The organism is Kitasatospora sp. NPDC058406, assembly GCF_042722765.1.
Lineage (GTDB): Bacteria > Actinomycetota > Actinomycetes > Streptomycetales > Streptomycetaceae > Kitasatospora.
Genome location: NZ_JBHXKE010000038.1, coordinates 1 through 46,485, shown reverse-complemented (window position 1 = coordinate 46,485; position 46,485 = coordinate 1). Strand labels below are relative to the sequence as shown.

The following is a 46,485-nucleotide window of genomic DNA, read 5'->3' as shown; positions in this document are numbered from 1 at the left end:
CGGCCCGCGCCGGGGTTTCCGCGGGGGCCCCCCCCCGCCCCCGTGGGGGGGGGCCCGCCCCTCTTCGCGTCACGGTCGACCGGGTCGGTCAGCGGTGGCCGCCGCCGTTTCCGTTGCCGTTGCCGCCGCCGATGATGCCCGGCGGGAGGGTGATCCCGCCGCCGATCAGGCCGCCGGCGTTGGTGCCGCCGGGGTTGCCGCCGCCGGTGTTGGCGGGCGGCGGCGGGTTGCCACCCGCGTTGGGGTCGCCGGTGGCCGGCGGGCTGGCCGGCGCGGTGGCGTTCGGGTCGGGCTTGGGTGCCGGGTCCGGGATGTTGATGGTCGGCAGGGTCTCCATGGGAGCGCCGCGCAGGGCCTGGTTCATCGCCATCTGCCAGATCGGGCCGGGGCCGGTGGCGCCGAAGACGCCGTCGGCGCCGTAGTAGGTCTCGCCGATCTTCATGTTCTTCATCTTCACGCCGCCGGCCGGGCCGCCGAGCCAGACGGCGGTGGCGAGCTGCGGGGTGTAGCCGCTGAACCAGGCGGCCTTCTTCTCGTCGGTGGTACCGGTCTTGCCGGCGATCTGGCGTCCGCCTTCGAGCTGGAGGGAGGCGCCGGTGCCCTTCTCGGTCACGTTGAGCAGGACGGCGTTGAGGGCGTCCGCGGTGTCCTGGGAGTAGGCCTGGCTGCAGGTCGTCTGCGGGACCTTGATGTCCTTGCCGTCCACCGTGGTGATCTTGTTGATCGCGACGGGGGTGCAGTACTTGCCGCGGGCGGCGAAGGTGGCGTAGACGTTCGCCATGGTCAGCGGGGAGAGCTCCAGGGTGCCGAGGACCATCGACGGGACCTCGACGAACGGGTCGCCCTTCGAGGTCTGGCTGATGCCGAGCTTGTTGGCCATCTGCTTCATGGCGCAGAGGCCGACCTTCTGCTCCATCTGCACGAAGTAGGTGTTGACCGACAGGGCCATGGCCTGCTTCAGCTCGTACGGGCCGACCTCGCTGGCCGACTCGTTGCCGACGCTGCGCTCCTTGCCCTTGGCGGTGTTCTTCCAGGTGCCCGAGCAGGTGGACATCGTGGGGTACTCGATCTTGTTCTCGGACGGGAACGGCTGGGTGGGGGACATCCCCGACTCCAGCGCCGCCGCGGCCAGGACCGGCTTGAACGTCGAACCGGTCTGGAAGCCGTTGCCGCCGCCCATCGCCGCGTCGACGTTGAGGTTGACGACGGTCTGGTTCTTGTTCGGGTCCAGGCCGTACGGGCGGGTCTGGGCCATCCCGAGGATCTTGCCGGTGCCGGGCTCCATCATGGTGGCGGCGGCCGAGACCGGGTCGGTCACCTTGACCTTGGAGGTCACCGCGTTCTGGGCGGCGGCCTGCTTGTCCGGGTCGAGGGTGGTGTAGATGTTCAGACCGCCCTGGTCCCAGAACTTCTTCCGGTCGGCGGCGTTCTTGCCGAAGACCGGGTCCTGCTTGACCACGTGCCGGACGTAGTCGCAGAAGAAGCCCATGCCGGCCTGCGCGGTGATGCAGCCGTTCTGCGGGTCCTTGAACTTCAGGCCCAGCGGGGCGGCCTTGGCCTCCTTGGCCTGGTCCGCGGTGATGTGCTTGTTCTCGAGCATCTTGTCGAGCACGACGTTGCGCCGCTTGACCGTGTTCTCGGGGAAGCGCACCGGGTCGTACTGCGAGGGGTTCTGCACCACGCCGGCGAGGGTGGCGGCCTCGGCGATCGTCAGGTCCTTGTTGTTCTTGCTGAAGTACCGCTGGGCGGCGGCCTCGACACCGTAGGCCTGGTGGCCGTAGAAGGTGATGTTGAGGTAGTTGGTGAGGATCTGGTCCTTGGTCAGGTCCTCCTCCAGCTTGATCGCGACCTTCAGCTCCTGGATCTTGCGGCCCAGGGTCTTGCGCTGGGCCTCCAGGACGGCCGCCTGGTCGTCGCCGGCCTTCTCGACGTTGACGTTCTTCACGTACTGCTGGGTCAGCGTCGAGGCGCCCTGGGAGGTGGTGCCGCTCTCCGCGTTCTTGCTGATCGCGCGGAGCACGCCCTTGAGGTCGACGGCGCCGTGCTCGTAGAAGCGGGCGTCCTCGATGTCGACCTGGGCCTGCCGCATGTACGGCGACATCTGGTCGGCGGCGAGGACGGTGCGGTCGCGCTCGTACACCTTGGCGATCAGCCCGCCCTTGGCGTCGAAGATCTGGGTCGCCTGGGAGAGCGGAGGGGTCTTGAAGTCGTCCGGGATGTTGGAGAAGCCCTCTGCGGTGTTCTTGGCGGTCAGGCCGAGCGCGCCGACGGCGGGCAGGGCCATGCCGGCCAGCAGGACTCCGGAGAGCACGCTGACCCCCAGGAACTTGACTCCGTGTCCCGCGTAAGCCAGCGGTGACTCGCGGCGTGTACCGCGCGGAGCTCCGGTGTTGCCTGGGGGCTGGGGTGCCTGGGGGCGCTTCGGTGCCATGGGAGAACCCTACGTTGCCGATTCCCGCACACCGGGGCAGGTGTTCGCCTAGGCTTGTCACAAGCTTGCGACAGCTTCGCTCTGTCAGCATCTGTCACTCTTGTGAGTGATGAGAATTGCCCGAATTGCCCTTTCTTGGGGGGTTTTTGAGGCAGCTGTCGCTGGCTGTGCACCTGTGTCCGGTAGCGCTCAGTGACGACTCGCGTGGCGAGAGTGGCGCCCGCGACCCTGGCAAGGCTTGCGACCTGCGGTCACTCCAACGAGTGAGCTGATCGATACCCATAGTCCAATCGGGTCATTCGAGATTGAGCCCGAAGGGGCTGTTGCAACCTGTCGTTCTTCCGTAACGTCCTCAACTGGCAACGGTGAATATGCCGTTGCCGCCGTGGGGGAGCCTCGATTCGGGAGAGGACGGCGCCGGCATGGGCTGGGTAGACGACTGGAGTGCGCAGGCCGCCTGCCGCACGAGTGATCCGGACGAACTGTTCGTCCAGGGGGCGGCGCAGAATCGCGCCAAGGCGGTGTGCAGCGGGTGTCCCGTCCGCACGGAATGCCTGGCCGACGCGCTGGACAATCGGGTGGAGTTCGGGGTCTGGGGCGGGATGACCGAACGCGAACGCCGGGCGCTGCTGCGCCGACGGCCGACGGTGGTCTCGTGGCGGCGGCTGCTGGAGACGGCCCGCACCGAGTACGAGACCTCGCTGGCCACCGGCGTGATACTGACGGACTACGCCCAGGCGGGCTGAACCTCCGGGCCGTCCGGCCGATGGCTTCACTCGGCGTTCGGCCTCGTTCGGCCCTGTTCGGTCGGTGGTCATTCCCGGCCCGTGGTCCTGCCCGGGCCGGTGACCGCACGGTCCCGCCGGGGACAGCCCCGCCGGGAACCGCCCGCCCGGTGACTGCGCCGTCCGGTGACTGCGCCGCCCGGTCGGTGACCGCACGGCTCAGCCGGTCGCCCCGCTGAGCCGTTCACCGATGGTGCGCAGGCCCTCCAGGTCGTGGACGTCCCCGGGGAGCGCGGCGACCTCGACGATCGGCACGTCCGGGTAGACCGAGACGAAGCGGTCGCGGGTGCGGCGCTCCCGCGCCATCACCTGCATCCGCTCGGCGTGCAGGCGCAGCAGCCCGGCCGCGAGCAGCTCGGCCTCCGGCGACGCGTGCTCCGAGCCGTTCTCCTCCAGGGCCTCGGCCGCCGCCAGCGACCGCTCCGCGGTGAGCTGCGGGACGCCCGTGCCGTGCACCCGGTTGAGTACCAGGCCGGCCAGCGGCATCCGGTCGGCGGCCAGCCGGTCCACGAAGTACGCGGCCTCGCGCAGCGCGTCCCGCTCCGGCGCGGCCACCACCAGGAACGCCGTGCCCGGTGCCTGCAGTAGCTGGTACGTCCGGTCCGCGCGTTCCCGGAAGCCGCCGAACATCGAGTCCGTCGCGCTGACGAAGGTCTGCACGTCGGTCAGCAGCTGGGCGCCGAAGATCTTGCCGAGGGTGCCGGTGAGCAGGCCCATGCCGACGTTGAGGAACTTCATCGCCGACCGGCCGCCGACCTTGGCCGGCGCGGTCAGGATGCGGATCACCTTGCCGTCGAGGAAGGACCCGAGCCGGTTCGGCGCGTCCAGGAAGTCCAGTGCGGAGCGGGACGGCGGGGTGTCGACGACGATGAGGTCCCACTCCTCGGCCGCGCGGAGCTGGCCGAGCTTCTCCATCGCCATGTACTCCTGCGTGCCCGCGAAGCCGGCCGACAGCGACTGGTAGAAGGGGTTCTCCATGATCGCCCGGGCCCGCTCGGGCTCGGCGTGGGCCAGCACGACCTCGTCGAAGGTCCGCTTCATGTCGAGCATCATGGCCTGGAGCTCGCCGTCGCCGGTGACGCCCTTGACGATCCTGGGCGTGTTGTCCAGCTCGGTCAGGCCCATCGACTGCGCCAGCCGCCGCGCCGGGTCGATGGTCAGCACGACGACCTTGCGGCCCCGCTCCGCCGCCCGCAGGCCGATCGCCGCCGCGGTGGTGGTCTTGCCGACGCCGCCCGAGCCGCAGCAGACGATGATCCTGGTCTTCGGGTTGTCGATCAGCTTGTCCACGGCGAGCCGGCTGCCGCCGCTCTGCACGTTCCCGCCGCTCTGCACGCTGTTCCGCCCGCCCGTGCTCACGCTGCCCCCTGACGCTTCAGTTCGCCCGCCAGCCGGTAGAGCCCGCCGAGGTCCACACCCTCGCCCAGCAGCGGCAGTTCGTAGGTCGGGAGCTTCAGCTGCTGGAGGTCGGCGCGCTGTTCGCGCTCCAGCTCCACCCGCTCGGCGTGCTCCCGTGCCTGGTCCAGCAGCGGGCCGAGCAGCGGTTCGACCGCGGCCCGGACGGTCTCCGGTTTGCGCGAGCGCCCGCCGAGCCCCGCCTCGACGAGGGCGAGCGCGACCTCCTCGCGGTGGTCGCCGTCGACCGCGGCCACCGCCGCCGCGTCCAGCAGCGGCGGCCGGACCATGTTCACCAGGACCCCGCCCACCGGGAGGCCGGCCTCGCGCAGCTCCTCGAAGCCGTCGACGGTCTCCTGCACCGGCATCTCCTCCAGCAGGGTGACCAGGTGCACCGCGGTCTCGGGCGACTTCAGCACCCGCATCACGGCCTGCGCCTGGGAGTGGATCGGCCCGAACCGGGCCAGCCCGGCCACCTCGGAGTTCACGTTCAGGAACCTGGTGATCCGTCCGGTCGGAGGCGCGTCCATCACCACCGCGTCGTACCGGCGGCGCCCGTCCGGGCCCTTGCGCCGGGCCGCCTCGCAGGCCTTGCCGGTCAGCAGGACGTCCCGGACGCCCGGCGCGATGGTCGTCGCGAAGTCGACGAAGCCCACCTTCTGTAGCGCCTTGCCGGCCCGGCCGAGCTTGTAGAACATGTCGAGGTACTCGAGCAGCGCCTGCTCGGTGTCGATGGCGAGCGCGTGGACCTCGCCACCGCCCGCGGTACCTCCGGGCAGTCCCAACTGGGCGGGTGAGACCGAGGCGATCCGGCGCTCCTCGTACGGCAGCGCCGCGATCCCGAACAGCTCGGCGATGCCCTGCCGGCCCTCCACCTCGATCAACAGCGTCCGGCGGCCCTCCGCTGCGAGGGCCAGCGCCAGTGCCGCGGCCAGGGTGGTCTTGCCCGTCCCGCCCTTGCCGCTGACCACGTGCAACCGCACGCCCTCCCAGTCGGGATCGCGCCGGGCCGCCTGGCCGGGGGTGCGTGCCACGCTCCGTCTCCGTCCGTCTCCGAGGGCGGCACCGCTCAGGGTGCCCTCCCGCGAGGGTAACCAGGGACCGCGCCGGATGCCGGGACTACCGGGGGGGCCAGGCCTGAATCATGCCCGGTTTGTGGGCCACCTCACACGCACGAGCGCGGGCCGCGCCGGTCGCCCGGGCGGAGCGTCTAGAGTCTGGCCATGACCAAGTGGGAATACATGACGGCACCCCTGCTCGTGCACGCCACGAAGCAGATCCTGGACAACTTCGGCTCGGACGGCTGGGAGCTCGTCCAGGTCGTACCAGGTCCGAACCCGGAGCAGCTGGTGGCCTACTTCAAGCGGGAGAAGCAGGCATGAGCAAGGTCGAGGAGAGGCTCGCCGAGCTGGGCCTGACCCTGCCGCCGGTGGCCGCCCCGGTCGCCGCCTACGTCCCGGCGCTGCGCACGGGCGAGTTCGTCTTCACCTCCGGCCAGCTGCCGATGGTGGGCGGCAAGCTGCTGAACACCGGCAAGGTCGGCGCCGAGATCACCCCGGAGGAGGCCAAGGAGCTCGCGCAGGTCTGCGCGCTCAACGGGCTGGCCGCCGTCAAGTCGGTGATCGGTGACCTGGACCTGGTCGAGCAGGTCGTCAAGGTGGTCGGCTTCGTCGCCTCCGCCCCGGACTTCACCGGCCAGCCCGGCGTGATCAACGGTACGAGCGAGCTGCTCGGCAAGGTGTTCGGCGAGGCCGGCGTGCACGCCCGGAGCGCCGTCGGCGTCACCGTGCTGCCGCTGGACGCCCCGGTCGAGGTGGAGCTCCAGGTCCGGGTCCGCGCCGGGGCCTGACCCCGCGTGTGACCGGAGGACCTCCCCGGAGCGGGGGCGGGCAGCGGATCACCCCTGTCCAACCCCGCCCCCGGGCGTTTAGCATCCGGGCATGGACCAGCGAGCAACGACGCTCCCGATGCCTCCCGGCTGGCCTGCCCGGATCCGGGCGGTCGAGTCCGGCGAGCTGAGCCCGCCCGTGCCCAAGCCGTCCGCCACCGTGGTGCTCCTCCGGGACGCGGGGCCGGACGCGGGGCCGGGCGTGGAACCGCTCGCGGATGCGGAGCCGGGTACGGACGCGGAGCGGGGCACTGCGCCGAACGACGCCCCCGGACCCGAGGCCTACCTGCTGCGCCGCCGCACTTCGATGGCGTTCGCCGCCGGCATGTACGCCTACCCGGGCGGCGGGGTGGACCGGCGGGACGCCGAGGCGGAACTCGGCTGGGCCGGGCCCGGCCCGCAGGAGTGGGCCGAACGGCTCGGGGTGGACGCCCGCACCGCCCAGGCGGTGGTCTGCGCGGCGGTCCGCGAGACCTTCGAGGAGGCCGGCGTCCTGCTGGCGGGGCCGGACGCGGACAGCGTCGCCGAACCCCGGGACTGGAGCGCGGAACGCGCCGCCCTGGAGGCCCACGAGCTCTCCTTCGCCGACTTCCTGCGCGAGCACGGTCTGCTGCTCCGCAGCGATCTGCTGGCCGGCTGGGCCCGGTGGGTCACCCCGGCCTTCGAGGAGCGCCGGTACGACACCTGGTTCTTCGTCGCCGCCCTGCCGCCCGGCCAGCGAGCCGCCCGCGAGGTCGGAGAGGCCGACCGGGTCGCCTGGCTGACCCCGGCCGAGGCGGTCAGGGGCTACGAGGAGGGCCGGTACGGCATGCTGCCGCCGACCGTCACGGTGCTGCGCGAACTGCTGCCGGTGCGCAGCGCCGCCGAGGCGCTGGCCGTGGCCGGTGACCGTTCGCTGACCCCGGTGCTCGGTCGGGCCGAGGTGCGGGGCGACCGGCTTACGGTCCGCTGGACGGGGTACGACGAGCTGACGATCGACGGCTCCTTCCCCGTCCGTCCGGGCGGCTGAGCCCTCCGGGCCCGGACGCGGTCGAGTCCCCCGGCTCCGACGACTGCGACGACTTCAGATGACTGCGACGACCTCGACGACCTCGATGACTTCGACGAACCCGGTGAGACCGGCGAGCCGGCCGACCCGGCCGACCCGGCCGAGACCGGTGAACCGGGCGATCCCGGTGGACCCGTCGGCTCCGCCGAGCCCCCGCGGTCTCCCCGGCCTCGCCGACCTCCCTGATTTCCCCGACCTCCCCGATTTCCCCGACCTCCCCGATTTCCCCGACCTCCCCGATCCCCGTGAACCCCGTGAATCCGAGTGGAAGGACCGACGCCCGATGACCCACAACGATGTGGCTCGCCGGACGGCACGCCAGGTGCCCGCCCGCAGCCTGAACCCGCGTACCCCCGCCTGTGAGGGCGGCCTCGTCCCCTTCAGCGAGCTGGCCCAGCGCGCACTCACCCGGGTCCTCCCCCTGCGCGCGCTGCATCGCGACGGCGAGGGCGGCCGGTGAGCGGACTCCTGCCGGGTGACCCCGCCGCCGCCATCGGCGGCGGGGCCACCCCCCGGGCGCTGTGCGTGCTGGCGCCGAACCCGTCGCCGATGACGCTGGACGGCACCAACACCTGGCTGCTCTCCGAGCCCGGTTCGGACCTCGCGGTGGTGATCGACCCCGGCCCGCTGCACGAGGGCCACCTGCGCAGGGTGGTCGAGACCGCCGAGCAGCAGGGCAAGCGCGTGGCGCTCACCCTGCTCACCCACGGCCACGCGGACCACTCCGAGGGCGCGGCCCGGTTCGCGGAGCTGACCGGCTCCGAGGTGCGCGCGCTGGACCCGGCGCACCGGCTCGGCTCCGAGGGCCTCACGCACGGGCAGCGCCTGGACGTCGGCGGCCTCGACCTGCGCGTGGTCGCCACCCCCGGGCACACCTCCGACTCGCTGACCTTCCACCTGCCCGCCGACGGGGCGATCCTCACCGGGGACACCGTGCTCGGCCGGGGCACCACGATGGTCGCCCACCCGGACGGCCGGCTCGGCGACTACCTCGACTCGCTGCGGCACCTGCACACCATGGCGGCCGAGCACGGGGTGGGGACCGTGCTGCCCGGCCACGGCCCGGTCCTCGCGGACGCGCTCGGCGCCGTCGACTACTACCTCGCGCACCGGGCCTCCCGGCTGGCCCAGGTGGAGACGGCGGTCGAGGCCGGCTGCCGGACGGCGGGCGAGGTGGTGGCGCGGGTCTACGCCGACGTGGACCGTGCGCTCTGGCCGGCCGCCGAGCTGTCGGTCCGGGCCCAGCTCCAGTACCTGCGGGAGCACGGGCTCATCCCGGACTGACCCGGTGCCGCGCGGCCGAGGGGCCCGGACGGCCGAGGGGCCCGTACGCTCGGCGTCCGGGCCCCTCGTCGTGCAGGCTTCCGGTCGGGTCCCGGGTCCCGGGCGGCCGATCGACTAGCGCGAGCGGCGGGAGAGCCGCTCGACGTCCATCAGGACCACCGCGCGTGCCTCCAGCTTCAGCCAGCCGCGGCCGGCGAAGTCGGCGAGCGCCTTGTTGACCGTCTCGCGGGAGGCGCCGACCAACTGGGCCAGCTCCTCCTGGGTGAGGTCGTGGGCGACGTGGATGCCCTCGTCGGACTGCACGCCGAACCGGCGGGAGAGGTCCAGCAGGGCCTTGGCGACGCGCCCGGGCACGTCGGAGAAGACCAGGTCGGACATCACGTCGTTGGTCCGGCGCAGGCGGCGGGCGATGGCGCGCAGCAGTGCGATCGAGACCTCGGGGCGCGCGTGCAGCCAGGGCTGCAGGTCGCCGTGGCCGAGGCCGAGCAGCTTGACCTCGGTGAGCGCGCTCGCGGTGGCGGTGCGCGGGCCCGGGTCGAAGAGCGACAGTTCGCCGATCATCTCGCTCGGGCCGAGGACGGCGAGCATGTTCTCGCGGCCGTCCGGCGAGGCGCGGTGCAGCTTGACCTTGCCCTCGGCGACGACGTAGAGCCGGTCGCCCGGGTCGCCCTCGTGGAACAGCGACTCACCGCGGGCGAGCGTGACCTCGGTCATGGAAGCGCGCAGCTCGCCGGCCTGTTCGTCGTCGAGTGCCGCGAAGAGTGCGGCGCGCCGCAGAACGTCGTCCACGTGCTTCCTCCTTCTCGGCCGGCCGGCCGTCAAGCCGTTCGGCACAAGTTCGTACAGTGCTCTGCATCACCAAGCATGGCGCATGTCGCTCCGATCATATGAGGAGGGGGTGCGCCGAGGGGTGCTGCGCGGGGCCATTCGTACCGCCTGTACCGCCAGGTCAACCCGGCGTCAAGCCGGGGTCACCGCGGTCGCACGGGTCGCTGAGCCGTTTCCGCGCGGTTCCCCGTGCCGTCCAGCCTGCCGATTCCTGCGCCGTTCATCGCGCCGTTCACCGCGCCGCTCCCGCTCCGGAGGCCGTTTCCGGAGCGAGCAGGGCGTCGGCGACGGCGGTGCGGGCGTAGAGCACGGCGTGACCGGCCCGGTGCGCGCTGGTCAGCCCGGCCGCGCGCAGGCCGGTGAGGTGCTGGGAGACCCCGGCGGCGGAGAGACCGGTGCGCCGGGCCAGTTCGGTGGTGGAGGCCGGCGAGTCGAGTTCGGCGAGCAACCGGGCCCGGGAACGGCCGAGGACGGCGGCGAGCGCGTCGGAGCCGGTGCTCGGCCGGGGTTCCCACAGCGTGGCGATCCCGCGGGCCGGGTAGGCGAGCTGCGGCGGGTCGGGCGGCAGCGACCGGGTCAGCACCCGCGGCCAGGCGAACACCGACGGTACGAGCAGCAGCCCGGCACCGGCGTCCAGGCGCCGGACCGCGCAGTGCCGCTGCTCCAGCCGGAGCGCGCCGCCGTCCCAGCGGACCGTTTCGTGCAGGTCGTCGAGGACGTGGGCGGTGCCGTGCCCGACGGCCTGGCGGGCGCGGTGCAGCACGTCCGCGTCCAGCAGCGCGCGGATCCGGGCCCAGTACGGCGCCAGCGCCAGCTGCCAGTACGCCTCGATGTCGGCCGTCAGCCGGGGCAACCGGCCGGCCGGGTCGCGGTAGAGCGGTTCGAGCGGGGCCGGGAGCCGGCCGTCGTGCGCGGCGGCCAGCAGGTCCAGGTCGGCCCGCACCTGGGCAGGAGTGGTGGCGGCGATCGCGGCCAGCTCGTCGGCGAGCGCCGGGGCGCTGGTGGCCGGGACGGGGTTGAGGAAGTCCGGCAGGTGGCCCTCGGGCGGGACCATCGCGGCCAGCCGCCGGTACACGGGTCCGACGGCGGCCAGCCGGGGCCGGACCTGCCCCGCCCACTGCCGGTGCAGTGCCGGGACGGGCGTGTGGGCCAGAGCCCGGAGGCTGGTCACCACCTCCCACATCGGGGAGACGGCGAACCTGGTCCGCGCCAGGTCGTCCGTCGAGAACGCGAGCGCGGTCCGCATCGCCGCCACCTTCCGGTCCGGGCCGAGATTCGGTCTCAGCTTAATCACTGGAGCCGACCGTATGGCGCCCGCGAGGATTCCGGTGTCGCACCACGATCCCCCGTGTGAAAGCCGGTGACCCTCATGACCTCTCCCGCCGCCCCCCTGTCCGCGGTCCCCTCCCTCCCGGTCCTCCGTGAGCGGGCCGTACGCCTGCGGGCCCTCGTCGCCGACGGCGTGCTCGTCCTGCCGAACGCCTGGGACGCCGGGAGCGCCGCCGTGATCGCCTCGGTCGGAGCGGCGGCGATCGCCACCACCAGCGGCGGTGTCTCCTGGTCGCTCGGGCGCGGCGACGGCCAGCGTCTCGACCGGGCGGAGGCCGTCGAGGTGGCCCGTCGGGTCGCCGCCGCCGTCGACCTGCCGGTCACCGTCGATGCCGAGGGCGGTTACGGCCCGAAGCCCGACGACGTGGCCGAGACCGTCCGGGCGCTGGTCGGGGCCGGTGCGGCGGGCGTCAACCTGGAGGACTCGGTGGCCGTCGGCGGCCCGCTGTTCGCGGTCGCGGACCAGGCCGAGCGGCTGCGCGCGGCGCGAGCTGCGGCGGCCGGGGCGGGCCTGCCGGAGCTGGTGGTGAACGCCCGGACGGACGTCGTCCTGTTCGGGCTGGGCGGCCTCGACGACGTTCTCGTCCGCGCCGAGGCGTACGCGGAGGCCGGCGCCGACGGTCTCTTCGTGCCGGGCCTGCTGGACCTCGACGCGCTGGCCGCGCTCTGCGCGCGTTCGCCGCTGCCGGTCAACGCGATGGCCGTCGCGGGCGGGCCCACCGTCGCCGAGCTCGCCGCCACGGGGGTGCGGCGGGTCAGCGTCGGAACGAGCCTGGCCCAGTTCGCCTACACCGCCGCCCGGGCGGGCGCCGCCGAGCTGCTCGGCGCGGGCTCGCTGACCGAGCCGGCCGGCGCTCTCGGCTTCGGCGAGGTCGACGCCCTGTTCGGGCGGGGCTGAGGCTCGGGGTGCGGCTCGCCGCGGCGGGTTGCACCCGGGACCGGCCGCGCCGGCGGACCGAGTCGGGGGGGCGTCGGGGGGCCGGTCAGTGAACGGGCCGTCCGGTGAGGAAGTCGAGGAGGACCCGGCGGCCGGTCTGGGAGGTGAGGCTGCCGTAGGCGTCGTCGAAGGCGTGCTCGGCGAACGGCAGCACGCGCACGGTGGTGGGGACGCCGGCCGTGCGCAGCGTGTCGCCCAGGGCCTCCACACCTCCGGGCGGGGCGCTGCGATCGCGGTCGCCGACCACGAGGAGGGTGGGCGGGAGGCCCGGGCGGACCTCCGGGGCGGGGGACACCTCGCGGTAGCGGTCGGGATACTGCGCGGGCGTGCCGCCGGTGTACAGCTCGGCGGCGGCGCGGGTGCCGGCCACGTCGCGCCGCCACATCTCGGTGACGTCGACACCCGGGTAGAAGCCCACGACCGAGGCCGGGGGCCTGGGCGCGGCACCGCTCGTCGGCCTGATCGTCCCGTTCTGCAGACGGTAGGCGGCGTTCATGGCCAGCGTGCCCCCGGCCGACATGCCGCCCAGCGAGATCCGGTCGGGGTCGAGGCCGTACGCGTCGGTCCGGTCCTGCACCCAGCGCAGCGCGGCGACGAGGTCCTGAGGGGCCTTGTCCCAGGTGGGGCGGTCGGGCCGGGCGAGCCGGTAGTCGACGGCGAAGACGGCGACGCCGTGGTCGGCCAGCCAGCGTCCGGTGCCGCGCAGGTCGGACTTGTCGAAGGTGTGGAAGCCGCCGGAGTGGGCGAGCACGACGGCGGGAGTCCTGCCGTCGTGGCGCGGGGGGAGGTAGACGTCGGCCTTCAGCTCCTCGCCGTCGGCGGTCCCGTACGTCTCCGTGGCGTCGGGCGCGGTGTCCGGGTAGGCGAGCTGGCCGAAGACCTCGCCGAACGAGACCTCGGCGCCGGCCCGCCGGGCGTCGGCGTACTGGATCCCGCCGATGACCAGTGCGGCGGCGGTCGACAGCGCCGCGACCACGGTGACCGTCCGGCCCCAGCGCACCAGGCCGCCGCGCCGGGCGGCGGTGGCGAGCGCGGCGCCGGCCAGGCCGAGCAGGGCGACGAGGAGGGGGTACTGGCCGCCGAGCACCGGTCCGATGATCCCCGCCTTGGGGATCGCCGGCAGGTATGCCCCGAGCATGATCACCGCGACCAGGAACGTGAGCGACGAGGCGAGCAGGGCGGCGGCGACCAGGACGGCTCGCCTGAGCCGGCGGGGTGCCGCCGACAGGACGGTTCGGACGGACGGGGTCATACCGGTGCTCCTGTGCGGGGTTGCGGGGTGCGGGGTGAGGTGCCGGGGCGCGGGATCGCGAGGCTCGGGCCGGCGGGTGCTCCCGCCGGCCCGCCGACACCTCCGAGCCTCCCCGAACCCGGCCGCACCCCGCGTCCCCCGGCGGAGCCAACCCCGGGACGTGGCTCTCGCGGGGGACGCCGCTCAGCGGTCCGCCGCGTCGCTCCCCGGTGTGACCAGCCCGTTCTCGTACGCGAAGACGGCGGCCTGGGTGCGGTCACGCAGGCTCAGCTTCCGCAGGATGCGGCCCACATGGGTCTTGACGGTCTCCTCGGCCACCACCAGCTCGCGGGCGATCTCGGCGTTGGAGAGGCCGCGGGCGATCTGGACCAGCACCTCGCGTTCGCGCTCGGTGAGCCCGGCGGTCGGTCCGCCGACCCGCTCGCGGGGCGGCCCGGTGACCTGCGCGGCGGCCTGTCCGGTGACCTGCTCGCGGGGCCCGCTCCGCCGGAACCGCCGAGGCGGCGAGGCGCCGGCGGACGCCTTGGTGGACGCCCCTGTCGTCCCTGAAGGCACCCCGTCCGCCGGCCCGCCCGATGGTCCGGCCGCCGGCCGGGCCGCACCACCCAGCCGGGAGAACTCGGTGATCAGCCGTCTGGTCAGGTCCGGCGAGAGCATCGCCTCGCCGCGTGCCACCACCCGGACGGCCTCGGCCAGTTCCACGCCGGACGCGTCCTTGAGGAGGAACCCGGTGGCGCCCGCCCGCAGCGCCTCGTACACGTACTCGTCGAGGTCGAAGGTGGTGAGCACCAGGATCCGCGTGGTCCCGCCCAGCAGCCCGGTGATCCGGCGGGTGGCCTCGATGCCGTCCAGGACCGGCATGCGGACGTCCATCACGATCACGTCGGGGCGCAGCTCCTCCGCGCGGGCGACGGCCTCGGCGCCGTCCCGTGCGGTGCCGACCACCTCGATGCCGGGCTGGGCCCCGAGCAGGACCGAGAAGGCCTCGCGGACCATGCCCTGGTCGTCGGCGATCAACACCCTGGTCGTCATCCCGGGCCGTCCTCGTGGGGGGTGGTGGTGGGCAGGACGGCGGTGACCTCGTACCCGCCGTCGGAGGTCGGACCGGCGGCGAGGTCGCCCCCGAGCATCGCCGCCCGCTCGCGCATGCCGGTGAGCCCGTGACCGCCGCCGGGGGAGGGCGGTGCCTCCTGCGCCGCGGGCCCGTTGGCGACCCGCAGCCCCAGTGCCGCGGGGCGGTAGGCGAGTTCGACGACGGACTGCGCGCCGGGTGCGTGCCGCAGCGTGTTGCTCAGCGCCTCCTGGACGATCCGGTAGGCCGACAGCCCGACGCCCGGCGGCAAGGGGCGGCGCGGGCCGTCGACGACCAGACCGACCGTCAGCCCGGCGGAGCGGACGGTGTCCAGCAGCGCGTCGAGCCGTTCCAGGGAGGGCTGCGGCGCGGTGCCGCCGAACCGTTCCTCCGGACCGTCCGCACGCAGCACGCCCAGGAGGCGACGCAGCTCCGTCAGGCCGTCCAGGGCGACCGCGCGGATCGCGGCCAGTTCGGCGACCAGTTCCGGCGGCGGGTCCGCCACCCGGTACGGCGCCGCGTCCGCCTTGATCGACACGACGGACATGTGGTGGGCGACCACGTCGTGCAGCTCGCGCGCGATCCTGGCGCGTTCCTCCAGCACGGTGCGCAGCGCCCGTTCGTGCGCGGTCGCGGCGGTCTGCTCGATCAGCCGGGCCCGGTCCTCGCGGCGTCCGCGGCGGACCGCGCCGATCAGGACCGCCAGCGCGAACCACCCGCAGCCGACCGCGACCAAGGCCCACGACCCGACCGGCAGGCCGGCAAGTTTCAGCGACGCGCCGCAGAGCGCGCTCACGCAGGCCGCCGTGACGGACACCGCCGGCCGGTTCCGCAGGGCGAGCAGGAGCAGCACTCCGGCCTGGACCGGCCACGTCCACAGCTCGTTGTCGTGCGTGGGCGGGTGGGCGACGGGGATGACGACGGCGAGCGCCGTCGCCAGCCACCAGGCGACCACCGGCCGGCGCAGCGCGACCACCAGGGTCCCCGCGTGCGCGACGGCCAGCAGGCGCGCGACCGGGTCCGCGCCCGTCGCGGCCAGGGCCAGGGCCCCGAGGACCACGGCGACGTGCGGGAGCCACCGCAACCGTGGCGGCCAGACCAGCGGCGGCAGCGGCTGCGGCCGGGGGGTGAGCAGATCCGCTCCTACGTGCCGCGGTGCGGGCCGGCTCACCGGCCGCACAGGCGGTGGAGCTGACGGCGGCGCGGGCGGTGGTGCGGACGGCCTCGGCGGCGCGGCGGTCGAAGCACCGTCAGAGGGCACGGGCCGTCGGGCCCGGGCGGAAGGAAGGCCCTCGGGGCGGCGGTGCTGACCATGCGGGTGACGCTATCCCGTGCGCCCCCGCCCCGGCGAACGCGCCCTCCCGGGGGCCCCGCCCCGGTGAACGCGCCCTCCCGGCGGCCGGTGTGCGGCGTGCCGCCACCGGTCGTCCATCGGTCATCGCTGATCCGCCGCACGCGGCGGACCGTCCGGCGTAGCCTTCGTGCATGGCAGAGAGCAAGGTCCGGCAGGCCGGGACCAAGGCGGTCGCGAAGCCGGCGACCAAGGCGGCTGCGAAGCCGGCGGCGACGGTCAGGCCGAGGAAACCGGAGTCGCACCTGGCGATGGTGCGGCGGGCGCGGCGGATCAACCGGGAGCTGGCGGAGCTGTACCCGTACGCGCATCCGGAGCTGGATTTCGACAACCCCTTCGAGCTGCTGGTGGCCACGGTGCTGTCGGCGCAGACCACCGACCTGCGGGTGAACCAGACGACGCCCGCACTGTTTGCGAAGTACCCGTCGCCGGAGGACATGGCGGCCGCCGACCCGGCGGAGCTGGAGGAGATCATCCGGCCGACCGGCTTCTTCCGGAACAAGGCGAGGTCGCTGATCGGCCTGTCGATCGCGCTGCGGGACGAGTTCGGCGGCGAGGTCCCGGGTCGGCTGGAGGACCTGGTCACCCTTCCCGGCGTCGGTCGCAAGACCGCCAACGTCGTGCTCGGCAACGCCTTCGGGGTCCCGGGGATCACCGTGGACACCCACTTCGGGCGGTTGTCCCGACGGTTCGGGTGGACGGCGGAGGAGGACCCGGTCAAGGTCGAGGCGGTCGTCGCGGAGATCTTCCCGAAGTCCGAGTGGACCATGCTCTCGCACCGGGTGGTCTTCCACGGCCGCCGGATCTGCCACTCCCGGAAGCCCGCCTGCGGGGCCTGCCCGATCGCGCCGCTCTGCCCCGCGTACGGCGAGGGGGAGACCGATCCGGAGAAGGCGCAGAAGCTGCTCAAGTACGAGATGGGCGGCCAGCCCGGCCAGCGGCTGAGGCCGCCCGCGGACTTCCCGGGCGAGGCCGCCGCCCGCGCCGACGCCGCCGCCCACCGGGGCGAGGTCGCCGACCTGGCGGTGGCCGAGTGACCGCCGGCGCGGCCGGGATCGAGCGGGACGGCCTGCCGTCCTGGCTGGAGCCGGTCCGGGAAGCCGCGGAACGGGTGCTGCCCGAGCAGCTGAGCCGCTTCCTGCCGCCCCCCGAGGGCGGACGCGCCGCTGCCGTCCTGATGCTGTTCGGCGAGGGCGCCACCGGTCCGGACGTCCTGCTCATCGAACGGGCCCGCTCGCTGCGCTCGCACGCGGGCCAGCCGTCCTTCCCGGGCGGCGCGCTGGACCCGGAGGACGGTGACCCCGCCGGCCCCGGGCCGGTCGCGGCGGCGCTGCGGGAGGCCTGGGAGGAGACCGGACTGGATCCGGCCGGGGTGCAGGTCTTCGCGACCCTGCCGGCCCTCTACATCCCGGTCAGCCGGTTCGTGGTGACCCCGGTGCTCGGCTGGTGGCGCGAGGAGTCGCCGGTCCGGCCGGTGGACACCGCGGAGACCGGCGCGGTGTTCCGGGTGTCGATCGACGAGCTGACCGACCCGGCCAACCGGGCCAGGCTCCGCCATCCCTCGGGTCACCTGGGCCCGGCCTTCGCGGTCGCGGGGCGTCTGGTGTGGGGCTTCACCGCCGGGGTGATCGACCGGGTGCTCCACCACAGCGGCATGGAGCGGCCGTGGGACACCGCCAGGATCGTCAACCTGTCGGACGAGGCGCTGGAGCTGGTGCAGGGCGACCGGGACCGCTCCCGTGCGGTGCTCGGCCGCGACTCCGGGCCGTCGTGAGCGGGGGCGCGGCGGGTCCCGTCCCGGTGAGCGGGAGCGTGGCGGCCCGTGCGGCGGCCCGCCCGGACGTGGCGGCCCGTGCCGCCGGCCGTGCGGGAACGGCGGGCCGGACCCTCCCGGCCGCCCTCCCGGCCGCCCGCCCGTCCGCGCGCGCGGCGCGGCATGGGAGGGTGTTCGGGTGAACGTCCTGGATGTGCTGTTGATCGCCGCCGCCGTGGGATTCGCCGTGTCGGGCTACCGGCAGGGCTTCGTGGTCGGCGTGCTGTCGGTCCTCGGCTTCCTCGGCGGCGGCCTGCTCGCCGTCCAACTGCTGCCGTTGCTGCTCGACCACCTCAGCCCCGGGACCACCGCCTCCGTGATCGCCGTGGTGGTGGTGATCGTGCTGGCGGCGATCGGCCAGGCGATCACCACCCACTTCGGCTGGAAGCTGCGCGGCCACATCGACCGCCGCCCGGCGCGGGCGCTGGACGCGGCCGGCGGGTCCGTGGTGAACGTGATCTCGATGCTGCTGGTGGCCTGGCTGATCGGTTCGGCCCTGGCCGGGACGTCCCTGCCGACCGTCTCCAAGCAGGTCCGCACCTCGGCGATCCTGAGCGGCGTGCAGGACACGCTGCCGTCCGACGCGCCCAACTGGTTCTCGGACTTCTCCAAGGTGCTCGCCCGCAACGGCTTCCCGCAGGTGTTCAACCCCTTCGAGCACGAGCCGATCACCCAGGTCGACATCCCCGACCCGGCGCTGGCCGCGAGCCCGGCGGTGGCGAAGGCGAAGCAGAGCCTGGTCAAGGTGGTCGGCACCGCCACGTCCTGCGGCAAGACGCTGGAGGGCAGCGGCTTCGTCTACGCCCCGCACCGGGTGATGACCAACGCCCACGTCGTCGGCGGGGTCGACGAGCCCACCGTGCAGATCGGCGGGGTCGGCCAGCTGTACGACGCGACGGTGGTCCGCTACGACTGGCAGCGCGACATCGCGATCCTGGACGTGCCCAAGCTCAACGCGCCGCCGCTCGGTTTCGCCGGCGAGGCGAAGACCAACGACAGCGCGATCGTGGCGGGCTTCCCCGAGAACGGCGCCTTCAACGTGCAGCCGGCCCGCATCCGCGGCCGGATCCAGGCGAACGGTCCGGACATCTACCACCGCGGCCAGGTGGTCCGGGACGTCTACTCGGTGCGGTCGCTGGTCCGCCAGGGCAACAGCGGAGGTCCGCTGCTCACGCCGGACGGCCAGGTCTTCGGGATGGTGTTCGCCAAGTCGCTGGACAGCGCGGACACCGGGTACGTGCTGACCGCCGCCGAGGTGCGCGAGGACGCCGAGAAGGGCAGCACGGCCACGGCCCGGGTCGACACCCAGGGCTGCGCCCTCTGATCCGTACGGCCGCCGGTCCGTCCCGCGGGGCCGGGCCGGGGCCTCAGGTCTCGCGTCGGAGTCTGGCGCCCACCCAGCGGGCGCGACGGCCGAGGATGCGTGGGATGCCGAGCTGCCGCTGGTCCGTGCGCTGGTGGCGGTCCACGACGTCGTAGCCGAGGTCGTCCGACCAGTCGGTGCGGTGGGCGGCGGAGCGCTGCGGGCTGGTGTGGCGTCGGCCGCGCGGGGCGCCGTCGCGATCGGGCATCCAGGTCATACCGCAATGGATGCCCCTGGGCCGACGGGGGTAACCACGGGAGTTGTGCCCATCTTGGCCTATGCGTTTGTCATATGAGCACACTGTAAAGGGAGTTGGGACCTTCGACCCTGATCATCGGCCCGCTCGCGGACGAACCCGGACGGACCCGGGTGCCCCGCCCGGCACTCAGTCCTTGTGGCGGCCGATCCAGTCCAGCAGTTCCGCGGTGAACTGCTCCGGCGCCTCCTCGTGCGGGAAGTGCCCGATCCCGGGCATCAGCCGCCAGCGGTACGGCGCGGCGACGTACTCACCGCCGCCGAGCGCGGTGTGGGACAGCAGCACCGGGTCCGCGGCGCCCTGGACGTGCAACGTCGGTGCGGTGATGGGCTTCTTCATCCGGCGGGCGAACTGGATGCCGTCCGGCCGGGCCATCGACCGCAGCAGCCACCGGTACGGCTCGATCGAGCAGTGCGCGGTGCTGGGGATCCGGATCGCCCGCCGGTACGCGGCCACCGTCGCGCGGTCCAGCTGGTTGCGGCCGGTCCAGTCGTCCAGGTAGCGGCCGACCAGTGCCGCGTCGTCGGCCACCAGACGGCGTTCCGGTATCCACGGCCGCTGGAAGCCCAGGACGTGATCGAAAGCGGCCATCTGGCGCCGGTCCGTGAGCAGGGCCCGACGGAGGTCGCGCGGGTGTGCCGCCGAGACCACGGTGAGGCTCTGGATCACCGACGGCCGCATCACCGCCGCCACCCAGGCCAGCGTCCCGCCCGAGGCGTGGCCGACCAGGTGGGCCCGGTTCTCACCGAGGGAGCGGATCACCCCGGTGATGTCGAGCGCGAGGTTGCCCGGGTCGTAGCCGCGCGGGGTGCGGTCGCTGCCGCCGATCCCGCGCAGGTCGAGCGCGACGGCCCGGTAGCCGGCCGCGGCGAGCGCGGTCAGCTGGTGGCGCCAGGCCCACCAGTACTCGGGCCAGCCGTGCACCAGCAGGACCAGCGGGCCCGCTCCCAGCTCGGCGATGTGGAACCGGGCACCGTTGGCGGCGAGGTCGCGGTGGGTCCAGGGCCCCGCCTGCCGGATGTCCCACGCGGAGTCGAGGGGGGCGTCGTCGGTCGTCCCGTTGACAGCGGCGCCGTCGGTGGGGCCGGAGGCGCTGTCGTGGTCGTCGTCGCCGGATGTGCCGCCGGAGCGGGCGGACGGCTGCGCGGGCACGGGCTTCTGGTCGAGCGACATACCGAGAGCGTGTCACATCCCCGTGCCGGACACGTGCCCGGCACTCGCACTCGGTGCGTCAGGCGTGCCGGGGGCTCGCCGCCCGGCGCCACGGGCCCACGGCGTCCGCCCGTCCGCTTGCCGCCGGCCTGTTCGCCGCCGGCCCGCCGTCCGCCCGGCGGGTGCCCGCGTCCGTTCCGGCCGCCCTTTACGGGATGCGGCCCAGGGCCCGGTCGATCTCCTCCTTGGTGGCGGGACGCGGCCGGGCGTTCTTGAGCACGTCGGCGGTCTTCTGGGCGCCCTCGATGGTCCGGTGCGGCTTCTCGATCCGCTTGAACGAACGCAGCGCCAGCAGGCCGAGCAGCACGGCCAGGAGCAGGTACGCACCGGCCACGATCAGGAACGACCAGCCCAGCGAGAGGCCCAGCGCGTGGATCCCGTACGCCGCGGCGGCGCTCAGCATCGGGACGGCGGCCAGCGCCACCACACCGGCGACCACCAGCGAGACGCCGCCGGAGACACCGCGCTTGACGTCCGCGCGCAGCTCGGCCTTGGCGAGCGCGATCTCGTCGTGGACCAGGGCGGACAGGTCGGTGGTGGCCGCCGCGAACAGCTGCCCCACCGAACGCTCGCCCTCGTAGGGCGCCCGGCCGTTGCTGGACGGGTCTGCGGCTCCTGCGGGCATCAGCTGTTCTCCTCTTCGGCCGTGCGGCGTGTGACGCCGCCGCACGGTGCGGCTCCCGGGCGGTTCCGGGTGACCGGGGCGGCCCGGCGGCGTCGGTGGACTGTCGACAGTTCAGAATCATGCCCCTACCGCCCGAGCGCACACCACTCCGGGGGCCCCGCCGGAGGGACGTGTCCCGGCGTTCGGGCCGCCTCAGCGGGTCCCGTCCGGGCCCTTCTCGGTGGGGCGGGTGGGCTCCGTCCCGCCGGCCCGCTCGGCTGCACGGGCCCGTTCGGCCATGCGGGCCTGCCAGGCGGGGTCGTCGAGCTGGTAGACGTCGGGGACGCCGTCGCCGTCCAGGTCGCGGTCCTCCTCCTCGCACAGTTCCTGGTAGTGGCGGTTGCGCAGTTTCAGCAGGACGGTGGCGATCAGCGCGCAGAGCAGCGAGCCCACCAGGACGGCGGCCTTGGAACGGTCGGCCAGCGCCGGGTCGTCCGGGAAGGCCAGTTCGCTGATCAGCAGTGAGACGGTGAAGCCGATGCCGGCCAGCACCGAGACCGCGAACATGTCCGCCCACTTGAGCTGCGGGTTCAGCTCGGCGCGGGTGAAGCGCGCGGCCAGCCAGGTACCGCCGAAGATGCCCACGGTCTTGCCTACCAGCAGGCCGAGGATGATGCCGAGCGGGGTGGCCTGGGTGAACACCTCGCCGAGTGCCGGCCCGGTGATCGTCACCCCGGCGGCGAACAGCGCGAACACCGGCACGGCCAGCCCCGCCGAGACCGGGCGGACGAGGTGTTCGATGTGCTCGCCGGGGGACTGCTTCTCGTCGCCCTCCCGGTGGCAGCGGAGCATCAGGCCCATCGCGACGCCGGCCACCGTGGCGTGCACGCCGCTCTCGTGCATCAGCGCCCAGTTCAGGAAGGCCAGCGGAACGAACAGGTACCAACCGTGCACCCCGCGCCGGTGCAGGAACCAGAACAGCACCAGCCCGGCGAAGGCCAGTCCGAGCGCCCAGAACTTGATGCCGGAGCTGTAGAAGATCGCGATGATCAGGATGGCGATCAGGTCGTCCACCACGGCGAGGGTGAGCAGGAAGGCCCGCAGCGCGGACGGCAGGTGGCTGCCGACCACGGCCAGCACGCCCAGCGCGAAGGCGATGTCGGTGGCGGTCGGGATCGCCCAGCCGCCCGGGTGGCCGCCGGCGCCCGAGTTGGCGAGGGCGAAGAGGACGGCAGGCAGCGTGACGCCGCAGACCGCGGCCACCACCGGCAGCAGTGCGGCACTCGGGGTCCGCAGCTCGCCGGCGACGAACTCGCGTTTCAGTTCGATGCCGGCCACGAAGAAGAAGATCGTCAGTAGCCCGTCCTTGGCCCACGCGTCCAGCGTGAGGTCCAGGTGGAGCGGTCCGGAGGGCCCGACGGTGTAGTCGAGGACGCTCTCGTACGCGTGCGGCCAGACGTTGGCCCAGATGAGGGCGATCACCGCGGCGATCAGCAGCAGGATGCCGCCGACCGTCTCCGTCCGCAGGGCGTCGGTGATGTACGTGCGCTCGGGGAGGGACAACCTGCCGAGGAGCTGGCGGCGTCGGGTCGTCGGCTCTTGGGCGGGCGGCTGGCTGGCCACGAGGGACCTCCTGGGGCGGGGAAACGGTGTCCGGATGCACCTGTGGTGCAGTGCCGACCAGACTTCCCGGCGCGCCCTGTGACGCGGAATCTTGATGCGTCGTTGACATTCTAGCGGGAACGGCAAGGCGACGTCCGGATTGTCATACTTCAGGACTTAGGACTTGGCGGCCCGTTCTGCACCCGTCCGAACGGAGGTGCGACACCCGAACGGAGTCTGCGGCATGCAGACGGGTGAACCGCTCCCTATCGTCGACCGCAGGCGCCGGCCCGGTTCAGCCCGGCCGGTGTCCAGCCCCGTTCCCTTCCTCCTCGGGAGGCACCACCATGCCCGGACCACCCCTCTTACGACTCCCGTCGCGGCCCTCCCACCGGAGCCCGCGGTGATGAACGGCGCCCTCCACCGCTCGCCCGGTCCCGACGCCTCGTCCGACCACCGGCCGGACGACCGGCCGGACCGCCTGCCCGGTCATCGGCCCGGTCCGGGCTCCGGTTCCGCCTCCGGTTCGGCCTCTGCCGCTGCCTCTGCCGCTGCCTCCGAGCCCGGGCCGGACCTCGACCGCCTGCTCCGCCCGCTCTTCCGGGCCGCCGCCCCGGGTGGCGGTGCCGCCGTGGTGGTGATCCGTGGGGACGAGCGGACGGTCGCCTGCCGCGGGCACGTCGACCGCTCCGTCGAACGCCCGGTTCGTGCCGACACCCGCTTCGAGCTCGGCTCCGTCACCAAGACCTTCACCGGGCTGCTGCTCGCCGAGATGGCGGCCCGCGGCGAGGTCGGCTACGACGATCCGATCGACCGTTACCTGCCCGCCGACGCCGCCCCCGGCTACCCGCAGGCCGCGAGGATTACGCCGGCTACCGGCGCGGTAGGCGCGTGCCGTCCTTCCGGCTGCCCGCCCTCCCGGGCGCCGCCGCGCTCCGTTCCACGGCGGACGACATGCTCCGTTACCTGCAGGCGAACCTGGCACTGGACGCCGTGCCGCTCCCCGAGCGGGCCGACGCGGCCGTGCTGCGGATGGCGCTGGGGGAGGTGCGTCGGCCGCGCACTGGCGGGCGGCGCGGCGGCCCCCGGATCTGTCTGGGCTGGAACCACCGCGCGTTGTGGTCACACCGGGGTCCGGCGGATCCCGAGGATCCCGAGGATCCTTCGGACGGGGCGGACGTGGCAGAACTGGCGGGCGCGTCGCGCTCGGCGGCCCGGCCGGGTCCGGAGTCCCCGGCGGAGTCGGGCGCCGGTGCGCAGGGCATGGAGGGCGCGCTGGGCACCGTGGGCACGATGGGCGACGAGCTGGTCTACCACGCAGGGGTCACCCGGAGGTCCACCACCTTCGTCGGGTTCAGCCCGCGTGCCCAGGTCGGGATCGCGGTGATGGCCGGCGCGCTGCCGCTGCGCAGCCGGAGCCTGGTCCAGGGCGCCTACGAGACCCTGCGCACGCTGGTCGCCGAGCGCCGGGGCTGACGGGCCGGCCGCCGCAGGTCACCGGTCCACCCCCGCCGTCTCCGACCACGGTGCCCCCGGGCGGTCGCAACCGCCCGGGGGCACCGTGGTCTCCGGGTCTTCCGGCGTTCTCGGCCGGTCGGCCAGGTCAGCCCTCGCTGCCCGCCGGGGGGAGCTGGGCCTGGATGAGGTTCATCACGGTGGAGTCGGCGAGGGTGGTGGTGTCGCCGATCTCGCGGCCCTCGGCGATGTCGCGCAGCAGACGGCGCATGATCTTGCCGGAGCGGGTCTTCGGGAGCTCGCCGACGACCTTGATCTGCTTCGGCTTGGCGATCGGGCCGAGGGTCCGGCCGACGTGCGCCCGCAGCTCCTCGACCAGCTCGGGGCTGTCGGCGGCGGTGCCGCGGAGGATGACGAAGGCGACGATCGCCTGGCCGGTGGTGGCGTCGGCGGCGCCGACCACGGCGGACTCGGCCACGGACGGGTGTCCGACCAGGGCCGACTCGACCTCGGTGGTCGAGATGTTGTGGCCGGAGACGAGCATGACGTCGTCGACCCGGCCGAGCAGCCAGATGTCGCCGTCCTCGTCCTTCTTGGCACCGTCACCGGCGAAGTAGCGGCCCTCGAACCGCGACCAGTAGGTGTCGATGTAGCGCTGGTCGTCGCCCCAGATGGTGCGGAGCATGGACGGCCACGGTTCGGTGAGGACGAGGTAGCCGCCGGAGCCGTTGGGGACCTCGCGGGCCTCGTCGTCGACGACGGTGGCGCCGATGCCGGGGAGCGCGCGCTGGGCCGAGCCGGGCTTGGTCTCGGTGACGCCGGGCAGTGGGCTGATCATCATGGCGCCGGTCTCGGTCTGCCACCAGGTGTCGACGATCGGGGCCTTGCCGCCGCCGATGTGCTCGCGGTACCAGATCCACGCCTCGGGGTTGATCGGCTCGCCGACGCTGCCCAGGACCCGCAGCGACGAGAGGTCGAACTTCGCGGGGATGTCGTCGCCCCACTTCATGAACGTGCGGATCGCGGTGGGCGCGGTGTAGAGGATCGTCACGCCGTACTTCTGGACGATCTCCCAGAACCGGCCCTGGTGGGGGGTGTCGGGGGTGCCTTCGTAGATGACCTGGGTGGCGCCGTTGGAGAGCGGGCCGTAGACGATGTACGAGTGGCCGGTGACCCAGCCGATGTCGGCGGTGCACCAGTAGACGTCGGACTCCGGCTTGAGGTCGAAGACGGCGTGGTGGGTGTAGCTGGCCTGGGTGAGGTAGCCGCCGGAGGTGTGCAGGATGCCCTTGGGCTTACCGGTGGTGCCCGAGGTGTAGAGGATGAAGAGCGGGTGCTCGGCGTCGTGCGCCTCGGGGGTGTGTTCGGTGGACTGGCGGGCGGTGGCCTCGTGCCACCAGACGTCGCGGCCCTCGGTCCAGGAGACGTCCTGGCCGGTGCGGCGGACGACCAGGACGTGCTCGACGCCGTCGACCTTGGTCAGTGCCTCGTCGATGGCGGGCTTGAGGGCGGAGGGCTTGCCGCGCCGGTAGCCGCCGTCGGCGGTGATGACGAGCTTGGCCTGGGCGTCCTGGATGCGGGAGGCGACGGCGTCGGCGGAGAAGCCGCCGAAGACCACCGAGTGGGTGGCGCCGATCCGGGCGCAGGCGAGGATCGCGACGACGGCCTCGGCGATCATCGGCAGGTAGACGGCGACCCGGTCGCCCTTGCGGACCCCGAGTTCCAGCAGGGCGTTGGCGGCCTGTGAGACCTCGTCCTTGAGCTGGGCGTAGGTGATGGAGCGGCTGTCGCCGGGCTCGCCCTCGAAGTGGATGGCGACGCGGTCGCCGTTGCCCGCCTCGACGTGGCGGTCGACGCAGTTGTAGGCCACGTTGAGCTTGCCGTCGGCGAACCACTTGGCGAACGGCGGGTTGGACCAGTCGAGTGTCTCGGTGGGCTCGACGGCCCAGGTGAGGCGGCGGGCCTGCTCGGCCCAGAAACCGAGGCGGTCCTCGGAGGCCTGAGCGTATGCGGCCGCGGTGACGTTGGCGGCTGCGGCGAGCTCTGCCGGCGGGGCGAAGCGCCGTTCCTCCTTGAGCAGGTTGGCCAGGCTCTCGTTGCTCAACGCGCACTCCTCATCGAGTCATGATCGGGATCGTTCCCGTGCGTGGGGATTGTCCCGTGTGTCCCAGCGCACAGCTCACCAGGCGAAGAGGTCACTTGACAAGAGGCTCCGGTGAATTGGTGTAGACCTTTGACCGGACGTCGAACGGTCGCCCGAGGCCGGGGCACCTCTGGAGGGTGTGGCGGAGGTGGGCCCGCGTCCTGGCCCGCCCGGCGGGACGCGGGCCCGGCTCTCAGGCGGCCAGGCCCGGACCGCCCCCGGTCCTGGTCGCGTCGGAGGGGTCCGTACCGGAAGGTGGGACCTCTTCGAATTCCTTCACCCGTTCGGGCGTGTCGCAGTCGGCGGCCGAAGTGGACGCGGCGGACGCGACCGCTGTGGCGGCCATGACGGCGGCCGCAGGGGCGTGGGCGTGAGCACGGGGGGAGGTCTCGCCCGGTGCGCCCAGTGCCTCGACCGGGCTGAACCGGCCGCTCTCGCGATCGAGCACGTAGGCCTGCGCCGTGGCGAAGTCGAAGTACATCCCGACCAGCCTCAGCGTGCCCTCGGCCACCCGTCGCTCCACGGCGGGGTTGGCCAGCAACTGGTCCAGCTGCTGGACCACGTTGGTGATGCAGAGCTGCTCGACCAGGTCGACCACCGGCCGGGCCGTGAACTCGGCCGGGACCCGTCGCAGCCGGTCCAGGGAACCGCGGCCGTTGCGCAGCCACCGGGCCAGCGGGGTCGGCGGGCCCGGTTGTTCGTGCAGCCCGTCCAGCAGCGCCTTCATCGCCCCGCAGCCCGAATGGCCGCAGACCGTGATCGAACCGACCTCCAGGACCTCGACGGCGTACTGCACCGCCGCCGCCACCGAGTCGTCGGCCGCCCCCGGCTCGAACGGCGCCGGCACCAGGTTGCCGACGTTGCGGACGGTGAAGAGGTCGCCGGGGCCGCTGTTGGTGATCATGCTGGTGACCATCCGCGAGTCCGCGCAGGTCAGGAAGAGCTGGGACGGCGTCTGTCCCTCCCGGGCGAGCCGGGCCAGTTCGGGCCGGACCAGCGGGGCGGTGTGCAGCTGGAACACCCGGACCCCGTCCAGCAGTCGTCCGTGCGGGTCCTCCTGCTGTTCGACGCAGTGGTGGCCGACCCAGGGCGTCCAGGCGCGGCAGCGGTGCGGGCCGGGAGAGCTGCCGGTACGGACGGTGCCGTCGGGGTCGAGGACCTCGTCGTCCTGGCGGTGGGTCACCATCGAGACGCGGCCGCCGCCGGCCTGGTACCCGGTGCGCCAGCTGTGCAGGGTCTCGTACGCGGCGTGGTCGAGGAAGGAGCCGTCGTGGACGACCGCGACATCGGCGCCGGCCGGGATCCCGGCGAGGGACCGGCTGAGCCGCGGCACGGCGGTGAAGGTGAGCGGACCGTGCGTCTCCACGGTGAACGAGCCGTCGGGACCGGTCAGGACGTCCACGTGGGCGCGGGTCAGCCGGTAGAGGGCGAGCAGGACGGCGGTCGCGGCTCCCAGCGCCACGCCCGGCAGGACGCCGAGCAGCACCACGCCCGCCACGGTGGTGAGGTAGACAGGGAACTCCCGGTGCCGGTGGACCTTGCGGATGTGCGCGAAGCTCACCATCTGCAGGCCGACCACGAGCACCAGGGCGGCGAGCGCGGAGAGCGGGATCCGGCGCAGCCCGCCGGTGAGGGCCAGCGCCGCCGCCAGCACCCAGACTCCGTGCAGGATCGAGGACCGACGGCTCGTGGCCCCGGCGCGGACGTTGGCCGTGCTGCGCACCGCTCCGCCGGCGATCGGCAGACCGCCGACGAGGCCGCTCACCATGTTGGCGAGGCCCTGGCCGCGCAGCTCGCGGTCGAGGTCCCCGGTCCGGTGGGACATCCGGTCGACGGCGACGGCCGAGAGCAGTGATTCGACGCTCGCCACGGCGGTGACGGTCAGCACGGCGGCCAGGACGGCGGGGAGCGGTCCGTGGGGCAGGTCGGGGACGAGGTCGTGCGGTTGCCAGGCGGGGAGCTCGACCCGGGCGAGCCGGAGGTCCAGCGCGACGGAGAGCGTGGTGGCGAAGGCGACGGCGGCCAGCGGTCCGGGCACCCTGACGAGCCGGGACCCGAACACGCCGGCCCGGCCGGGGAGCCGGTTCAGCCGGGGCCAGCCGAGCAGGACGACCGCGGTGACGGTGCCGACGGCCAGGGCGGCCGGATGCGGGACCGCCAACTGGCCGGGAAGGGCGAGCAGGTTGGCCGTCGCCGAGCTCTGCGGAGAGCCGCCGAGGACGACGTGCAGCTGCGCGATGGCGATGGTCAGGCCGACGCCGGCCAGCATCCCGTGCACGATGGCGGGAGAGACGGCGAGAGCGGTGCGCGCCACCCTCCTGACCCCGAGCAGGAGTTGCAGCAGGCCGGCGGCGAGGGTGATGGCGCAGGTGGCCTGCCAGCCGTACTGGGAGATCAGTCCGGCGGTGATCACGGTCAGCGCGGCGGAGGGGCCGCTCACCTGGAGCGGGGTGCCGCCGAACAGGCCGACCACGATCCCGCCGACCGCTGCCGCGGCGAGGCCGGAGGTGAGCGGGGCGCCGGTGGCCAGGGCGATGCCGAGCGAGAACGGCACGGCGATCAGGAAGACCACGAGGGAGGCGGAGAGGTCCGGTGCCCAGGGGACACGGGGACGTCTGCCCGGCGGGGCGTGGTCGGTGGTGTCGGAGGCGATGGGTGCGCCGGAGATGTCGAGGGTCATAGTCTTCCCGTCTTTCCGGGGGAACGAACGCAGTCAGGTCCGGCGGTGCGGTGAGCCCGGTGACGGGCCCGGCGGGTCGGATCGGCTGTCGTGGGTCGCGACGGCGTGGCGGGATGGCGTGGTCGCGGCGGGGAGTGCGGGTGTCACCGGCCGGACCGTGGACCATCAGGAGCCCCGACGGCTGCTCGCCCGGGGCGATGGGAGGAGCCATGCCTCGGAGAGGTCGTCGGGACCGAGGTGAATATCAAGACTCAGTAAACCGAGGGTAATGGGATCTTTGCACAGCGTCATCCCGGGCGACAGGCAATAACCGTGCCGTTCACCCCATTGGGTGGTGCTCGAACGGACGGGAATCTGCTGGTGGGAGTGCCCTGCGGCAGCGTCGGGCGCTCGGGACCGCCGTCGCCGGGGCCGGGGCCGGGGATTCGGGCCGGGGAGCCGGACGGACCGCGGCCTCCCCGGGGTGGGGAGACCGCGGCCCGTCGGTGGCGTCGGGGCGGCGGAGGGCCGCCGCCGGTCAGGCCGGAGCGCCGGCCGCGGCGGGTTCGTCGGCCGCGGCGAGCCGGTCGCCGAGCACGAAGCCCCGGTCCACCTGGGTGGCGAGGTCGATGCCGACCTTGGCGTTGGCCCAGCTCTCGGCGTTGCGGAGGTGGAAGAGGACGGCCTGCTCGGTGTAGCGGCGGGCGTCCCGTTGCCCGTACGTGGTGTCCGCCTCCGCGCGCAGTTCGTCCAGCACGGCGCGGTTGGCCGGCTCCAGGGCTCGCAGCTGCGGGTTGGCGCCCTGTTCCAGCCGGCGCACCCAGTCGGAGTGCCCGAAGGCGGTCAGCAGGTCGTCGCCGACCTCGCGGCGGAGGAACTCCAGGTCCTCCGGCCCCTGCACCTTGTTGCCCACCACGCGCAGTCGCACGCCGAAGTCGCGCGCGTAGTCGCGGTACTGGCGGTAGACCGAGACGCCCTTGCGGGTCGGTTCCGCGACCAGGAAGGTCAGGTCGAAACGGGTGAACAGGCCGGAGGCGAACGAGTCGGAGCCCGCGGTCATGTCGGTCACGACGTACTCGTCCGGGCCGTCGACCAGGTGGTTGAGCAGCAGCTCGACCGCGCCGACCTTGGAGTGGTAGCAGGCCACCCCGAGGTCCTCCTCGGTGAACGCGCCGGTCGCCAGCAGTCGCACCGAGCCCTCGTCGAGCGCGACCGGGCGGGCGCAGGCCGCGTACACCGGGTTCTCCTCGACGATCCGGAGCAGGCGCGAGCCCCGTCCGGGCGGGGTCGTCTTGATCATCTCCTCGGAGGACCGGATCAGCGGGTTGGAGCCGCGCAGGTACTCCTTGATGTCGGGCAGGTGGGCCCCGAGCGAGGGCAGTTCGGCGGCCTGCGCGTCCGTCAGGCCAAGTGCGGGGCCGAGGTGTTGGTTGATGTCGGCGTCGACGGCGATGACCGGGCGGCCCGAGGCGGCCAGGTGGCGGATGAACAGTGCGGACAGCGTGGTCTTGCCGCTGCCGCCCTTGCCGACGAAGGCGATCTTCATCTGGGACTCCGGCTCTCGCTCGCTCTGGGGCCCGCCGCGGTCGCTCGTCCGCTCCGCGGCCGGGGGCGACGATCTCCAGAACTGGAAATCGTTATCGCTTCCGATAGCGGCCATGCTATCCGGGGTTTCGGGTGGTTCGCCGGAGGGAAGTGAGGATTGCCTCTAAAGGGTGATGCGAGGTTGCCGTTCCGGGAGTGGCCCCGGTTCATTACCCTCGGGTAGGTGAGCACTGGAACAGATCCCCTCGCCCCGCTGGCCCAGCTCCCCGGGGTGCCCGACGCGGTGGCCGAGGTGCGCAAGGCCGTCGACCGCCTCTACGGCCACCGGGTGATGCGCCGCCGCGCGGCCGAGGTCACCTCGGAGTCCGCCCTGCGGGGCGCCCGGGCCTCCGCCGCGCTGGCGGGGGCGGACTGGCCGCTGGAGGAGGTCCGGCGGCGCAGCGACTTCGGCGCCGACCCCGAGGCCCGGGCGGTCGGCGCCGCCCTGCGGATCTCGGCCGAGGCCGGCCAGCTGCTCAGCGTCTGGCGGCACTCGCCGCTCCAGGTGCTGGCCCGGCTGCACCTGCTCGCGGTGGGGGACTCCGACGCCCCCGCGGGCCGGCCGCGCCAGGCGGGCGAGGGTGCCGACGATCCGTTCCCGCTGGAGCTGAAGCCGGTGGAGGGCGTCGAGTCCGCGGTGCCGGGTGCGGTGGACGGGCCGGTGCCCGTGCTGTCCCCGGCGCCGGGCTCGGAGGAGGTCGCCGCCAGGCTCGACCAGCTCTCCCGGCTGCTGGTGGCCCGTGCGGAGGGGCAGGGCGTCGGCACGCCGGCCCTGGTGGTCGCCTCGGTGGTGCACGGCGAGCTCCTGGCGCTGCGGCCGTTCGGCTCCCACAACGGCCTGATCGCCCGGGCCGCCCAGCGGATCGTGCTGATCGCCGAGGGGCTCGACCCGAAGTCGATCTGCCCGGCCGAGGTCGGCCTGGCGGAGCTGGGGACCGATGCCTACCGGCGGGCGCTGGCCGGCTACCTGGCGGGGACGCCGGAGGGGCTGGCCGCCTGGATCGGCCACTGCGGCCGGGCCCTGCGGCTCGGGGTTCGGGAGTCCACGGCGGTCTGCGAGGCGATGCAGCGCGGCATGGTCTGACCGGACGCGCGGTCCGACCGGTGTCAAGGGCGGTCGAGGGGCTGCGGCCGGGGGTCCCGGGCCGGGAGGCGCCGGGACGAAGAGATGCGGCGGCACCTGATCCTGCCGGGTGCCGCCGCTGGCACAGATGCCGGGTGACCATGCATGCACCGGAAGTGCCCATCAGACGGGGATCCTGCCCGTTCGTCTGGTGCGGCGGCCCGACAGCGGGTCGGCTGCATGTGGGTGCTCAGTCATCTGTACGCGGTCCGTGGGGCCTGAACTGCGTTGTCGGTTTGACCTCTTAGGGGTCCTGACCGGGTCTCGCGGGCCGTGCTTCATTTGTATCGCGTTTCGGGCGAAAGGGGAACCCGAAACGAGAAGTCTTCGGCTTTTGCCCGTTTTGCCCCTCGGCTCGGCGGCGGGTGCCCGGTGCTTCCCGCAGGGGTCAGGCCGTCGGGCGCCGCCGTCGCGCCACGTACCAGATCACCCCGGCCGTGAGCACCGCCGTGCCGATCGCCACCGCGGTCAGCACCGAGCCGCTCGGCGCCGAGAACTCCGGGAGCCGACGCCGGAGTTCCACCGGCCGGTCGAAGACCAGCACCGGCCACTCCCGGGCGACCGCCTCCTTGCGCAGCGCGCGGTCCGGGTTGACCGCCGAGGGGTGGCCGACCGCCTCGAGCAGCGGCAGGTCGGTCGACGAGTCGCTGTAGGCGTAGCACTCGGCGAGGTCGTAGCCCTCGCGCTCGGCCAACTCCCGGATGGCGGCGGCCTTGTTCTCGGCGTAGGCGTAGTACTCGATCTCGCCGGTGTAGCAGCCGTCCTCGATCTTCAGCCGGGTGGCGATCACGTGGTCGGCGCCGAGCAGCGCACCGATCGGCTCGACGACCTCGGAGCCGGAGCTGCTGACGATGACGACGTCGCGACCGGCCGCGTGGTGCTGCTCGATGAGTGAGGCGGCCTCGTCGTAGATGATCGGGTCGATCAGGTTGTGCAGGGTCTCGGCGACGATCTCGCGGACCTGCTGAACGTTCCAGCCCCGGGTGAGTGCGGAGAGGTACTCGCGCATCTTCTCCATCTGGTCGTGGTCCGCGCCGCCCACCAGGAAGACGAACTGGGCGTACGCACTTCGCAGGACGGCCCGACGGTTGATCAGGCCACCCTGGTAGAAGGGGCGGCTGAACGCGAGGGCGCTCGACTTGGCGATGATGGTCTTGTCGAGATCGAAGAAGGCCGCGGTCCGCGGGCCCGCCGGACGCGCCGGGGCGGCCGGCGGGCCGGTCAGGGGTGTCGCGTCCGACCCGGGCGCCCCGGCTGCCCCGGCCGCTCCGTCGCTCCCCGGGGCTTCGGCGGCTCCGGCGGTGGAGTCCGGGGACTCGTCGGCGTACTCGTCGGCGTTCTCGGTGGTGTCCACGGGAACCGAGGATAGAGGGCACCACAAAACGGCCCGCCATTCGGTGTACTCGTGGGCGTGCGGGTTTGTGTTTCTGGCCGCTCGGGTACACCATGGAAGTCACGGATCGTTCGCGACCGTGCTAACCCGGTCCGGCTCCTCCCCCCCGAGTCGGACCGTGGATAGACGACCCCCGCTCTCCCCCCCGGCGGGGGTCGTCGCACGTCCGGGGCCATTTTCAGGGCTTGAACGGCTACTGCCGGGGAATCGGCCCGCCGGCCCGGCGGACATCTACGGGGGGTGTCGACGACGGGCCCCTTCGGGCGATTTGGTCACTCTCCGTAGATCATTGATCATGGCTGTCCTCAGCCCCTCGAACGCGCGGAATGGCCGGTCGAGGCGGTCCCGCAGCAGCGCCCGGAGCGGTTGCTTCCCCTTGGTGCGGTCTATACCGGTTCTTCTCGGTGAGCCCGTTTCGTCAATTCTTTGCTCAATAGCCTCCCTTCCGAGTGAACGTTTTCCTCCACAACCCCCGAGTTGTCCACAGGGAATCGGAACCCGGCGGACGGAATCCGGATCACCGCCCACCGTGAGGGTCGGCAGCGGTCACCGGGTCCGTGCTGCGGGCCCGCGGCCGGCTGTCGCACCGACCGGACGTGTGCCCGGCCCGCCCCGTGCGGCCGGGCACCCGCACAGGGGAGCCGCCATGTCGAAGCCCACCACCGACCACGCCACCGCCAACGGTCCGGCGCCCACCCGACCGCTCGTCCTCACCGGGGACCCCGGCCTGGCCGAGCACCTGCTGCGGATCTGCGCGGCGGCCGGCACCGAGCCGCGGCTGCTCCGGGGAGCGTCGCCGCCGCGCGAGCTCTGGGAGGGATCGTCGCTGGTCCTGGTCGGCGACGACCGGGCCGAGCAGTGCGCCGGTCTGCCCCGTCGGGCCGGGGTGCTGCTGCTGGGGTTGGACCTCGACGACCCGGGGGTCTGGGTCAGAGCCGTCCAACTCGGCGCCGAGCACGTGCTCTTCCTGCCCGACGCGGAGGCCTGGCTGCTCGATCGGATCGCCGACGCCGTGGAGGGCGTCGGCACCCCTGCGCTCACCGTCGCGGTGCTCGGCGGGAGGGGAGGCGCGGGCGCGTCCACCCTGGCGTGCGCGCTCGCCGTGACCGCCGCCCGCCGCGGACGGCGGACCGTCCTCGTCGACGGCGATCCGTTGGGGGGCGGGCTCGACCTCCTGCTCGGCAGCGAGACGGCCGCCGGTCTGCGATGGCCGGACCTGGCCGCCTCACGCGGCCGGGTGAGCGGCGCCGAGCTGACCCGGGCGCTGCCCGCGCCCAAGCGGCTCACCGCGCTGTCCTGCCTGTCCTGGGACCGGAGCGACACGCTGGCCGTGCCCCCCGAGGCCATGCGCAGCGTGCTGGCCGCCGCCCGCCGCCGCGGTGGCCTGGTGGTGGTCGACGTTCCCCGGCGGCTCGACCCGGCGGCCGGGCAGGCGCTGGAGCAGTCCGACACGGCCCTGTTGGTGGTGCCGGCCGAGCTGCGCGCGGTGGCGGCCTCCGACCGGGTCTCCGCGTCCGCCCGGATGCGGATCGAGGACGTCAGGGTCGTGGTGCGGCCCGTGGGGCCCTTCGGCATCCCGGCCCGGAAGATCGCGCAGGGACTGCGGCTGCAGCTCGCCGGCGTGCTGGAGCCGGAGCCCGGCCTGGCCGCCGACACCGAGCAGGGCGTGCCGCCGGGCATCCGGGAGAGCGGCCCGCTCGCCCGCTTCTGCGAGACCTTTCTGGACGAGGTGCTGCCGCCGGTTCCGGCGGTCGGGGGAGGTGTGTACTGATGGTCCGTCTGCGGAGAGCGGGAGGCTCGGACGGCGTCGCGGGCCGCCGCGCCGGCGCGTACGAACAGCGGTTGCTCCGGAGCGTGCCCGTCGCAGGGCGCGTGCCCGCGCTCGGGCCGCCGCCCGAGCCGAACCCCTACGGACGGACGGCCCGGGAGGCGCGGGCGGCGGCGCTGGTCGACGCCGTCCGGCTGCGGCTGGCCGAGTCCGGGGCCGCCCCGACGGCCGATTCCGTCGCGGCCGCGCTGCGCGCCACCCGGCCGCCGCTCGGCGGCGACGACGTCCTCGACACCGTGCGCTCGCTGTGCGCCGAACTGGTGGGTGCGGGCCCGCTGGACCGGCTGCTGGCGGCGCCCGACGTCACGGACGTCCTCGTCAACGGACCGGACGAGGTCTGGGTCGACCGCGGCGGGGGCCTGCGCCGGGCGACCGGCGTCCGTTTCGCGGACGCCGGTGCGGTGCGGCGGCTGGCCCACCGCCTGGCCACGGCGGCCGGACGGCGGCTCGACGACGCACGGCCCTGGGTGGACGCCAGGCTGCCGGACGGCACCAGGCTGCACGCGGTGCTGCCGCCGATCGCGGCCGGCTGCACCCACATCTCGCTGCGGGTCTGCCGCCCCAGGCCCTTCACCCTCGACGAGCTGGTGACCGGCGGGGCCGTGCCGCCGCGCGGCGCGGAGCTGCTCGCGGGCCTCGTGCGGGCCCGGCTCTCGATGCTGGTCAGCGGCGGCACCGGCACGGGGAAGACCACGCTGCTGGCGGCGTTGCTGGGTCTGGTCGGTCCGGAGGAGCGGATCGTCATCGCCGAGGACTCCGCCGAGCTGCGTCCGGACCACCCGCACGTGGTCCGGCTGCAGAGTCGCCCGCCGAACCAGGAGGGGCTGGGCGAGCTGACCCTTCGGGACCTGGTCCGCCAGGCACTGCGGATGCGGCCCGACCGGCTGGTGGTCGGGGAGGTGCGCGGGGCCGAGGTGTCGGATCTCCTGGCCGCCCTCAACACCGGCCACGAAGGCGGCACCGGGACCGTCCACGCCAACACCGCGGCGGACGTCCCGGTCCGGCTGGAGGCGCTCGGTTCGCTGGCCGGGCTGGACCGGGCGGCCGTGCACAGCCAACTCCGCGCGGCGCTGGACGTGGTGGTGCACCTCGTGCGGGAGCCGGCCACCGGGAGGCGACGGATCGCCGAGATCCACACCTTGGCCGGCGACCGGCAGGGGCTGGCCGTCACCACCCCCGCGGTGACGTTCACGGCGGACGGCGGCGCGGTGCCGGGGGCCGGCTGGGAGCGGTTGACCCGGTTGCTGGCCGACCGGGGGGTTCGGCTCGCGGGCGGGCCGCCGTGACGGCGGCCTCGGTGCAGGTGGCGTTCGTCCTGCTGCTGGGCGGGTGTGGGGTGGGCGCGGTGCTGTTGCTCGGTCCCTGGAACGGGAGAACTCGGCGAGAGGCTGGTGGCGGACGTGACGGTTGACCGGGTCGAACTCTGTTGGGCGGCGGCCCTCTGCGGGGCGGCGGCGGCCGGCCGGTGGTGCCTGCAGCGGCAGTTGGCGGGTGTACGGCGGGCCGGGCACCTGCTCGCCGGGCGGGCCGGTGAGTCCGGCGAGGCCGGCGGGTCCCGGGGATCCGCCGGTCACGGGCGGGGGCGTAGGCCCCGGCGGCGTGGAGCCGTGCCGTTCGGCAGCCGGGTGGGCGCGTCCTGGCGGGCCGCCAGGGGTGCACCCGAACTGCTGCTCCTGCCCGGTGGACTGGCGGCCGGATGGGTGACGGTCTCGCCCGTTCCGGCCCTGGCCGCCGCACTGGCCGCCCTGCCGCTGCGGAGGTGGCGGCTGCGGCGCGCGGCGGCGGCCGGGGCCGGACGCCGGGCGGCCGCGGTGGTGGAGCTCTGTGCCGGACTGGCGGGTGAGTTGCGCAGCGGAGCGACGCCCGAACAGGCGCTGCACGTGGTGACCACGCGGATCGCCGCAGACCGGGCGGAGCTGGGCCGGCTCGGGGCGGAGCCGGTCGCCCGGCTCGCGGCCGGCCGGTACGGCGCGGATGTGCCCGCCGCACTCCTGCTGCTCGCCGAGTTGCCGGGAGGCCGTGGAGCGGCTGCGATCGCCGCCTGCTGGCGGGTGGCCTCCGACGGTGGAACGGGCCTGGCGGCCGGTCTGGACGGGGTGGCCGAGGCACTGCGCGTCGAACGGGCGCTGTCCGAGGAGATCGCCGCCGAGCTGGCGGCGCCGCGCGCCACGGTCGCGGTCCTGGCCGGGTTGCCGCTCGTGGGGCTGTTGCTCGGCGCGGCCATCGGCGCCCGACCGGTGGACGTCCTGCTCCACACACCCGCCGGGCTGGCCTGCCTGGTCGCAGGGGCGGCGCTGGAAGGGATCGGCCTGGCCTGGACGTCGCGCATCGTCCGGTCGGCGTCGGAGGACGCCCGGGAAACGGGTCCGTTCCGCGGCCGGACGGCCGAGGGCCGCCCGGAGCCCGGGTCCGGCCGGCGGTGCGGGATCACCCGGACCCGCCCTCGGGAGGGACGGTCGAGCGGATCGTTCGCAGGGAAGGTGAGGTCGGCGTGATGCGGGCGATGGACTGGACCGTCCTGGGCCCGGCCATGGCGGCGGGTGCGCTGCCGCTGAGCGGGTGGCGTGTCCGGAGGACGGCCCGGCGGCGGGCGGCGAAGTGGCGAACGGCCAGGGTGCCGACAGCGGGGCCGCCAAGGGCCGGAGACGCCCCGGCCCGCCGGTGGCCGGGCGGTGTTCGGGCGGAGCCCTCCAACAGGGGAGCCGCCGTGGCGGAGCGGGCTCGGCGGGGGGTCGCGGCGCTCTCCGCGGGGATCGGCGCAGCGGCGTTCCTCGGCGGTGGGGCAGGCCCGGTGGTGGGTCTACTGGTGGCGGCGGGGTTGTACCGGCGGCTGCCGCGGGCCCGGTCCCCGGCGGAGCGGCGAGCCCTGTCGGACGAACAACGGCTGGTCCGACAGCTGCCGCTCACCGCGGAGCTGTTGGCGGCCTGCCTAGGCTCGGCGGGCTCGCCGGCGGAGGCCGTCGCAGCGGTCGGCCGGAGCGTGGGAGCCCCGATGGGTCCCCGGCTGATGGCAGCGGCGGCGGAACTCGCCCTGGGCGCGCCGCCGGAACACTGCTGGCGCCGACTGGGCGAGGAGCATCCGCGATTGGCACCGCTGGCCCGCTGCCTGGTCCGGACGAGCCTCAGCGGGACCCCGGCGGCCGAGGCGCTCACCGGACTGGCGGGCGGCCAACGAGCGGAGGCCGTACGGGCGGCGCACACGCGGGTCCGCCGGGCCGGCGTGCTGGCCACCATGCCGCTCGGGCTCTGCTTCCTCCCGGCCTTCGTCCTGCTGGGTGTGGTCCCGGTGGTGGTGGGGCTCACCTCTCGCTTCACGCAGCAAATGTGACGCCTCGTCAAACATGTCGATCGGTACCGGACGCAGTGTGCGGAGGGCGCGGTGGAGGCCGCTCCGCCCGGCCCGGTCGACACCTGAATCGATCCAAGGAGAGAACCATGGATGCAGTGCTCAAGCCCGTTTTCGACAGCGGCAGTTCGCTCGGCCGACTGGTGCGGATGGGGCGGCGACGGGGCCGCTGGGCGATCCGTCGGATCCGGCGGGCCGGCCGGGCGAGGGCCCGCTCGGACGCCGGGATGACCACGGCGGAATACGCGGTCGGCACGCTCGGGGCGTGCGCGCTGGCTGCCGGGCTCTACAAGGTGGTGACCAGCCCGGCGGTCATCGGAGCCCTCACCGACGTCCTGGACCGTGCGCTCCATGCGACCTGAGGCACCGTCCGCAGGGCGGTGTGCCCGGCTGCTTCCTGCCGGCTGCGGCTCCTGTGCCGCCCGTTCCGGTCGGCTCGCCCCGACCGGCCGGAACGGGCGGCGCCGGCGGCGGGGCGACGGTGGCTTCGTCACCGCCGAAACCGCTGTCGCGCTGCCGGCGCTGGTGCTGCTGGCCGCGATGCTGGTCTGGGCCGTACTCGCGGCGGGTGCCCAGGTGCGGTGCGTGGATGCGGCGAGGGAAGGAGCCAGGGCGGCGGCGCGGGGCGAGACGGATGCCGCCGGGATCGCGCGGGCGGTCGCCCCGCCGGGGGCGGAGGTCCGGATCGACCTGGCGGCGGACACGGTCCGGGTCACCGTGGACGCGCCGTCCACGGCACCGGGCGGGCTCGGGAGCGTGCTCTCGGTCCGGCTGGGCGCGGCGGCCGTGGCAGCGCGGGAGGACACCTTGCGGGGCGGGGAGGGAGGTGCCGGCCCGTGGCCGAGCTGACGCGTGTCGTGGCTCGGGCGCGCGGCGCGCTGCGGTTCCGCTCCGGTCGGGCGGGGGCCCGCGGCGGCGGGCACGACGGCGGGTCGGCGACGGTCTGGCTGGTCGTGTGCGCGCTGTTGGGCTGCGCGGCGTTCACCGTCCTGCTGTCGGTGGGTGTGGCGGTCGGCGCCCGCCACCGCGCGGAGTCCGCCGCCGACCTCGCGGCGCTCGCGGCGGCCGACCGGCTGCTGCTGGACGCGGACGGCGGCTGCGACCGGGCCCGGGCCGTGGCGGCCGTGCAGGCGGCCACGGTGGTCTCCTGCACGGTGGACCGGGAGGCCGATGCCGTCGACGTGGTGGCGGAGGTGCCGGTCACCGGGCTGCCGGTCCGCCTGCCGGTCGGGCCGGCGCGTGCCCGGTCCCGGGCCGGCCCGGTCCGTGCGGCGGTCGCCCCGACGGACGAGGACGCGCGCGCCGCGGTCGGCGAGGCCGTCACCGCGGTGGCCGGCCCGGCGGTGACGGCCGCCCAGACCGAGGGGACGGGCTCATGAACCTCCGGCTTCCCCGGCTTCGAACGCCTCCCCGACGCCCCCGACCTCCCCGGCCGCGGTCGTCCGTCCCTCAGGCCCCGCTTCGACCGTTTCCGCCGCTTCGACCGCGTCCGCCGCTTCCGCCGGTTCGGAGCCGTCCGCTTCCCCGGTGGCCGCTGCCGGTTCCAGCCGCTCCGCGGCCGGCACGGCGGGCGCTCCTGCGAGCAGCACGTCCAGCATCCGGACGGCCGCCGCCTTGTCCAGCGGGTCGTTCCCGTTGCCGCACTTGGGCGACTGCACGCAGGAGGGGCAGCCGCGTTCGCACTCACAGGCCGCGATCGCCTCCCGGGTGGCCGTCAGCCACTGGACGGCCCGCTGGAAGCCCCGCTCGGCGAATCCGGCACCGCCGGGGTGGCCGTCGTAGACGAAGACGGTGGGCAGTCCGGTGTCCGGGTGGAGCGGTACCGAGACGCCGCCGATGTCCCAGCGGTCGCAGGTGGCGAAGAGCGGGAGCAGCCCGATCGAGGCGTGCTCGGCGGCGTGAGCGGCGCCGGGCAACTGGTCGAGCGGGATGTCCGCGTCGAGGAGCTGGTCCTCGGTGACGGACCACCAGACCGCGCGGGTGCGCAGGGTGCGCGGCGGCAGGTCGAGCTTGCTCTCGCCCATGATCTCGCCGGTGGAGATCCGCTTGCGGAGGTAGCCGACCACCTGGTTGACCACCTCGACGGAGCCGAAGCTGAGCCGGCCCTCGCCCCAGTCGACGGTGGTGTCGGTGGAGAGCACCGAGATGGAGGTGATGTCGCGGGCGGCGGTCGTGTAGGGCGGGTCGGCGGGTTCGACCAGCGCGACCGAGTTGTCGAGGTCGAACTCCCGGACGAGGTAGCTGCGGCCCCGGTGGAGGTGGACGGCGCCGGTGTGGACGGTGGTGTGGGCGGCGGAGGCGTCCACGGTGCCGAGCAGCCGCCCGGTCGGGGCCTCGACGATCTGCACCGGGCTGCCGCCGCTGCCCCGCAGGTCGACGCCGTCGGCGGCCCGTTCGCGGCGGGTCCAGTACCAGGCGTCGCCGCGACGGCGGAGCAGCCCGCGTCGCTCCAGTATCGGCAGCAGCGGTCCGGCGGAGGGGCCGAACAGTTCCAGGTCGGTGTCGGTCAGCGGGAGCTCGGCGGCGGCCGCGCACAGGTGCGGGGCGAGGACGTGCGGATTGTCGGGGTCCAGCACGGTGGCCTCGACCGGGGTGGCGAACAGCGCCTCCGGATGGTGCACCAGGTAGGTGTCCAGCGGGTCGTCCCGGGCGATCAGGACGGCGAGGGCGCCCTGGGCCTCGCGCCCGGCCCGTCCGGCCTGCTGCCAGAGCGAGGCCCGGGTGCCGGGGTAGCCGGCCATCAGGACGGCGTCCAGGCCGGAGATGTCGACACCGAGCTCCAGTGCGGAGGTGGAGGCGAGGCCGAGCAGCCGGCCGGAGTGCAGATCGCGTTCCAGGGCGCGGCGCTCGTCGGCGAGGTAGCCCCCGCGGTAGGCGGCCACCCGGTCGGCGAGCGGGCGGCCGAGCTGGTCCTGGGTCTGCAGGGCGACCAGCTCGGCGGAGCGGCGGGAGCGGACGAAGACGACGGTGCGGATCTCCCGTTCGACGAGGTCGGTGAGGAGGTGGGCGGCCTCGGCGGTGGCGGTCCGGCGGACCGGCGCCCCGTGCTCGCCGACGTTCTCGGTGAGCGGCGGCTCCCAGAGCCCGAAGACCACGGGCCCGCGCGGGGAGGCGTCCTCGGTGACCGCGTCGGCGAGCAGGCCGGTGAGTCGCCGTGCGGTGACGGCCGGGTCGGCGGTGGTGGCGGAGGCGAGGAGGAAGGTGGGCTCGGATCCGTACCGGGCGCAGATCCGGCGCAGCCGCCGCAGCACCTGGGCGACGTGCGAGCCGAACACGCCGCGGTAGCTGTGGCACTCGTCGATCACGACGTAGCGCAGGGTCTTGAGGAAGGAGGACCAGCGGGCGTGGGCGGGCAGGATGCCGCGGTGCAGCATGTCCGGGTTGGTGAGCACGTACGAGGCGTACTGGCGGACCCACTCGCGTTCCTCGGGCGGGGTGTCGCCGTCGTAGAGGGCGGCCCGGACCCGGGGCGGCGCGAGGTCCGCGGCCCGGCGGCGCTGGTCGGCGGCGAGTGCCTTGGTGGGGGCGAGGTAGAGCGCGGTGGCGCCGCGCCCGTTGCGGGCTTCGGTTCCGTCCAGCAGATCGGAGAGGACGGGGGCCAGGTAGCCGAGGGACTTGCCCGAGGCGGTTCCTGTGGCGATCACCACAGTATGGCCGGATTTGGCCAGATTCATTGCTTCTGCCTGATGGGCCCAGGGGCGTTCCACGCCCAGGGCCCGGGCGGACTCGACGATCTCGGGCCGGATCCGGTCGGGCCACGGTGAATAGCGGGCGGCCCGGGCGGGAAGGTGCTCCGTATGGGTGAGCCGGTCCGACCGCCCGCGGGTGGTGGACAGGGTCGTGAGCAGTGCCTCGGGCAGGCTGTGACGCGGCGGCATGAGGACCCAGTGTGTCACCGGAGTGACGGAGAATCGTCCCAAGCCATCGTGCGGGCATGGTCACAAGTGGTTGAATGTGGCCGTGTCGGCCGTACGGCCGGGGGTCGCAGCGCCGAGGCTTGCCGCATTGGCTGGGCGTGCCCGAGGCTTGTGACCATGCGGTGGCGGCCGTCCGGCCGAGGATCGCAATGACGTAGCAAGGCAAGGTGCTGGAGGTTCCGTGGACCTGTCCCTGTCGACCCGTACAGTCGGCGATCGCACGGTCGTCGAGGTTGGCGGCGAGATCGATGTGTACACCGCCCCGAAGCTGCGTGAGCAGCTGGTCGAGCTCGTCAACGACGGCAGCTACCACCTCGTCGTCGACATGGAGGGCGTGGACTTCCTGGACTCCACCGGGCTCGGTGTGCTGGTGGGCGGCTTGAAGCGGGTGCGCGCCCACGAGGGTTCGCTGCGACTGGTCTGCAACCAGGAGCGCATCCTCAAGATCTTCCGCATCACCGGCCTGACCAAGGTCTTCCCGATCCACAACTCGGTGGACGACGCGGTCAACGCGACCGACTGACCCGACCGATCCGGCCGGGTCGGCCCTCCGTGGTCGGCCCGCCCGATTCTCAACGCGGCCGGGAGCCGGGGCCCTGTTGCGGCCCCGGCCCGTCGGTCCGCCCAGGGGCCGACTGACGTCGGCCCGCAGCGGCCGTATGCCCGGCCCCGGTCGGAGCACCCCGAGGGGGAGAGATGGCAACCGTCGAACTTCGATTCAGTGCGCTTCCCGAGCACGTCCGTACGGCCCGGCTGGTCGCCGCGGCAGTCGCCAGACGAGTCGGGGTCGACGAGTCGGTGCTCGACGAGGTGCGGCTCGCCGTCGGTGAGGCATGCTCCCGCGCGGTCGGTCTGCACCAGCGTGGTGGCATCACCGGCGCGGTGCGGGTGGCCCTCATCGACCAGGAGAAGCGTTTCCTCATCGAGGTCGAGGACGAGGCCGGCCTCGACACCGTCCCGACCGCCGCCGGTTCGGCGGAAGGCGTCGATCCGGACGAGGACACGCTCGGTCTCGCGGTGCTCACCGGCCTGGTCGAGGACCTTGAGGTCACCAGCGGCACCGGTGGCGGTCTGATCCGGATGAGCTGGCCGGTCCCGGCCGACGTGCTCACGGGCTGACCGGCTGGTCCCGGCAGGCCCGCCGGAGGTCGTCGCTCGCTGGCCGTGAGGTGACGGCTGCCCGGTCACCGGTGGTCGGTCACCCGGGGCGCCACGCCTCTTCGAGCGGCAGCCCTCCTTCGCAGTTCCTCCCTGCTGCGTGCCCTCGTCGTACCTTCGGCGCGCCCTCGAACTGTCTCCGTCCCGACCTTCCGGCGACGGTCGGAGCACGGGCGCGGCCCGTACGGGCGGGAACCGGGGGTCGTGCGGCGGCCGTGTAGGTTCGCTGTTCGACGACCGAAACCGAAAGGGCTTCTCCCGGTGAACAAGCGACTGCTGGCCGTACCCGCGCTCGGCGCGCTGCTTGCGTTCGGCGCCGTCGGCTGCGGCGACGACAACAGCAAGCAGCTGGACTCCTGGGCGGTGAAGGTGTGCGGCGGGGCCAAGGACCCGATCGCCCAGGCGCAGGCCGCGCTGGCGGACACCGGCCAGGTGAAGACCGGCGAGGTCCCGGTCGACCTCCAGAAGCGTCTCTCGGCGGACATCGGGCGGCTGGCCAAGACCAACCAGGACATCGCTGCGGCCATCGACGGCGCGGGAGCGCCGAAGGTGGACGACGGGGCCACTCTCCAGAAGGACACCGTCGCCGAGCTCACCAAGGCGGCCGACGGGTACCTGGAGGTCCAGAAGAAGCTGGACGCGCTGCCCAACACCGACCAGGGGAAGTTCGCCGACGGACTCCGCAGCATCTCCGACCAGATTCAGCAGCTGGCCTCGCTCTCCACACAGGCACAGGGCAAGCTTCAGCGCGGCGAGCTGGGTGCGGCGATGGCCAAGCAGGAGGGCTGCAAGCCGGGCACGGCTGCCGCGGCTCCGTCGGCGGGCGCCACGGGCACGGCGGCTCCCGGTACTCCGGCTCCCGGCACGGCGGACGGTACGAGCCCGGCGGGCAGCCCCGCCGCGACGGATCCCGCCGCCGCTCAGCCTTCCTCCGCCCCCGTCCCCTCGGCGAGCTGACGGACCGCACCCGCACCTCCCGCACCCGCACCGGTATCCGTATCCGCACCGGTATCCCCGACCGAGCCGTTGTCGCCGTCGGACCCGCTGTTCCGCCCCCTCGTCCGCCCCCCTCGTCCGCCCCTTCGCCCGACCTGCCGAGGGGGCGTTCGCGCTGCTCGAATCGCTGTCCGGCCGGTGGGACGTCCCTCCGGGCCCGACCCGGCCCCGGAGCCCCGCCACGGGGTCGGCGCGTGGACCTGCACGGATCCGTCACGGGGCCGTTGAGGAGCTTTCGGGGGACCTTCGAGGGGCTGCCGAGGGGAGCGGGGGCGACCGGGCGGGGGACAATGTCGGGGTGATCAGTAGCCCCGTTCTCGACCCGACCCGCCTCGCCAGACTGCGCGAGGCCCTGCTCGCCGCCTCGTACACCGCCGACGGCTGCCTGGACCTGCTCGGGCCCACCGGGTACGCGGCGCTGGCCCGCAGCGAGGCGGTGCCCGCGCTGCGGGCGACCCGCGGCGGCAGCCCGCTGGAGACGCTGGTGCGGCTCTTCCTGCTGCAGCAGCCCGTGCCGTACCGGGCGGCCGCCGCCGCGCTGCCCGTCGAGGACTGCCTGACCGACGGTTGGCTGCGGACGGACGGCGATCTGGTGCGGGCCACCGTCGACGTCCGCCCGTACGCCGACGAGGTCGCCGGTCTGCCGAGCGCGGACGCCTGGGTGGTCTCCGACCTGGGTTGTGCGGTCGGCGGCGCCGGCGGGATCGGGTCCGGTGAGACCGCGCACGGGGTGGCCCGCAAGGACCTGGTGCTCGGTGTGGGGGGCGCGTCCACCACGCTGGCCAACATCACGGTGCGCCGGCCGGTCAGGTCCGCGCTGGACCTCGGCTCGGGCTCCGGTGTGCAGGCGCTTCACGCGGCCCGGCACGCCCAGCGGGTCACCGCGACCGACGTCAACGCGCGGGCGCTGCGCTTCACCGAGCTCACTCTGGCGCTGTCCGGTTTCGACCACGCCGAGACCGCCGAGGGAAGCCTCTTCGAGCCGGTCGGGGAGCGGAAGTTCGACCTGATCGTCTCCAACCCGCCGTTCGTGATCTCGCCGACCGGCCGGTTCACCTACCGGGACGGCGGCATGGCCGGCGACGACCTCTGCCGCAGCCTGGTCCGCTCCGCCGCCGCCCGGCTGGAACCGGGTGGCTACTGCCAGCTGCTGGCCAACTGGCAGCACGTCAAGGGCGAGGACTGGCACGACCGGCTGTCCGGCTGGGTCGCGGGCACCGGGCTGGACGCCTGGATCGTCCAGCGTGAGGTGCAGGACGTCGCCCAGTACGCCGAGCTGTGGCTGCGGGACGGCGGTGACCACCGCGGTCCCGGTGGTGACTACCAGGCCCGGTACGGGGAGTGGCTGGACGCGTTCGAGGCCGGGCGGGTCGAGGGAATCGGTTTCGGCTGGATCACGCTGCGCGCGGGTGGCGCCGAGCGGCCGACCGTCCGGGTCGAGGAGTGGCCGCACCCGGTCGAGCAGCCGCTCGGCCCGCACATCGAGGAGTGGTTCGACCGGCAGGACTTCCTGCGGACGCACGACGACGCGGCCCTGCTGGCGGCCCGGTACGTGCTGGCCGACGAGGTGGTCCAGGAGCAGGTCGGTGCGCCCGGGGCGGAGGACCCGGAGCACGTGGTCCTGCGCCACAACCGGGGCATGCGGCGCGCCACCAAGGTGGACACGGTGGGCGCCGGGTTCGTCGGCGTCTGCGACGGGACGCTGTCGGCGGGCGAGATCGTGGACGCGATCGCGCAGTTGCTCGGCGAGGACCGGGTGGTGCTGCGGGACCGGGTGCCGGAGTCGCTGCGCATGCTCACGGAGCAGGGGTTCATCAGCCCCGTGGCCTGATCGCGCCCTTCGCGACGTCCCGTCGTTTCACGCCCCGCCGCCACGCGCAACCAAGCGCGATGCCTTGTGCTCCCTCGCGCTCCCTCGGGGTCGTTCGGGGGCCCTTGGAGTTCCCCGCGTCCTTCCGGGTCGGCTTCGGGCCATCTGCGGTCGTCCGATTCACCTCTCCGTATCCCCTGGTTCGCCGGACGGCCTCCGGGTGTCTGTCCCCCGTTGGCCCCCGACTGTGAGGCTCTGTCCACAGGCTGTGGACAAGGCTGGGGGCTCGGGGTGGAGACGACGACGGCGACGGTCGGGGGCCTGATACTTGCCCTCTTCGGCGGCGCACTCCTGTTCTGGTGCGCCGCCGAAGTGCGCCTTCGCCACCGGGTGCGCCGTCGGGGCGTGCCGACCGTGGCCACGGTGGTCGCCGAGTCCGATCCGCACGGCGGACTCGACAGCGCACCACTGCTCTCCTACTCCGCGTCCGTGCAGGCCGGGCACGCCGGGCCGGGCGCCGGCCCGGGCGGGGCGGCCGGGACCGCGGGGGGCCCCACGGCGGGGCCCGGCCGGGGCGGCGAACGGGTGGGATCCCGCCCGCGCGGCCGGACCCCCCGGCGCCC

The 46,485-nt window shown here is 74.0% G+C and carries 40 protein-coding genes and 2 pseudogenes; 25 read left to right on the top strand and 17 right to left on the bottom strand.

Features of this window, described 5'->3' with window-relative positions; genetic code table 11:
* Positions 1 to 88 precede the first annotated feature (88 nt).
* Complete coding sequence (locus ACFWOG_RS10650; RefSeq protein WP_380356802.1) at positions 89 to 2,311, bottom strand: transglycosylase domain-containing protein; 2,223 nt, start codon at positions 2,309 to 2,311, stop codon at positions 89 to 91.
* A gap of 542 nt (positions 2,312 to 2,853) precedes the next feature.
* Here ACFWOG_RS10650 and ACFWOG_RS10645 point away from each other — a divergent pair.
* Entirely contained in the window at positions 2,854 to 3,177 is a 324-nt protein-coding gene (locus tag ACFWOG_RS10645) for a WhiB family transcriptional regulator (RefSeq protein WP_327678535.1), read from the top strand.
* A 198-nt stretch (positions 3,178 to 3,375) separates the two neighbouring features.
* On the opposite strand, the gene ACFWOG_RS10640 is transcribed toward ACFWOG_RS10645, so the two are convergent.
* Both ACFWOG_RS10640 and ACFWOG_RS10635 read right to left on the bottom strand, forming a co-directional pair.
* Positions 3,376 to 4,551 (bottom strand): ArsA family ATPase, encoded by a 1,176-nt coding sequence (locus ACFWOG_RS10640; protein WP_380356805.1) that lies wholly within the window; start codon positions 4,549 to 4,551, stop codon positions 3,376 to 3,378.
* Positions 4,552 to 4,571: 20 nt separating this feature from the next.
* Positions 4,572 to 5,645: an ArsA-related P-loop ATPase gene (locus ACFWOG_RS10635; protein WP_329879041.1), complete on the bottom strand. Its 1,074-nt coding sequence runs from the start codon at positions 5,643 to 5,645 to the stop codon at positions 4,572 to 4,574.
* A 189-nt stretch (positions 5,646 to 5,834) separates the two neighbouring features.
* On the opposite strand from ACFWOG_RS10635, the gene ACFWOG_RS10630 reads away from it, so the two are divergent.
* The 5 genes from ACFWOG_RS10630 (at position 5,835) to ACFWOG_RS10610 (ending at position 8,831) form a co-directional block, all read left to right on the top strand.
* On the top strand, positions 5,835 to 5,993 hold the full coding sequence (locus ACFWOG_RS10630) for a DUF4177 domain-containing protein (RefSeq protein WP_329879042.1): 159 nt from the start codon (positions 5,835 to 5,837) through the stop codon (positions 5,991 to 5,993).
* Positions 5,990 to 6,460, top strand: a complete 471-nt coding sequence (locus tag ACFWOG_RS10625) for a RidA family protein (protein ID WP_329879043.1) — start codon at positions 5,990 to 5,992, stop codon at positions 6,458 to 6,460. The genes ACFWOG_RS10630 and ACFWOG_RS10625 overlap by 4 nt, the downstream gene beginning before the upstream one ends.
* A gap of 91 nt (positions 6,461 to 6,551) precedes the next feature.
* Positions 6,552 to 7,508, top strand: a complete 957-nt coding sequence (locus tag ACFWOG_RS10620; protein WP_380356798.1) for an NUDIX hydrolase — start codon at positions 6,552 to 6,554, stop codon at positions 7,506 to 7,508.
* 322 nt (positions 7,509 to 7,830) lie between these two features.
* On the top strand, positions 7,831 to 8,007 hold the full coding sequence (locus tag ACFWOG_RS10615) for a hypothetical protein (RefSeq protein WP_329879045.1): 177 nt from the start codon (positions 7,831 to 7,833) through the stop codon (positions 8,005 to 8,007).
* Positions 8,004 to 8,831 (top strand): MBL fold metallo-hydrolase, encoded by an 828-nt coding sequence (locus ACFWOG_RS10610; protein WP_329947852.1) that lies wholly within the window; start codon positions 8,004 to 8,006, stop codon positions 8,829 to 8,831. Before ACFWOG_RS10615 ends, ACFWOG_RS10610 begins: the two co-directional genes overlap by 4 nt.
* 114 nt (positions 8,832 to 8,945) lie before the next feature.
* On the opposite strand, the gene ACFWOG_RS10605 is transcribed toward ACFWOG_RS10610, so the two are convergent.
* Entirely contained in the window at positions 8,946 to 9,620 is a 675-nt protein-coding gene (locus tag ACFWOG_RS10605) for a Crp/Fnr family transcriptional regulator (protein ID WP_030392646.1), read from the bottom strand.
* 271 nt (positions 9,621 to 9,891) lie between these two features.
* A complete protein-coding gene (locus ACFWOG_RS10600; RefSeq protein WP_380356794.1) occupies positions 9,892 to 10,905 on the bottom strand; it encodes a DUF5937 family protein in 1,014 nt (337 codons plus the stop codon).
* A gap of 123 nt (positions 10,906 to 11,028) precedes the next feature.
* On the opposite strand from ACFWOG_RS10600, the gene ACFWOG_RS10595 reads away from it, so the two are divergent.
* Positions 11,029 to 11,886 carry an isocitrate lyase/phosphoenolpyruvate mutase family protein gene (locus ACFWOG_RS10595; protein WP_380356792.1) on the top strand — a complete coding sequence of 286 codons (858 nt, stop codon included), beginning with the start codon at positions 11,029 to 11,031 and terminating at the stop codon, positions 11,884 to 11,886.
* A gap of 85 nt (positions 11,887 to 11,971) precedes the next feature.
* On the opposite strand, the gene ACFWOG_RS10590 is transcribed toward ACFWOG_RS10595, so the two are convergent.
* The 3 genes from ACFWOG_RS10590 to ACFWOG_RS10580 all read right to left on the bottom strand — a co-directional run bounded on the left by ACFWOG_RS10590 (position 11,972) and on the right by ACFWOG_RS10580 (position 15,420).
* On the bottom strand, positions 11,972 to 13,177 hold the full coding sequence (locus ACFWOG_RS10590) for an alpha/beta hydrolase (RefSeq protein ID WP_380356789.1): 1,206 nt from the start codon (positions 13,175 to 13,177) through the stop codon (positions 11,972 to 11,974).
* Between the two features lie 183 nt (positions 13,178 to 13,360).
* Positions 13,361 to 14,209 (bottom strand): response regulator, encoded by an 849-nt coding sequence (locus tag ACFWOG_RS10585; protein ID WP_380356786.1) that lies wholly within the window; start codon positions 14,207 to 14,209, stop codon positions 13,361 to 13,363.
* The gene (locus ACFWOG_RS10580) at positions 14,206 to 15,420 is read right to left on the bottom strand and encodes a sensor histidine kinase (protein ID WP_380356783.1); all 1,215 of its coding nucleotides are present in this window, start codon (positions 15,418 to 15,420) and stop codon (positions 14,206 to 14,208) included. The genes ACFWOG_RS10585 and ACFWOG_RS10580 overlap by 4 nt, the downstream gene beginning before the upstream one ends.
* Before the next feature lie 314 nt (positions 15,421 to 15,734).
* Here ACFWOG_RS10580 and nth point away from each other — a divergent pair, with 314 nt between their 5' ends.
* The 3 genes from nth to ACFWOG_RS10565 all read left to right on the top strand — a co-directional run bounded on the left by nth (position 15,735) and on the right by ACFWOG_RS10565 (position 18,737).
* Positions 15,735 to 16,637, top strand: coding sequence for an endonuclease III (gene nth, locus ACFWOG_RS10575; protein ID WP_380356780.1), 903 nt, complete (start codon positions 15,735 to 15,737; stop codon positions 16,635 to 16,637).
* Entirely contained in the window at positions 16,634 to 17,374 is a 741-nt protein-coding gene (locus ACFWOG_RS10570) for a CoA pyrophosphatase (protein WP_329947854.1), read from the top strand. The genes nth and ACFWOG_RS10570 overlap by 4 nt, the downstream gene beginning before the upstream one ends.
* Positions 17,375 to 17,552: 178 nt before the next feature.
* On the top strand, positions 17,553 to 18,737 hold the full coding sequence (locus ACFWOG_RS10565) for a MarP family serine protease (protein WP_329879054.1): 1,185 nt from the start codon (positions 17,553 to 17,555) through the stop codon (positions 18,735 to 18,737).
* A gap of 43 nt (positions 18,738 to 18,780) precedes the next feature.
* Here the strand turns inward: ACFWOG_RS10565 and ACFWOG_RS10560 are convergent, their stop codons facing one another.
* The 4 genes from ACFWOG_RS10560 to nhaA form a co-directional block, all read right to left on the bottom strand.
* Positions 18,781 to 18,993: a hypothetical protein gene (locus ACFWOG_RS10560; protein WP_329879055.1), complete on the bottom strand. Its 213-nt coding sequence runs from the start codon at positions 18,991 to 18,993 to the stop codon at positions 18,781 to 18,783.
* 168 nt (positions 18,994 to 19,161) lie between these two features.
* Entirely contained in the window at positions 19,162 to 20,205 is a 1,044-nt protein-coding gene (locus tag ACFWOG_RS10555) for an alpha/beta hydrolase (protein ID WP_329947846.1), read from the bottom strand.
* 187 nt (positions 20,206 to 20,392) lie between these two features.
* Positions 20,393 to 20,869, bottom strand: coding sequence for a phage holin family protein (locus ACFWOG_RS10550; protein WP_329879057.1), 477 nt, complete (start codon positions 20,867 to 20,869; stop codon positions 20,393 to 20,395).
* Between the two features lie 192 nt (positions 20,870 to 21,061).
* Positions 21,062 to 22,471 carry a Na+/H+ antiporter NhaA gene (gene nhaA, locus ACFWOG_RS10545; RefSeq protein WP_329947845.1) on the bottom strand — a complete coding sequence of 470 codons (1,410 nt, stop codon included), beginning with the start codon at positions 22,469 to 22,471 and terminating at the stop codon, positions 21,062 to 21,064.
* A gap of 223 nt (positions 22,472 to 22,694) precedes the next feature.
* Here nhaA and ACFWOG_RS10540 point away from each other — a divergent pair.
* Together ACFWOG_RS10540 and ACFWOG_RS10535 are read left to right on the top strand one after the other, a co-directional pair.
* Positions 22,695 to 23,285: pseudogene (locus ACFWOG_RS10540) on the top strand (serine hydrolase domain-containing protein); the annotation flags it as partial.
* Positions 23,286 to 23,341: 56 nt separating this feature from the next.
* Positions 23,342 to 23,926 (top strand): hypothetical protein, encoded by a 585-nt coding sequence (locus ACFWOG_RS10535; protein WP_380356808.1) that lies wholly within the window; start codon positions 23,342 to 23,344, stop codon positions 23,924 to 23,926.
* 127 nt (positions 23,927 to 24,053) lie between these two features.
* Here the strand turns inward: ACFWOG_RS10535 and acs are convergent, their stop codons facing one another.
* From acs to ACFWOG_RS10520, 3 genes are all read right to left on the bottom strand, one after another.
* Positions 24,054 to 26,009 (bottom strand): acetate--CoA ligase, encoded by a 1,956-nt coding sequence (acs, locus tag ACFWOG_RS10530; protein WP_380356773.1) that lies wholly within the window; start codon positions 26,007 to 26,009, stop codon positions 24,054 to 24,056.
* A 232-nt stretch (positions 26,010 to 26,241) separates the two neighbouring features.
* A complete protein-coding gene (locus ACFWOG_RS10525; RefSeq protein WP_380356770.1) occupies positions 26,242 to 28,728 on the bottom strand; it encodes a SulP family inorganic anion transporter in 2,487 nt (828 codons plus the stop codon).
* A gap of 517 nt (positions 28,729 to 29,245) precedes the next feature.
* Positions 29,246 to 30,253, bottom strand: coding sequence for an ATP-binding protein (locus tag ACFWOG_RS10520; RefSeq protein WP_380356767.1), 1,008 nt, complete (start codon positions 30,251 to 30,253; stop codon positions 29,246 to 29,248).
* A gap of 222 nt (positions 30,254 to 30,475) precedes the next feature.
* On the opposite strand from ACFWOG_RS10520, the gene ACFWOG_RS10515 reads away from it, so the two are divergent.
* Entirely contained in the window at positions 30,476 to 31,375 is a 900-nt protein-coding gene (locus tag ACFWOG_RS10515) for an oxidoreductase (RefSeq protein WP_380356764.1), read from the top strand.
* A gap of 427 nt (positions 31,376 to 31,802) precedes the next feature.
* Here the strand turns inward: ACFWOG_RS10515 and ACFWOG_RS10510 are convergent, their stop codons facing one another.
* The gene (locus ACFWOG_RS10510; RefSeq protein ID WP_329885759.1) at positions 31,803 to 32,639 is read right to left on the bottom strand and encodes an HAD-IB family hydrolase; all 837 of its coding nucleotides are present in this window, start codon (positions 32,637 to 32,639) and stop codon (positions 31,803 to 31,805) included.
* 814 nt (positions 32,640 to 33,453) lie between these two features.
* Here ACFWOG_RS10510 and ssd point away from each other — a divergent pair.
* The 7 genes from ssd (at position 33,454) to ACFWOG_RS10475 (ending at position 39,360) form a co-directional block, all read left to right on the top strand.
* On the top strand, positions 33,454 to 34,578 hold the full coding sequence (gene ssd / locus ACFWOG_RS10505; RefSeq protein WP_380356761.1) for a septum site-determining protein Ssd: 1,125 nt from the start codon (positions 33,454 to 33,456) through the stop codon (positions 34,576 to 34,578).
* Positions 34,578 to 35,921 (top strand): TadA family conjugal transfer-associated ATPase, encoded by a 1,344-nt coding sequence (locus ACFWOG_RS10500; RefSeq protein ID WP_380356758.1) that lies wholly within the window; start codon positions 34,578 to 34,580, stop codon positions 35,919 to 35,921. Before ssd ends, ACFWOG_RS10500 begins: the two co-directional genes overlap by 1 nt.
* A gap of 321 nt (positions 35,922 to 36,242) precedes the next feature.
* Positions 36,243 to 37,130, top strand: coding sequence for a type II secretion system F family protein (locus tag ACFWOG_RS10495; RefSeq protein WP_380356755.1), 888 nt, complete (start codon positions 36,243 to 36,245; stop codon positions 37,128 to 37,130).
* A gap of 212 nt (positions 37,131 to 37,342) precedes the next feature.
* Entirely contained in the window at positions 37,343 to 37,963 is a 621-nt protein-coding gene (locus tag ACFWOG_RS10490; RefSeq protein ID WP_380356752.1) for a type II secretion system F family protein, read from the top strand.
* Between the two features lie 107 nt (positions 37,964 to 38,070).
* Positions 38,071 to 38,343, top strand: a complete 273-nt coding sequence (locus tag ACFWOG_RS10485) for a DUF4244 domain-containing protein (RefSeq protein ID WP_329952395.1) — start codon at positions 38,071 to 38,073, stop codon at positions 38,341 to 38,343.
* Positions 38,333 to 38,830: a TadE family type IV pilus minor pilin gene (locus tag ACFWOG_RS10480; RefSeq protein WP_380356749.1), complete on the top strand. Its 498-nt coding sequence runs from the start codon at positions 38,333 to 38,335 to the stop codon at positions 38,828 to 38,830. Before ACFWOG_RS10485 ends, ACFWOG_RS10480 begins: the two co-directional genes overlap by 11 nt.
* Positions 38,818 to 39,360, top strand: a complete 543-nt coding sequence (locus ACFWOG_RS10475) for an Rv3654c family TadE-like protein (RefSeq protein ID WP_380356745.1) — start codon at positions 38,818 to 38,820, stop codon at positions 39,358 to 39,360. The genes ACFWOG_RS10480 and ACFWOG_RS10475 overlap by 13 nt, the downstream gene beginning before the upstream one ends.
* Here the strand turns inward: ACFWOG_RS10475 and ACFWOG_RS10470 are convergent.
* Entirely contained in the window at positions 39,355 to 41,859 is a 2,505-nt protein-coding gene (locus ACFWOG_RS10470; RefSeq protein ID WP_380356742.1) for a DEAD/DEAH box helicase, read from the bottom strand. The genes ACFWOG_RS10475 and ACFWOG_RS10470 overlap by 6 nt on opposite strands.
* Positions 41,860 to 42,079: 220 nt before the next feature.
* Between ACFWOG_RS10470 and bldG the strand changes: the two genes are divergently transcribed.
* The 5 genes and pseudogenes from bldG to ACFWOG_RS10445 all read left to right on the top strand — a co-directional run.
* Positions 42,080 to 42,421, top strand: a complete 342-nt coding sequence (bldG, locus tag ACFWOG_RS10465) for an anti-sigma factor antagonist BldG (RefSeq protein WP_327678470.1) — start codon at positions 42,080 to 42,082, stop codon at positions 42,419 to 42,421.
* 173 nt (positions 42,422 to 42,594) lie between these two features.
* A complete protein-coding gene (locus ACFWOG_RS10460) occupies positions 42,595 to 43,017 on the top strand; it encodes an ATP-binding protein (RefSeq protein WP_329885693.1) in 423 nt (140 codons plus the stop codon).
* A gap of 300 nt (positions 43,018 to 43,317) precedes the next feature.
* Entirely contained in the window at positions 43,318 to 44,013 is a 696-nt protein-coding gene (locus ACFWOG_RS10455; RefSeq protein ID WP_329885692.1) for a hypothetical protein, read from the top strand.
* 337 nt (positions 44,014 to 44,350) lie between these two features.
* Positions 44,351 to 45,883 carry a methyltransferase gene (locus ACFWOG_RS10450; RefSeq protein WP_329952391.1) on the top strand — a complete coding sequence of 511 codons (1,533 nt, stop codon included), beginning with the start codon at positions 44,351 to 44,353 and terminating at the stop codon, positions 45,881 to 45,883.
* A gap of 270 nt (positions 45,884 to 46,153) precedes the next feature.
* Positions 46,154 to 46,485: pseudogene (locus ACFWOG_RS10445) on the top strand (hypothetical protein); the annotation flags it as partial.

Bases quoted from the DNA above. Each gene is read 5' to 3' on its own strand.
- ACFWOG_RS10595 (WP_380356792.1), top strand. From the start codon at position 11,029: ATGACCTCTCCCGCCGCCCCCCTGTCCGCGGTCCCCTCCCTCCCGGTC.
- ACFWOG_RS10480 (WP_380356749.1), top strand. From the start codon at position 38,333: ATGCGACCTGAGGCACCGTCCGCAGGGCGGTGTGCCCGGCTGCTTCCT.
- ACFWOG_RS10555 (WP_329947846.1), bottom strand. From the start codon at position 20,205: ATGTCGCTCGACCAGAAGCCCGTGCCCGCGCAGCCGTCCGCCCGCTCC.
- ACFWOG_RS10500 (WP_380356758.1), top strand. From the start codon at position 34,578: ATGGTCCGTCTGCGGAGAGCGGGAGGCTCGGACGGCGTCGCGGGCCGC.
- ACFWOG_RS10520 (WP_380356767.1), bottom strand. From the start codon at position 30,253: ATGAAGATCGCCTTCGTCGGCAAGGGCGGCAGCGGCAAGACCACGCTG.
- ACFWOG_RS10460 (WP_329885693.1), top strand. From the start codon at position 42,595: ATGGCAACCGTCGAACTTCGATTCAGTGCGCTTCCCGAGCACGTCCGT.
- ACFWOG_RS10525 (WP_380356770.1), bottom strand. From the start codon at position 28,728: ATGACCCTCGACATCTCCGGCGCACCCATCGCCTCCGACACCACCGAC.
- ACFWOG_RS10470 (WP_380356742.1), bottom strand. From the start codon at position 41,859: ATGCCGCCGCGTCACAGCCTGCCCGAGGCACTGCTCACGACCCTGTCC.
- ACFWOG_RS10485 (WP_329952395.1), top strand. From the start codon at position 38,071: ATGGATGCAGTGCTCAAGCCCGTTTTCGACAGCGGCAGTTCGCTCGGC.
- ACFWOG_RS10620 (WP_380356798.1), top strand. From the start codon at position 6,552: ATGGACCAGCGAGCAACGACGCTCCCGATGCCTCCCGGCTGGCCTGCC.
- ACFWOG_RS10630 (WP_329879042.1), top strand. From the start codon at position 5,835: ATGACCAAGTGGGAATACATGACGGCACCCCTGCTCGTGCACGCCACG.
- ssd (WP_380356761.1), top strand. From the start codon at position 33,454: ATGTCGAAGCCCACCACCGACCACGCCACCGCCAACGGTCCGGCGCCC.
- ACFWOG_RS10625 (WP_329879043.1), top strand. From the start codon at position 5,990: ATGAGCAAGGTCGAGGAGAGGCTCGCCGAGCTGGGCCTGACCCTGCCG.
- ACFWOG_RS10560 (WP_329879055.1), bottom strand. From the start codon at position 18,993: ATGACCTGGATGCCCGATCGCGACGGCGCCCCGCGCGGCCGACGCCAC.
- ACFWOG_RS10585 (WP_380356786.1), bottom strand. From the start codon at position 14,209: ATGACGACCAGGGTGTTGATCGCCGACGACCAGGGCATGGTCCGCGAG.
- nth (WP_380356780.1), top strand. From the start codon at position 15,735: ATGGCAGAGAGCAAGGTCCGGCAGGCCGGGACCAAGGCGGTCGCGAAG.
- ACFWOG_RS10615 (WP_329879045.1), top strand. From the start codon at position 7,831: ATGACCCACAACGATGTGGCTCGCCGGACGGCACGCCAGGTGCCCGCC.
- ACFWOG_RS10590 (WP_380356789.1), bottom strand. From the start codon at position 13,177: ATGACCCCGTCCGTCCGAACCGTCCTGTCGGCGGCACCCCGCCGGCTC.
- ACFWOG_RS10600 (WP_380356794.1), bottom strand. From the start codon at position 10,905: ATGCGGACCGCGCTCGCGTTCTCGACGGACGACCTGGCGCGGACCAGG.
- ACFWOG_RS10550 (WP_329879057.1), bottom strand. From the start codon at position 20,869: ATGCCCGCAGGAGCCGCAGACCCGTCCAGCAACGGCCGGGCGCCCTAC.
- ACFWOG_RS10645 (WP_327678535.1), top strand. From the start codon at position 2,854: ATGGGCTGGGTAGACGACTGGAGTGCGCAGGCCGCCTGCCGCACGAGT.